Source organism: Brevundimonas sp. (assembly GCF_030704825.1).
In the GTDB taxonomy this organism is placed as follows: Bacteria; Pseudomonadota; Alphaproteobacteria; order Caulobacterales; family Caulobacteraceae; genus Brevundimonas.
The window spans coordinates 1-55,797 of record NZ_JAUYNX010000036.1; the positions used below are offsets into that span (position 1 = coordinate 1).

54 protein-coding genes, 1 tRNA gene and 1 pseudogene (1 of these 56 only partly in view) are annotated in these 55,797 nt (G+C 69.3%); 15 read left to right on the top strand and 41 right to left on the bottom strand.

Annotation, left to right across the window (positions count from 1 at the left end; genetic code table 11):
* The 7 genes and pseudogenes from Q8Q71_RS15600 to Q8Q71_RS15630 form a co-directional block, all read right to left on the bottom strand.
* Positions 1–142: pseudogene (locus Q8Q71_RS15600) on the bottom strand (5-aminolevulinate synthase); the annotation flags it as partial.
* A gap of 142 nt (positions 143–284) precedes the next feature.
* A complete protein-coding gene (mmsB, locus tag Q8Q71_RS15605; RefSeq protein WP_305760605.1) occupies positions 285–1,256 on the bottom strand; it encodes a 3-hydroxyisobutyrate dehydrogenase in 972 nt (323 codons plus the stop codon).
* A 12-nt stretch (positions 1,257–1,268) separates the two neighbouring features.
* A complete protein-coding gene (locus tag Q8Q71_RS15610) occupies positions 1,269–2,036 on the bottom strand; it encodes a class I SAM-dependent methyltransferase (protein WP_305760521.1) in 768 nt (255 codons plus the stop codon).
* A gap of 55 nt (positions 2,037–2,091) precedes the next feature.
* Positions 2,092–2,874 (bottom strand): class I SAM-dependent methyltransferase, encoded by a 783-nt coding sequence (locus Q8Q71_RS15615; protein WP_305760522.1) that lies wholly within the window; start codon positions 2,872–2,874, stop codon positions 2,092–2,094.
* A gap of 58 nt (positions 2,875–2,932) precedes the next feature.
* Complete coding sequence (locus Q8Q71_RS15620) at positions 2,933–3,982, bottom strand: enoyl-CoA hydratase/isomerase family protein (RefSeq protein WP_305760523.1); 1,050 nt, start codon at positions 3,980–3,982, stop codon at positions 2,933–2,935.
* Between the two features lie 39 nt (positions 3,983–4,021).
* On the bottom strand, positions 4,022–4,744 hold the full coding sequence (locus tag Q8Q71_RS15625) for a hypothetical protein (protein WP_305760524.1): 723 nt from the start codon (positions 4,742–4,744) through the stop codon (positions 4,022–4,024).
* Between the two features lie 53 nt (positions 4,745–4,797).
* The gene (locus Q8Q71_RS15630; RefSeq protein ID WP_305760525.1) at positions 4,798–5,937 is read right to left on the bottom strand and encodes an isobutyryl-CoA dehydrogenase; all 1,140 of its coding nucleotides are present in this window, start codon (positions 5,935–5,937) and stop codon (positions 4,798–4,800) included.
* Between the two features lie 352 nt (positions 5,938–6,289).
* On the opposite strand from Q8Q71_RS15630, the gene hemB reads away from it, so the two are divergent.
* Complete coding sequence (gene hemB / locus Q8Q71_RS15635; protein WP_305760526.1) at positions 6,290–7,294, top strand: porphobilinogen synthase; 1,005 nt, start codon at positions 6,290–6,292, stop codon at positions 7,292–7,294.
* On the opposite strand, the gene Q8Q71_RS15640 is transcribed toward hemB, so the two are convergent.
* The 6 genes from Q8Q71_RS15640 to Q8Q71_RS15665 are packed head-to-tail and all read right to left on the bottom strand — an operon-like array spanning position 7,291 to position 12,409.
* Positions 7,291–8,364, bottom strand: coding sequence for an alpha/beta fold hydrolase (locus tag Q8Q71_RS15640; RefSeq protein ID WP_305760527.1), 1,074 nt, complete (start codon positions 8,362–8,364; stop codon positions 7,291–7,293). The two genes, hemB and Q8Q71_RS15640, sit on opposite strands and share 4 nt — an antisense overlap.
* A gap of 18 nt (positions 8,365–8,382) precedes the next feature.
* Positions 8,383–9,192 carry an MBL fold metallo-hydrolase gene (locus tag Q8Q71_RS15645; RefSeq protein WP_305760528.1) on the bottom strand — a complete coding sequence of 270 codons (810 nt, stop codon included), beginning with the start codon at positions 9,190–9,192 and terminating at the stop codon, positions 8,383–8,385.
* The gene (locus Q8Q71_RS15650; RefSeq protein WP_305760529.1) at positions 9,189–9,977 is read right to left on the bottom strand and encodes a TatD family hydrolase; all 789 of its coding nucleotides are present in this window, start codon (positions 9,975–9,977) and stop codon (positions 9,189–9,191) included. Before Q8Q71_RS15650 ends, Q8Q71_RS15645 begins: the two co-directional genes overlap by 4 nt.
* Positions 9,974–10,954 (bottom strand): DNA polymerase III subunit delta', encoded by a 981-nt coding sequence (locus tag Q8Q71_RS15655; protein WP_305760530.1) that lies wholly within the window; start codon positions 10,952–10,954, stop codon positions 9,974–9,976. Before Q8Q71_RS15655 ends, Q8Q71_RS15650 begins: the two co-directional genes overlap by 4 nt.
* Positions 10,951–11,577, bottom strand: a complete 627-nt coding sequence (tmk, locus tag Q8Q71_RS15660) for a dTMP kinase (protein WP_305760531.1) — start codon at positions 11,575–11,577, stop codon at positions 10,951–10,953. Before tmk ends, Q8Q71_RS15655 begins: the two co-directional genes overlap by 4 nt.
* A 37-nt stretch (positions 11,578–11,614) precedes the next feature.
* The gene (locus Q8Q71_RS15665) at positions 11,615–12,409 is read right to left on the bottom strand and encodes a septal ring lytic transglycosylase RlpA family protein (protein WP_305760532.1); all 795 of its coding nucleotides are present in this window, start codon (positions 12,407–12,409) and stop codon (positions 11,615–11,617) included.
* A gap of 95 nt (positions 12,410–12,504) precedes the next feature.
* On the opposite strand from Q8Q71_RS15665, the gene Q8Q71_RS15670 reads away from it, so the two are divergent.
* Positions 12,505–12,594: transfer RNA gene (locus Q8Q71_RS15670), tRNA-Ser, on the top strand.
* An 8-nt stretch (positions 12,595–12,602) separates the two neighbouring features.
* Here Q8Q71_RS15670 and Q8Q71_RS15675 read toward each other — a convergent pair.
* Positions 12,603–13,844, bottom strand: a complete 1,242-nt coding sequence (locus tag Q8Q71_RS15675) for an FAD-binding oxidoreductase (RefSeq protein ID WP_305760533.1) — start codon at positions 13,842–13,844, stop codon at positions 12,603–12,605.
* 69 nt (positions 13,845–13,913) lie between these two features.
* On the opposite strand from Q8Q71_RS15675, the gene Q8Q71_RS15680 reads away from it, so the two are divergent.
* From Q8Q71_RS15680 to Q8Q71_RS15690, 3 genes are read left to right on the top strand one after another with little or no spacing between them, the layout of a single operon-like run.
* Entirely contained in the window at positions 13,914–14,810 is an 897-nt protein-coding gene (locus tag Q8Q71_RS15680) for a dihydrodipicolinate synthase family protein (RefSeq protein WP_305760534.1), read from the top strand.
* A gap of 2 nt (positions 14,811–14,812) precedes the next feature.
* The gene (locus tag Q8Q71_RS15685) at positions 14,813–15,814 is read left to right on the top strand and encodes a 4-hydroxyproline epimerase (protein ID WP_305760535.1); all 1,002 of its coding nucleotides are present in this window, start codon (positions 14,813–14,815) and stop codon (positions 15,812–15,814) included.
* 2 nt (positions 15,815–15,816) lie between these two features.
* On the top strand, positions 15,817–16,461 hold the full coding sequence (locus Q8Q71_RS15690; protein ID WP_305760536.1) for a GntR family transcriptional regulator: 645 nt from the start codon (positions 15,817–15,819) through the stop codon (positions 16,459–16,461).
* Here the strand turns inward: Q8Q71_RS15690 and Q8Q71_RS15695 are convergent.
* Positions 16,458–17,630, bottom strand: a complete 1,173-nt coding sequence (locus tag Q8Q71_RS15695) for a Xaa-Pro peptidase family protein (protein WP_305760537.1) — start codon at positions 17,628–17,630, stop codon at positions 16,458–16,460. The genes Q8Q71_RS15690 and Q8Q71_RS15695 overlap by 4 nt on opposite strands.
* Positions 17,631–17,710: 80 nt before the next feature.
* Between Q8Q71_RS15695 and Q8Q71_RS15700 the strand changes: the two genes are divergently transcribed.
* Positions 17,711–18,583, top strand: coding sequence for a TSUP family transporter (locus Q8Q71_RS15700; RefSeq protein ID WP_305760538.1), 873 nt, complete (start codon positions 17,711–17,713; stop codon positions 18,581–18,583).
* Positions 18,584–18,588: 5 nt separating this feature from the next.
* Here Q8Q71_RS15700 and Q8Q71_RS15705 read toward each other — a convergent pair whose 3' ends face one another.
* From Q8Q71_RS15705 to tpiA, 4 genes are all read right to left on the bottom strand, one after another.
* Positions 18,589–20,025: an aldehyde dehydrogenase family protein gene (locus Q8Q71_RS15705; protein WP_305760539.1), complete on the bottom strand. Its 1,437-nt coding sequence runs from the start codon at positions 20,023–20,025 to the stop codon at positions 18,589–18,591.
* Between the two features lie 400 nt (positions 20,026–20,425).
* Complete coding sequence (locus Q8Q71_RS15710) at positions 20,426–22,078, bottom strand: CTP synthase (protein ID WP_305760540.1); 1,653 nt, start codon at positions 22,076–22,078, stop codon at positions 20,426–20,428.
* An 89-nt stretch (positions 22,079–22,167) separates the two neighbouring features.
* Entirely contained in the window at positions 22,168–22,584 is a 417-nt protein-coding gene (secG, locus tag Q8Q71_RS15715; RefSeq protein ID WP_305760541.1) for a preprotein translocase subunit SecG, read from the bottom strand.
* 107 nt (positions 22,585–22,691) lie between these two features.
* Complete coding sequence (gene tpiA / locus Q8Q71_RS15720; protein WP_305760542.1) at positions 22,692–23,438, bottom strand: triose-phosphate isomerase; 747 nt, start codon at positions 23,436–23,438, stop codon at positions 22,692–22,694.
* Between the two features lie 163 nt (positions 23,439–23,601).
* Between tpiA and Q8Q71_RS15725 the strand changes: the two genes are divergently transcribed.
* Together Q8Q71_RS15725 and trpE are read left to right on the top strand one after the other, a co-directional pair.
* Positions 23,602–25,521: a peptidylprolyl isomerase gene (locus tag Q8Q71_RS15725; protein ID WP_305760543.1), complete on the top strand. Its 1,920-nt coding sequence runs from the start codon at positions 23,602–23,604 to the stop codon at positions 25,519–25,521.
* The gene (gene trpE / locus Q8Q71_RS15730) at positions 25,518–27,029 is read left to right on the top strand and encodes an anthranilate synthase component I (protein ID WP_305760544.1); all 1,512 of its coding nucleotides are present in this window, start codon (positions 25,518–25,520) and stop codon (positions 27,027–27,029) included. The genes Q8Q71_RS15725 and trpE overlap by 4 nt, the downstream gene beginning before the upstream one ends.
* Here the strand turns inward: trpE and Q8Q71_RS15735 are convergent.
* On the bottom strand, positions 27,026–27,208 hold the full coding sequence (locus tag Q8Q71_RS15735) for a peptidoglycan-binding protein (RefSeq protein WP_305760545.1): 183 nt from the start codon (positions 27,206–27,208) through the stop codon (positions 27,026–27,028). The two genes, trpE and Q8Q71_RS15735, sit on opposite strands and share 4 nt — an antisense overlap.
* A gap of 105 nt (positions 27,209–27,313) precedes the next feature.
* Between Q8Q71_RS15735 and Q8Q71_RS15740 the strand changes: the two genes are divergently transcribed.
* The 4 genes from Q8Q71_RS15740 (at position 27,314) to lexA (ending at position 30,514) form a co-directional block, all read left to right on the top strand.
* A complete protein-coding gene (locus Q8Q71_RS15740; RefSeq protein ID WP_305760546.1) occupies positions 27,314–27,904 on the top strand; it encodes an aminodeoxychorismate/anthranilate synthase component II in 591 nt (196 codons plus the stop codon).
* Positions 27,904–28,938, top strand: a complete 1,035-nt coding sequence (trpD, locus tag Q8Q71_RS15745; RefSeq protein WP_305760547.1) for an anthranilate phosphoribosyltransferase — start codon at positions 27,904–27,906, stop codon at positions 28,936–28,938. The genes Q8Q71_RS15740 and trpD overlap by 1 nt, the downstream gene beginning before the upstream one ends.
* A complete protein-coding gene (trpC, locus tag Q8Q71_RS15750) occupies positions 28,935–29,726 on the top strand; it encodes an indole-3-glycerol phosphate synthase TrpC (protein ID WP_305760548.1) in 792 nt (263 codons plus the stop codon). Before trpD ends, trpC begins: the two co-directional genes overlap by 4 nt.
* Positions 29,727–29,821: 95 nt before the next feature.
* Complete coding sequence (lexA, locus tag Q8Q71_RS15755; protein ID WP_305760549.1) at positions 29,822–30,514, top strand: transcriptional repressor LexA; 693 nt, start codon at positions 29,822–29,824, stop codon at positions 30,512–30,514.
* Here lexA and Q8Q71_RS15760 read toward each other — a convergent pair.
* The gene (locus Q8Q71_RS15760) at positions 30,495–32,663 is read right to left on the bottom strand and encodes a ComEC/Rec2 family competence protein (RefSeq protein WP_305760550.1); all 2,169 of its coding nucleotides are present in this window, start codon (positions 32,661–32,663) and stop codon (positions 30,495–30,497) included. The genes lexA and Q8Q71_RS15760 overlap by 20 nt on opposite strands.
* Here Q8Q71_RS15760 and gltX point away from each other — a divergent pair.
* The 3 genes from gltX (at position 32,662) to Q8Q71_RS15775 (ending at position 36,008) form a co-directional block, all read left to right on the top strand.
* On the top strand, positions 32,662–34,086 hold the full coding sequence (gltX, locus tag Q8Q71_RS15765) for a glutamate--tRNA ligase (protein WP_305760551.1): 1,425 nt from the start codon (positions 32,662–32,664) through the stop codon (positions 34,084–34,086). The genes Q8Q71_RS15760 and gltX overlap by 2 nt on opposite strands.
* 65 nt (positions 34,087–34,151) lie before the next feature.
* Positions 34,152–35,453, top strand: a complete 1,302-nt coding sequence (gltA, locus tag Q8Q71_RS15770; RefSeq protein WP_305760552.1) for a citrate synthase — start codon at positions 34,152–34,154, stop codon at positions 35,451–35,453.
* A 108-nt stretch (positions 35,454–35,561) separates the two neighbouring features.
* Positions 35,562–36,008 carry a hypothetical protein gene (locus tag Q8Q71_RS15775; RefSeq protein ID WP_305760553.1) on the top strand — a complete coding sequence of 149 codons (447 nt, stop codon included), beginning with the start codon at positions 35,562–35,564 and terminating at the stop codon, positions 36,006–36,008.
* Positions 36,009–36,039: 31 nt separating this feature from the next.
* Here the strand turns inward: Q8Q71_RS15775 and lpxB are convergent, their stop codons facing one another.
* The 20 genes from lpxB to nuoL all read right to left on the bottom strand — a co-directional run.
* Positions 36,040–37,215: a lipid-A-disaccharide synthase gene (gene lpxB, locus Q8Q71_RS15780; RefSeq protein ID WP_305760554.1), complete on the bottom strand. Its 1,176-nt coding sequence runs from the start codon at positions 37,213–37,215 to the stop codon at positions 36,040–36,042.
* A complete protein-coding gene (locus Q8Q71_RS15785; protein ID WP_305760555.1) occupies positions 37,212–38,042 on the bottom strand; it encodes an LpxI family protein in 831 nt (276 codons plus the stop codon). Before Q8Q71_RS15785 ends, lpxB begins: the two co-directional genes overlap by 4 nt.
* Complete coding sequence (gene lpxA / locus Q8Q71_RS15790) at positions 38,039–38,827, bottom strand: acyl-ACP--UDP-N-acetylglucosamine O-acyltransferase (RefSeq protein WP_305760556.1); 789 nt, start codon at positions 38,825–38,827, stop codon at positions 38,039–38,041. The genes Q8Q71_RS15785 and lpxA overlap by 4 nt, the downstream gene beginning before the upstream one ends.
* Positions 38,824–39,291, bottom strand: coding sequence for a 3-hydroxyacyl-ACP dehydratase FabZ (gene fabZ, locus Q8Q71_RS15795; protein WP_305760557.1), 468 nt, complete (start codon positions 39,289–39,291; stop codon positions 38,824–38,826). Before fabZ ends, lpxA begins: the two co-directional genes overlap by 4 nt.
* Positions 39,292–39,316: 25 nt before the next feature.
* On the bottom strand, positions 39,317–40,321 hold the full coding sequence (lpxD, locus tag Q8Q71_RS15800) for a UDP-3-O-(3-hydroxymyristoyl)glucosamine N-acyltransferase (protein WP_305760558.1): 1,005 nt from the start codon (positions 40,319–40,321) through the stop codon (positions 39,317–39,319).
* A 7-nt stretch (positions 40,322–40,328) separates the two neighbouring features.
* On the bottom strand, positions 40,329–40,907 hold the full coding sequence (locus Q8Q71_RS15805; protein WP_305760559.1) for an OmpH family outer membrane protein: 579 nt from the start codon (positions 40,905–40,907) through the stop codon (positions 40,329–40,331).
* 33 nt (positions 40,908–40,940) lie between these two features.
* Positions 40,941–43,379 (bottom strand): outer membrane protein assembly factor BamA, encoded by a 2,439-nt coding sequence (gene bamA, locus Q8Q71_RS15810; RefSeq protein ID WP_305760560.1) that lies wholly within the window; start codon positions 43,377–43,379, stop codon positions 40,941–40,943.
* A 32-nt stretch (positions 43,380–43,411) separates the two neighbouring features.
* Entirely contained in the window at positions 43,412–44,626 is a 1,215-nt protein-coding gene (locus tag Q8Q71_RS15815; RefSeq protein ID WP_305760561.1) for an RIP metalloprotease, read from the bottom strand.
* Between the two features lie 23 nt (positions 44,627–44,649).
* The gene (gene dxr / locus Q8Q71_RS15820; RefSeq protein WP_305760562.1) at positions 44,650–45,846 is read right to left on the bottom strand and encodes a 1-deoxy-D-xylulose-5-phosphate reductoisomerase; all 1,197 of its coding nucleotides are present in this window, start codon (positions 45,844–45,846) and stop codon (positions 44,650–44,652) included.
* Positions 45,843–46,658, bottom strand: coding sequence for a phosphatidate cytidylyltransferase (locus Q8Q71_RS15825; RefSeq protein WP_305760563.1), 816 nt, complete (start codon positions 46,656–46,658; stop codon positions 45,843–45,845). The genes dxr and Q8Q71_RS15825 overlap by 4 nt, the downstream gene beginning before the upstream one ends.
* Entirely contained in the window at positions 46,658–47,425 is a 768-nt protein-coding gene (gene uppS / locus Q8Q71_RS15830; RefSeq protein WP_305760564.1) for a polyprenyl diphosphate synthase, read from the bottom strand. The genes Q8Q71_RS15825 and uppS overlap by 1 nt, the downstream gene beginning before the upstream one ends.
* 30 nt (positions 47,426–47,455) lie before the next feature.
* Complete coding sequence (frr, locus tag Q8Q71_RS15835) at positions 47,456–48,013, bottom strand: ribosome recycling factor (protein ID WP_055829332.1); 558 nt, start codon at positions 48,011–48,013, stop codon at positions 47,456–47,458.
* 35 nt (positions 48,014–48,048) lie between these two features.
* Positions 48,049–48,789, bottom strand: coding sequence for a UMP kinase (gene pyrH / locus Q8Q71_RS15840; protein WP_305760565.1), 741 nt, complete (start codon positions 48,787–48,789; stop codon positions 48,049–48,051).
* A gap of 77 nt (positions 48,790–48,866) precedes the next feature.
* Positions 48,867–50,540, bottom strand: coding sequence for a ribonuclease J (locus Q8Q71_RS15845; RefSeq protein WP_305760566.1), 1,674 nt, complete (start codon positions 50,538–50,540; stop codon positions 48,867–48,869).
* Positions 50,537–51,319 carry a type III pantothenate kinase gene (locus Q8Q71_RS15850; protein ID WP_305760567.1) on the bottom strand — a complete coding sequence of 261 codons (783 nt, stop codon included), beginning with the start codon at positions 51,317–51,319 and terminating at the stop codon, positions 50,537–50,539. Before Q8Q71_RS15850 ends, Q8Q71_RS15845 begins: the two co-directional genes overlap by 4 nt.
* Positions 51,316–52,062, bottom strand: coding sequence for a biotin--[acetyl-CoA-carboxylase] ligase (locus Q8Q71_RS15855; protein WP_305760568.1), 747 nt, complete (start codon positions 52,060–52,062; stop codon positions 51,316–51,318). The genes Q8Q71_RS15850 and Q8Q71_RS15855 overlap by 4 nt, the downstream gene beginning before the upstream one ends.
* Positions 52,063–52,111: 49 nt before the next feature.
* Positions 52,112–52,534: a DUF4437 domain-containing protein gene (locus Q8Q71_RS15860; RefSeq protein WP_305760569.1), complete on the bottom strand. Its 423-nt coding sequence runs from the start codon at positions 52,532–52,534 to the stop codon at positions 52,112–52,114.
* A gap of 4 nt (positions 52,535–52,538) precedes the next feature.
* A complete protein-coding gene (gene nuoN / locus Q8Q71_RS15865; protein ID WP_305760570.1) occupies positions 52,539–53,984 on the bottom strand; it encodes an NADH-quinone oxidoreductase subunit NuoN in 1,446 nt (481 codons plus the stop codon).
* 7 nt (positions 53,985–53,991) lie between these two features.
* Entirely contained in the window at positions 53,992–55,470 is a 1,479-nt protein-coding gene (locus tag Q8Q71_RS15870) for an NADH-quinone oxidoreductase subunit M (protein WP_305760606.1), read from the bottom strand.
* An 11-nt stretch (positions 55,471–55,481) separates the two neighbouring features.
* Positions 55,482–55,797, bottom strand: partial view of an NADH-quinone oxidoreductase subunit L gene (gene nuoL, locus Q8Q71_RS15875; protein ID WP_305760571.1) — the 3' end only. The gene runs 1,766 nt beyond the window's last position; only the last 316 of its 2,082 coding nucleotides appear in the window; its start codon lies off the right edge, out of view — the gene reads right to left on this strand; its stop codon occupies positions 55,482–55,484.

The window sequence follows — 55,797 nt, forward strand, 5'->3', positions numbered from 1 at the left end:
CCTGCTCGGACCCGTCCTCGCGCCGGCGGATCGCCTTCGGAAACTGGCCGCGCACGCGCTTCAGATCGGCGAAGACGCGATAGCGCCCCTCGCCCTTGACCTGCTCCACGGCGGTCCGGAATGCGGCCTTGTAGTCGTACAAAACGAACAGCTCTGCTGGCGGCGAAAACTTGCCGCCTGATGCGCCGATCGGGCCGATTTGTCCATGAAACGGACCGGACAAATCGCCGCAAACCCTTAATTGATAATGGTTCTCAGTTTCCTTGCGCGTCGATCGCCGGCGCTCAACCCTTCGGCAATTCGTCCAGCTTGCCGCGCAGCATCTGCAGGATGGCCGAGAAGTCCCGGCCGCCGTAGCCGAGGCCGTTGAACATCTGGAACAGCGCCTCGGTCTGCGCCCCCAGCGGCGTGCTGGCCCCGACCTTGGCCGCCGCGTCCTGGGCCAGTTTCAGGTCCTTGAGCATCATCGCCGCCGCGAAGCCGCCATCGTAGTCGCGGTTCGACGGCGCGGTCGGCACCGGGCCCGGCCAGGGATAGTAGGTGGTCACGCTCCAGCTCTGGCCCGACGACTTGGCCACGATGTCGAACATCTTCACCGGATCGAGGCCCAGCTTCTCGGCCAGGCCGATGGCCTCGCAAGTGCCCAGCATGGTGATGCCGAGAATCATGTTGTTGCAGATCTTGGCCGCCTGCCCCGCCCCGTGATCGCCGGCCCGGAAGGTCGCGCGGCTCATCGGCTCCAGCGCCGCCTCGATGCGGGCGAAGTCCGGCTCGTCGCAGCCGACCATGAAGGCCAGGGTGCCCGCGTCCGCCGCCATGGTCCCGCCCGAGACCGGCGCGTCGGCGAAGGCGTAGCCCGCGTCCCTGGCCAGTCCGGCCACCTTGCGCGCCGTGTCGACGTCGATGGTCGAGCAGTCGAGCAGCAGGGCCGGGGTCGGCGCCGCGCCGAGTACCTGCTCCGAATAGACCTTCAGCACATGCGGCCCGGCCGGGAGCATGGTGATGACGACATCGGCGTCCTTCACCGCCTCGGCCACCGAGCCGACCGGGGCGCAGCCCGCCGCGGCGGCGCGGTCCAGCGCGGCCTGCGACAGGTCGAAGGCGAGGACGCGATGGCCGGCCTTCGCCTGGTTGGCGGCCATGCCCCCGCCCATGTTGCCGAGGCCGATGAAGGCGATGGTGTGGGTCATGGCGTCGTCTCCCGATGGCTTTGGCGGGAGGGTTAGCCGCTCGCCCGCGCCGTCGCCAGCGGCCAGGGCGGATTTTGATCAGCCCGGCTTGCGGAAGCGCAGCATGAACTGGCTGGTGCGCCCCCGGATCGAGGCGTCGAAGACGCTGGCGGTCAGCGGATCGGCGGGACTGGCCAGGACGTCGCTCTCGCCGTCCAGCACAAAGCCGGCGGCCAGCACCTCGCGCTTGACCGTCTCGATGTCGATGCGGTGCACCGTGTCGGCGGCCGTGAGCGGCGCGCCCGCCGCGGCGTGATGGTCGATGACGACATAGAGGCCGCCCGGCTTGAGGGCCTGAAACACGGCGGCGTTGACCCGGGCGGCGGTGTCGTCCGGCATGACGTTCAGATGCAGGTCGTGATAATTCTGGGCGGTGAAGACCAGATCCAGACCCGCGGGGAAGACCGGCGCGGCGATCGGCGAGCGGACGCCGTCCACATTGGGCAGGGCGTCGACCGCGGTCAGGCTCTCGCCATAGCTGGCCTGGAAGGCGATGAACTCGGCCGGCTGCCAGGCCGTGACGCGGCCCTCCGGACCGACGGCGGCGGAGAAGACGCGGGTGAAATAGCCGCCGCCGATGATCATGTCGGCGATCTTCTGCCCCGGCCGGACCCGGGCGAAGGCCAGGGTCTCGGCGGTATGCCGCGCCGCGTCGCGGGCGCGGTCGTCGGCGGGACGGGACGGGGTCGCGAGGGCTTCGGCGTAGTCCGCCGGCAGAAGCGCGGACGGCGCGCCCGCGCCGCCCATGCAGGCCGCCGAGGACAGGGCGAGGGCCGCCACGGCCGCGAGAATGACGGAACGGCGCATGAGATATCCTTTCCTGGGCGCCCGAGCAGCGCGGATGATGCAGGCCCGGCCGGTCTCAGCCGGGTTTGCGGAAGCGGTAGACGAACTGGTCGGTGCGGCCGCGGATGGCCTCGTCGAAGACATTGGTCGTGCGGTCGTCGGCCGGATTGGCCACGGCGGTCGATTCCCCGTCGAAGACAAAGCCCGCCGCCTCGACCTCGGCGCGCAGCGAGGCTCCCTCGATGCGGTGCAGGGTCAGGACCTCGCTGTGACCGGTTCCCGCCCGCCCGGCGTGGTCGATGACGATGAAGACGCCGCCGGGCTTCAGGGCGGCGAAGATCGCCCGGTTCATCCGCGCCACGTCGGTGTTGAAGGCCGGGATGTGAAAGTCGTGATATTCCTGGCTCATGAAGACCGCGTCGAGCGGCTCGGGGAAACTCATCGTATCGAGGTCGCCGTTCACGCGGGCGACGTTGGGATAGGCGGCGACCAGGGCGTCGGCCCGGCCGTTCTCGCGCTCGGCGGTGCGGTTGGGCACGAAGGCGTAGACCTTGCCCGTATCCCCGACGACACGGGCGAACAGGCGGGAGAAATAGCCGGCGCCGGGACGGATGTCGGCGATCCTCCAGCCCGGCGCGACGCCGGCGAAGGCCAGGATCCGGTCGGGATGGCGCAACGGATCGCGGGCGACCTCGTCGGCCGGGCGGAGCGGATCGGCGATGGCGGCGCGCTGCAGGTCGGCCAGGGCCAGGGCCTGGTAGGTCCGCGTCGCCTCGCGGTCGCCGCGGCCGGCCCAGGGTTCGGAGGCGCAGCCCGCCAACGACAGGGCGATGGCGGCGGCGAGCAGCGGCTTCAGCATGACGATCCCTCCAGCGGACGGCGAAGCTGAACGCCGGATCGCGGACGGATGCAAGACATCAGGCGATCGACGTCCATTCTTCGCCCGGCGGCAGGGGCGCGAACAGGGCGTCGAGGTCCTCGTCCGCGATCCCCGACAGCTCCGCCGGCGACCATCGCGGTGCATTGTCCTTGTCGACCACCACGGCGCGCACCCCTTCCTGGAAGTCGTGGGTGCGGACCACGCGGCCCCCGAGCCGGTATTCCATGGCCATGTTGGCGGCGAACGACGGCAGGGTCGCGCCGAGACGCAGCTGGCGCAGGGTGACCTTGAGCGACTGCGGCGACTTGGTCTTCAGCGTCGCCAGCTGGGCCAGGGCCCAGTCGGAGCCGTCGGCCTCGAGGGCGGCGAAAATGGCCTCGACCGTATCGAAGGCGAACAGCCGGTCGATGGCCTCACGATGGGGTCCGCTCGGGGCCGGCCCGGGATCGGCGGCGAAGCTGGCCGCGACGGCCTGGGGGTTGTCCGGATGAGCCGTCAGGGCGGCCTTCAGCGCCTCGACCCGTTCGGCCGGGACGAAATGCGAATGGATGCCCAGCGCCACGGTGTCCGCCGCCTTCAGTCGCGTCCCGGTCAGGGCCAGCCAGACGCCGGTCTGGCCCGGCAGGCGCGGCAGGAACCAGCCGCCGCCGACGTCGGGGAACAGGCCGATGCCGGTCTCGGGCATGGCGTAGGTGGTGCGTTCGGTGGCGATTCGGACGTCGGCCGGCTCGGAGATGCCGACGCCGCCGCCCATGACGATTCCGTCGACGATCGCCGTGACCGGCTTCGGATATTCGAACAGCAGATGGTTGAGCCGGTATTCGACCTTGAAGAAGGCCTTCGCCTCCGACGCGTCCCCCGCCCCGCTTTCGGCGATCATGCGGATGTCGCCGCCGGCGCAGAAGCCGCGCTCGCCGGCGTGGTCGATCAGGATGGACTGCACCCCGTCGTCCCCACGCCAGGCCGCCAACGCGTCGGTCATCGCCTCGCACATGGCGCGGTTCAGGGCGTGCAGCGCCTTCGGCCGGTTCAGGGTGATGTGGCCGACGCCGGATTCGACGCGGGTCAGGACTTCGGACTCAACCATGCCGCCGCTCTAGAAGGGCGAAGCGGGGCCGTCCAGCCTTCAACGCGTCGGCGTCACCGTCATGTCGTAGGGAATGAACAGGGCCAGTTCGAGCGGACCCGACTGACGCCAGGTGACGCGGTTCGACATCCCTTCGACCTGGACCGCATAGCCGTCGCCGAAGGTCGCGGCGGTCGTGCGCGCGTCGGCGGCGATGGCGGCGAGAATCGGCGCGCGGTACTGGGCCGGATTGACCACCGACAGCTGCCAGTCGCCCACCACGTCGGCCAGGGACCGGCCGACCGGGTCGACGCCCTCGACGAATTCCTCGATCCGTTCCGAGGCGGCGTCCAGGGTGTCGCCCTCGCGGATCGGGGTCTTGACCACCAGGCTGGCCACGCTGGTGTCGCTGCGGCCCGGGTCCATGCCCAGGGTCAGGGTCGAGACCATGTCCTCGGTCAGCGGAACCAGCGTCCCGTCATCCTCGATGCTCAGGTCGATGTCCTCGCGGCCGGCGGCGGCGCGGGCCATGGCGCGCAGGGTGCGGGTGATCTCGTCGCGCCGGCCCGGCGCGTCGCGGGTGTCGTTCACCACCCGCACGGCGACGATCAGATTGTCGGCCCGCCGTTCGAGCTGGATCACCGGAATGTCGTCCGGATCCCATTCGATGGCCCGCGAGCCCGTGACGATGATCTCGTCCATCCCGACGGCGTTCGACGCCTCCTGGGCGACGACTGGCGATGCGATCAGCGCCGCGGCCGCGGCGATCCGGAGCATTTTCATGGTGGTGGTCCTCCCGCCGCCACTATGAACCGGTCGCCGAACGCCGTCATCCGCTACTGGCGCAGCATCTCCCGCGCCGTGATCACCCGCATGATCTCGTTGGTGCCCTCGAGGATGCGGTGCACCCTCAGGTCGCGCACGATCCGCTCCAGCGGATAGTCCTTCAGATAGCCGTAACCGCCGTGCAGCTGCAGGGCCTCGTCGGCGATCTGGAAACAGGCGTCCGTGGTCATCCGCTTGGCCATGGCGCACCATTTGGTCTTCTCGGGGTGGTTGGTGTCGATGGCCCAGGCGCCGCGCAGCACCATCAGCCGACAGGCCTCCAGCTGGGTCGCCATGTCGGCCAGCTTGAACTGGGTATTCTGGAAGTCTGACAAGGGCTTGCCGAACTGCTTTCGCGTGGTGACGTAGGCCTGCGTCGTCTCCAGCGCCAGCCGGGCCCCGCCCAGCGAACAGGCCGCGATGTTCAGCCGCCCTCCGTCCAGACCCATCATGGCGTAGCGGAAGCCGTCACCCTCCTTGCCCAGCAGATTGGCCGCCGGAATGCGGCAGTCGTCGAAGGCGACGATGGCGGTGGGCTGGGAATTCCAGCCCATCTTCTTCTCCTGGGCGCCAAAGCTCAGGCCGGGGGCGTCCTTCTCGACCACGAAGGCGGAGATGCCTTTTGGACCGTCCGCCCCGGTGCGGGCCATGACGACATAGACGTCCGACGTCCCCGCCCCCGAGATGAAGGCCTTGGAGCCGTTCAGGACGTAGTGGTCGCCGTCCAGCCGCGCGGTGGTGCGCAGGCCCGCCGCGTCCGACCCCGAACCCGGCTCGGTCAGGCAGTAGCTGGCGATCTTCTCCATGGTCACCAGCGAGGGCACATAGCGGCCGCGCAGATCGTCGGAGCCGAACTTGTCGATCATCCACGTGGCCATGTTGTGGATGCTGATGAAGGCCGCCGTCGACACGTCGCCGCGCGACAGCTCCTCGAAAATCAGGGCCGCCTCGACGCGGCCCAGGGCCATGCCGCCGTGCTCCTCGCCCGTATAGATGCCACAGAAGCCCATCTCGGCGGCATGACGCATGACGTCGACCGGGAAATGCTTGGTCTCATCCCATTCGGCGCTGTGCGGGGCCAGTTCCGCCTCCGCGAACTGCCGGGCCGCGTCCTGGATGGCGCGCTGGTCGTCGTTGAGGGCGAAGTCCATGAAAGCTCCCGTCGCGTCGGCGGCCTCTGCCGGGCCGCTCGGCGTGCTTCTATCCAACCCCTCGCGCGGCGTCACCCTCACGCCCTTGCACGACCGATTTTGACGTACACAGGCGCCAGTATGCGCCCATGACCCATCAGCGCCTTGGATCCTCTCACCCGCGACGTTCGGTCCATCCGGACGCTTCGGACGCTTCGAACGCTTCGGACGGCGTTTTTGAAGTCCGATCCGCACGGTTCGGACGCATCGGACGCATCGGACAGTGTTTTTGAGGTCCGATCCGCACGCTTCGGACGCATCGGACGCTTCGGACCCTGTTTTCCCGAGCTCCCAACCCGCCTATGACCCCTGCATGACCCAGCCGTTCGCCCCCGCCGCCTTTCCCTACGCCCGCCCGCGCCGCCTGCGCTCGTCGCCCTGGGTGCGCCGGCTGGTCGCCGAGACCGTGCTGACGCCCGCCGACCTCGTCTGGCCGCTGATCGTCCACGACGGCGCCGAGGACCGGGTCCCGGTCGCCTCCATGCCCGGCGTCTTCCGCCTGTCGCCGACGGCCGCCGCCGAGGCCGCCGTCGAGGCCCGCGGCCTGGGCATTCCGGCCGTGGCCCTGTTCCCCAATGTCGACGGCGCCATCAAGGACGCCATCGGCTCCGGCGCGACGGACCCCGACGGCCTGATCCCGCTCTGCATCAAGGCCATCAAGGACGCCGCGCCGGAGATCGGGGTGATCACCGACGTGGCCCTGGACTGCTACACCGACCACGGCCACGACGGCGTGGTCGAGGACGGCCTCATCCTCAACGACGCCAGCCTCGAGCGGCTGGCAGAACAGGCCTTCATCCACGCCCACGCCGGCGCCGATGTGGTCGCCCCTTCGGATATGATGGACGGCCGCGTCCAGGCCATCCGCGAGGCGCTGGAGGCCAACGGCTTCCACGACACGCTGATCCTGTCCTACGCGGCCAAATACGCCTCAGCCTTCTACGGCCCCTATCGCGACGCCGTGGGCTCGGCGAAAGCGCTGACCGGCGACAAGAAGACCTACCAGATGGATTACGCCAATTCCGACGAGGCCCTGCGCGAGGTCGCCATGGACATCGCCGAGGGCGCCGACGCCGTCATGGTCAAGCCGGGGATGCTGTATCTCGATATCGTTCAGCGGGTTAGCGAGACTTTCAAAGTCCCCACCTTCGCCTACCAGGTGTCCGGCGAATACGCGATGATGCGGGCGGCCATGGCCAACGGCTGGCTCGAGGAAGACCGCGCCATTATCGAAAGCCTGCACGCCTTCAAGCGCGCGGGTTGCGCCGGGGTCCTGACCTATTTCGCGCCGCAGGCGGCGCGGTTGATGGGAGGCTAGTCTTCCGTCCGCGTCAGCAGGTCGACCAGATCGGCCTTCCAGAACGCCGCCCAGGTGTGGGTCCCGTGCCCCTTCCCGCCGGCGCTGTTGGGGATCAGGCGATAACGGACCCCGGCGATGCGCGGGACGAACTGCTCGGCCAGACCCAGCTCCGGCGGGTTGATGAAGTCGTCGGCCGAGTTGATCCAGGTCATCGGCGCGGTGATCCGCTCCAGCCCGGCCGAGGGATCGTAGTCGTGCGAGGCGTTGACCTGGTACCAGAGGTCGTTGGCGTCCAACGCCGGGATGCGTCGCGCCTGCTGCGCCGCCAGCCAGTCGTCGACCGCCGCCGGCGTCGCCAGATCCTGCTGCATGGCCATGGGCGCCGAGCCCGCCAGCAGCAGCAGATCCACGGCCGTACGCAGGCCCTCGACGGGCTGGGCCGCATAGTCGCCGCCGGCCCAGGCCGGATCGCTGCGGATCGCGTCCTTGAGCATGGTCCGCCACAGCCGGTTGCGGCCGACGATGGCGGTCGGTTGGCAGGCCATGGGCATCAGGGCGTCGGCGAAGTCCGGGTGCGCCTCGGCCCAGACGAAGATGTGCATGCAGCCCATCGACGTGCCCAGCATCAGCCGCACCCGGTCCACGCCCAGCCCGTCGACCAGCAGCCGCCGCTGCGCCTCGACCATGTCGGCGTAGCCGTACTCCGGGAACCCCGCCCGCAGACCGTCCGACGGCTTCGACGAGCCGCCATGGCCGAGGTTGTCCGGCATGACGATGTAGTAGCGCGCCGTATCCAGCGGCTGGCCCGGGCCGAACAGCTCGTTCGCGAACTGTGGCGACAGGAACTGGGCGCCGGTCCCGCCCGTGCCGTGCAGCACCAGGACGGCGTTCCCGACCCGGCCGTCGGCGCCGCGCCGCGGCTGGCCCAGAGTCCGGTAGTGCATGCGCAACTCCGGCAGGATCTGGCCCGACGCGAGGGTGAAGCCGGCGACGCTGAAGTCCCCTTCCGCCGGCGCGGGCTGGGCGGCGGCCACGGAGGACATCAGCAGGGCGGCGAGGCCGTACAGGGCCGGAACGAGGCGTTTCATTGCGTCAGGTCTCCATCGTCAGAGCGAGAGCCGTGCGGACCATCCGTCGAAGGCGACGTCGACATGGGCGGGCACGGCGGCCTTGAGGGCGTTGTAGTCGAGGTCGAGATGCAGATTGGTCAGCACAGCCCGCTTCACCCCGGCCCGGACGATCCAGTCCAGGGTCTTGTCGACATGGGCGTGGGTCGGATGGGGCGTCCAGCGCAGGGCGTCGACGATCCACAGATCGCAGCCGCTCACGGCCTCGATGGCGGCCTCGTCGAGGTCGGAGACATCGCTGGAATAGGCCACGGGCCCGATGCGGTAGCCGACCGAGCGGATCGGCCCGTGGGCCTGGTCGAAAGTGACGACAGGAACCTCTCCGCCCGCGCCGTCGACGGTCCAGGGCAGCCCGTGCGGCGGGAGCGGCATCTCGTCGAGAATGGCGGGATAGCCTTCCTGGCTTTTGAAAATATAGGGAAACCGGCCCGTCAGGGCCTCGCGCGTCGCGGGGTCCATCCAGGCCGGAATGCGCCGTCGCGCATGCATGGCGAAGACGCGCAGATCATCGATCCCATGGACCTGGTCGGCGTGGTCGTGGGTGTAGAGCACGGCGTCGACATGCCGGACCCCGGCGGTCAGCATCTGGGCCCTCAGGTCGGGCGAGGTGTCGATCAGCACGCTCGTCACGCCGTCCGGCCCGTACCGGCGCACCAGCAGCGAACAGCGGGTGCGGTAGTTCCTGGGCTCGGCCGGATCGCAGGCGCCCCAGTCGCCGTCCCCGCGCGGCACGCCTCCGGACGAGCCGCAGCCGAGAATGACGACTTCCAGCTCGCCGGTCGCGCTCACGCCCCCTCCGGTCGGGGGATGCGATCGAACAGGGCGAAGAAGGCGTCGGTGGTGCGCGCCTCGGCCTCCTCCCGGCTCCAGCCCCGGATCTCGGCCAGCTTGTCCAGCACGTGGACCACATACGCCGGCTCGTTGCGCCGCCCTCGATGCGGCATGGGCGCCAGGTACGGGCAATCGGTCTCGACGATGATCCGGTCCGCCGGCATGGCCGCCACGATCTCGCGCACCTCGTTCGCCGCCTTGAAGGTGGCGATGCCGGACACCGAGAACCACGCCCCCAGTTCCGCTGCCTTTTCCGCCAGTTCCGGTTCACTGGTGTAGCAATGCATGAGAAACCGGAACGGGCCGTCGGCTTGCTCCTCGGCCAGGATGGCGGCCATGACGTCGTCGGCCTGGCGGGTATGCACGACCAGCGGCAGGCCCGTGCGACGCGCGGCCTCGATATGCGTCCGGAACACCGCCGCCTGCACCTCGCGGGGGCTGAGGTCGTAGTGGAAATCCAGCCCGCACTCGCCGATCCCGACCACCCGCGGCCGTCCCGCCAACCCGACCAGCCGGTCGGCGGTCAGGTCAACGTGGTCCTTCGCCTCGTGCGGATGGGCCCCCACCGTGCACCAGATGTCGTCGTGCGCCATAGCCAGGCCGTGGGTGGCCTCGAAGGTCGACAGCCTGTCCGAAATCTCGACCATCAGCCCGACGCCGGCCTCGCGCGCCCGCGCGATGACGACGTCCCGGTCCTCGTCGAACTGGGGCGCGTGCAGGTTGACGTGGCTGTCGATGATCATCCGCCGCCCGCCTTGACCCGCTGCAGATCGGCCAAGGCCCCGGACAGGACGTCGGCCCGGTCCAGGTTGATGGCGGCGGCGCGGTCGGGCAGTTCGGACAGCCGGCTCCAAAGTTCGGCCCAGCGCGCGCCGGACGCCCCCTCCTCCAGCGCCCTGACCTTCACCGCCGCGATCAGCCGGTCCATCAGGGTCTCGAACCGCTCCTGCCCCTCGGCGCCGCGGAATTTGTCGGCGGCGGCCATGACCTCGGCGCGATCGACCGCCGGGGCCGCGACCCAGGCCTGGGCCAGTTGATCGGCCTCCAGCGTCATGCCCGACGCCAGCGCCAGCGCCCGGCCCGGCGACCCCCCGGCCATGCCGGCGATGCGCGCGGCCTCGGCCGACGACACGCCGGCGCCGTTCCGCACCAGATCCTCGAGCGCGTGCAAGGGCCACACCGGAAAGGCGAGGCGGCGGCAGCGCGAGCGGATCGTGGCCAGCAGCCGGCCCGGCGCATGAGCGACGAGGAACAGCACGCCCCGCTCCGGCGGCTCCTCAAGAACCTTGAGCAAGGCGTTGGCGGCGTTCAGATTCAGGTCGTCGGCTGCGTCGATGATGGCGACACGATAGCGGGCCTGCGAGAGGCTCTTGGAGAAGAACTCCGGGAGCTCACGGGCCTGATCGACGGAGATCGACTTCTTGGTCTTGCCGCCCTCTACGGCGCGCTCCAGCACCAGCAGATCGGGGTGGGACCGGGCCGTCACCAGTCGTGCGACGGGGTCGTCCGGGCTGGTCCCCAGAGGCCCGCGCGACGGATCGGGCGCGGCGCCCAGCAGGCGACGGGCGGCGCGAAAGGCGAAGGTCGCCTTGCCCGAGCCCTCGACCCCGCACAACAGCCAGGCATGGTGCAGCCGGCCTTTGTCGAAGGCGTCGAGGAAGACCGCCTCCGCGGCGGCGTCGGGGACCAGGTCGAAACGGTCGCGGGCGTGGTCGCTCACGGCAGCCGCGCCCCGACCGCCGCCCACACGCGGGCGGCCACCGCATCCTGGTCGCCGTCGGCGTCGATGATGACGCAACGTTCGGGATGGCGGGCCGCGATATCGAGGAAGCCGCGCCGGAGCCGCTCGTGGAATTCCAGTCCCTTGGACTCGAACCGGGTCTCGAACAGGCCGCGTCCGAAGGCCCGTTCCAGCCCAACCTCGACCGGCAGGTCGAACACCAGGGTCAGGTCCGGCTGGGTCGCGCCCACGATGGCGGCGTCCAGACTCTCGATAAAGTCCGCGGGCGTGCCGCCGCCGGCGCCCTGGTACGCCCGGCTCGAATCGGCGAACCGGTCGCAGACCACCCAGCGGCCGGCCTCCAGCGCGGGTCGGATGGTGCGCTCGAGATGGTCCGACCGGGCGGCGAACATCAGCAGGGTCTCGGTCATCGCCGACCAGCGCCCGGCGTCGCCGTTCAGGGCGATGGCGCGGATGTCCTCGGCCCCCGGCGAGCCGCCGGGCTCGCGGGTCTGCACCACTTCGAGGTCCAGCGCGCGCAGCCGTTCGACCAGGCGCGCCGCCTGGGTCGATTTGCCGGTTCCCTCGCCGCCCTCGAAGGTGATGAATCTGCCCTGGGTCACCGGCGCACAATGGCGACGGCGGGCGATCAAGCAAGCCTCAGCGCGCCGATATCAACAGGGCGTCGGCGTAACCGCGCGCGATCACCGCCTGCCGCGAGCGCTCGGCGGCGTTGGGGTCAGGCCACGGACCGACCAGGACGCGGAACAGGCCGTCGCCCATGGCGACATCGACGGTGGCGCGTTCACCCAGCTGGTCGGCGACCCGCCGCGCCGCGCGGCGGTCGGAAAAGGCCCCGGCCTGGATCCAGAAGGCTCCGGACGCGGCCTCCGGAGCGGGACCCCGGGCAGGCGGACTCGCCTCGGCGTATCGCAGCGTCGTTCCGCCGCCCAGACGCGGCGCGCGGCCCAGGTACCGCACCCGCACCTCGCCCACGCCGGCGGACAACATCCCCAGCGCTTCCGCGGCGCCGCGCGAAAGATCGATGATCCGCCCGTCCACGAACGGCCCGCGGTCATTGACCCGGGCGACGATGCGCCGCCCGTTGGCGAGATTGGTGACCTCGACCAGGCCCGGCAGCGGCAGGGTCTTGTGGGCCGCGGTCAGGGCGTTCATGTCGAACCGCTCGCCCGTCGCCGTGGGACGGCCGTGGTGGGCGTCGCCGTACCAGGACGCCATGCCGGTTTCGTCGTAGCCGGGCTGTTCCGCCGGCTGATACCAACGTCCCCGGATCTGATAGGCGCGCATCGTCCCCGGGACGACGGGCGCCGGATCCGTCACGACGGGCAAGCGCCCACCGTCCGGCCGGGCCACGCCCGCGCAGGCCGCCAGCAGCGTCAGCAGGATCGCGGCCTGCGCGCCTTTCAACACTCTCGCCGGAAGTCCCGCAGCCATGGCCCGCCCCTGAAGGCCCCCAGAATGGCGCCGGACATTTCCGCTTTGGTTAACGCCGCGTTTGGCGCTATGCGGCCAGTCCGCTCGATGAGCACGGACAGGTGGCCGAGTGGTTTAAGGCAGCGGTCTTGAAAACCGCCGTGGGTGAAAGCCCACCGTGGGTTCGAATCCCACCCTGTCCGCCAGCATCGGGCTAGCCGAACCGCTCGATCCGGAACGGCGTCAGATCGACCGACGGCTCGGCGCCCGTCGCCAGCGCCGCCGTCAGCTCCGCGGTGACCGCCGCCATGGTCAGGCCCAGGTGCTGGTGGCCGAAGGCGTAGAGGATGCGCGGATCCCGCTCCAGCCGACCGATGGCGGGCAGATAGTCCGGCAGTGTGGGTCGCGGCCCGACCCAGCGGTCCGGACCGGGTGAGAAGCAAATGCCGAGGTCGACCAGCCGCTGCTCCAGATAGCGCCATTTGCGCGGATCGCCCGGCGCGTCGGGCGATCCGAACTCGACGAAGCTGGACGCCCGCAGGCCGCTCGTGAACCGCGACACCACCATCGAATGCTCCTCGAACACCGTCGGCGGCAGGGCCGCGTCCCAGCCGTGCTCGGCGCTCTGCACCGAATAGCCGCGCTCGCCGATCACCGGTGCCTCTGCGCCGAGGTCTCGCATCAGCCGCCCCGCCCACGCCCCGGCCGCGACCAGCGCGCCCTCGGCCTCGTGCACGCCGCCGCCGTCGAGGTGGGCGGTCACACGGTCCCCGGTCGCCAGGCGGGCTACCCGGGCATGGATGACTTCTCCGCCGTGCGACCGGAAGGCGGCCATCAGGGCGTCGCGAGCGGCCTGGGGTTCGCTGACCTGGGCGGTGCCGGAAAAACGAATGCCGGCGACGGGCGCGCGGGTCATCACAGAGGCATAGGGCGCGAGGTCGTCAGGCCTCATCGACTGAAAGGCGGCGCTGCCCGTCGCCGCCCGTTCCCAACCCTTGAGGCCCTTCTCGGCCGCCCGCTCCGACATCCAGACCACCGCATGCCCGTCACGGCCGACGACGTCCGGGGCGCCTGAAAACTCCGCCAACCGCCGCCACGCCGGCAGGGCATGGGCGAGGATAGCAGTCAGGGCCGCCTGCCCCGCGGCATGCCGCGCCGGATCCGAGGCGGCGATGAACCGCAGCGCCCAGGGCCCCCAGAGGCCGACGTCCCGCCAGCGGAAGTCCAGCGGACCGCCGAGGCCGAACAGACGCCCCGGAAAAGTCCGCAGGCTCTCCCGCGACGCCAGGGGAGACACCTGTTCGGCCGCGATATGGCCGATGTTGCCGAACGAGGCGGCGCGGCGCGGATCGCCCGGGTCGATCAGGGTCACGCCGAAGCCCGCCGCCTGCAGCCGCAGCGCCGAGGCGGCCCCGACCAGGCCGCCGCCGATAACGAGATAGGACTTCGGCTGCATCGGACTCCCGTTGCCTCGACCTCAGGATCGTATACGGTAATGACTTAAGCTGTTGGAAGCGAGGACCCGATGTCGATTTCCTGGGAGGGCGTGATCCCCGCCGCCACCACGCAGTTCGCGGCGGATTTCTCGATCGATTTCGACTCCACCGCCGCTGTGCAGGACGGCTTGATCCGCGACGGCGTCCACGGTCTGATCGTCATGGGCACCGTGGGCGAGAACAACTCGCTCGACGCCGATGAGAAGCGCGCCATGCTCGCGGCGACAGTGAAGACTGTGGCCGGGCGCGTGCCGGTGATCGCCGGGGTGGCCGAGCTGGACACCCGCCGCGCCGCCGCCTTCGCCCGCGACGCCGAGGCCATCGGCGCCGACGGCCTGATGGTTCTGCCGGCCATGGTCTATGTGCCGACCCAGGCCGAGCTGGCCGCCCATTTCCGCACCGTGGCCGAGGCGACCGGCCTGCCGATCATGCTCTACAACAACCCGCCCGCCTATCGGGTCAGCATCGGCTTCGAGGCCCTACACGCCCTGTCGGACCTGCCCAATGTCGTGGCCCTCAAGGAGAGCGCGCCCGACACCCGCCGCTTCACCGACCTGCTGAACGAGTTCGGCGACCGCTACGTCCTGTTCGCCGGCCTCGACGACGTGGCGCTGGAAGGGCTGACGCTGGGCGCCCGCGGATGGGTCTCGGGCCTGACCAACGCCTTCCCGAAAGAATCCCTCGCGCTTTGGGAGGCCTTCAAGCGCGGCAACATGGAGACGGCCCTCGCCATCTACCGCTGGTTCATGCCCCTGCTGCATCTCGACGCCGATCATGACCTGGTCCAGTCGATCAAGCTGGCCGAGCAGATCATGGGCCGGGGCCACGAACGGGTCCGCCCGCCGCGCCACCCGCTGGTCGGCGCCCGGCGCGCCGAGGTCGTCGCCATGGTCGAGAAGGCCGCCGCCACGCGCCCGGTCCTGTAGCCATGGCGCGGCATGTCTTCCGCTGCATCGACGGCCACACCGCCGGCAATCCCGTCCGGCTGGTGATTGAGGGCGCGCCCGAACTGACCGGCGACAGCATGAGCGCCCGGCGGCAGGACTTCATGGCGCGCTACGACTGGATCCGCACCGGCCTCTGCTTCGAGCCGCGCGGCCACGACATGATGAGCGGCGGCTTCCTCTATCCGCCGACGACGGCCGAGGCCGACGTGGGCATCCTGTTCATCGAGACCAGCGGCTGCCTGCCGATGTGTGGACACGGCGCCATCGGCATCGTCACCTTCGCGCTGGAGCACGGGCTGATCAAGCCGCGCACGCCCGGGCGGGTAATCGCCGAGGTCCCGGCCGGCGTGATCGAACTGGACTATGTGCAGGACGGCGGGCGCGTTCGGTCCGTCCGCATCCGCAACGTCGCCTCCTGGCTGGACAAGCAGGGGATCGGGATCGATGTCCCCGACTTCGGCCCGCTGACCGTCGACGTGGCCTATGGCGGTAATTTCTACGCGATCATCGAGCCCCAGGGCGCCTATTCCGGGCTGGACGCCCTCGGCGCCGCCCGCATCTTGCAGCTGTCACCGATCATCCGGACCCTGGTGCGCGAGGCCTTCACGCCGATCCATCCGCTCGACCCGACCATCCGCGGCGTCTCCCATCTGCTGTGGGCCGACAGGCCGAAGGGCGAGGGCGCCGACGGGCGCAACGCCGTCTTCTATGGCGACAAGGCCATCGACCGCAGCCCCTGCGGCACTGGCACCTCGGCGCGGCTGGCGCATCTGCACGCCACGGGCCGTCTGCCCGTCGGCCAGGCCTTCGTGCACGAAAGCTATATCGGCAGCCGTTTCACCGGCCGGGTCGAGGCCGAGACCGAGATCGGCGGCCGCTCCGGCATCATTCCCTCCGTCGAGGGCTCGGCCATCGCCACCGGCCTGAACGAGATCTGGATCGACGACGAGGACGTCTTCGCCCACGGCTTTCAGGTGATCTGAGCATGGCGAGGCCCCGCCCCCTGCCCGACCAGGTCTTCGCCGAGGCGCGCGAGCGCATCCTGTCGGGCCGCCTGCCCGCCGATACGCCGATCCGTCAGGACGCCCTGGCGCTGGAGCTGGGCGTCAGCAAAATTCCCCTGCGCGAGGCCTTGGCGCGGCTGGAGAGCGACGGCCTGGTGATCTCCCATCCCAACCGCGGCTTCATCGTCCGCCCCCTGTCGCGCGCCGACGCCGAGGACGTCTTCGACCTGCGCCTGCGCATCGAGCCGACCGCCTGCGTGCTGGGAGCCCTTGAGGCGGATCAGGCCGCGCAGGAGGCCGCCCGCGCCGCCTTCGCCGCCCTCGACGCCGCCCTGCGCAACGGCCTCGCCGACGTCGGCCGGCGCAACCGCGAATTCCATCTTGCCCTGGTCCGGCCCTCGGGACGGGGCGTCACCATCGAGACCGTCGACCGGCTGCTGGCCCTGTCCGAACGCTATGTGCGGGTGCATCTCGGCGAGCACCGCCGGGTGGACCGCGCCAGCCACGAGCACGAGACCCTGCTGCAGGCCTGGCTGGAGCGCCGGGCTGAAGTCGTGCGCCGCGAGGCCCGGGCGCATATCCGGGCGACCCTGGTCGACCTGCGCGCCCAGCTGCCGGAAGCCTAGGCCGCCGGCCAGGCCGGTGCGTTGGCGAACGGCTCGTCCAGGCTGTGTTGCGGCTGGGTGAACCACTCGGGGCCGGCGTCCGTCATGTGGAAATGGTCCTCCAGCCGCACGCCGAACTGGCCCGGCACGACGATCATCGGCTCGTTGGAGAAACACATCCCCGTCGCCAGCGGGGTCGAATCGCCCTTCACCAGATAGGGCCCCTCGTGGATGTCCAGGCCGATGCCGTGGCCGGTGCGGTGGGGCAGGCCCGGCAGGCGGTAGCCGGGGCCGAAGCCGTCGGCCTCCAGCGAGCCTCGCGCCGCCGCGTCGACGGCCTCGCAGGCCACGCCGGGCCGGGCGGCTGCGAAGGCCGCGGCCTGGGCCCGCTTCTCGGCCTCCCAGACCCGCCGCATATCCGCCGTGGCCTCGCCGAACACATAGGTGCGGGTGATGTCGGAGCTGTAGCCGTCGATGCGCGTGCCCGTGTCGATCAGCACCACGTCGCCGGCCGCCAGGGCCCGGTCGGCCTCACCGCCGTGCGGCAGGGATGTATCCTCGCCGAAGGAGACGATGCAGAAGGAGTTGCCCGAGCCGCCCAGGGCCCGATGCTGGTCGTCGATGAAGCGGACCACTTCCGAGGCGTGTTGACCGGCGCGGAGCTGGTCATGGGCCCGGCGATGGACCTCGATCGTGATCGCCTTGGCGTGGCGCATCAGGGCGATCTCGGCCGGCGATTTCCGGCTCCGTAGCGGATGGATCAGCGGTGCGGCGTCGACCAGCCGGTCGTCGTCCATCTCGGCCCTCAGGCTGCGGTACATGGCCAGGGCCATCCGTTCGTCGACCGCCATCCGGTCGCGTGGGCCGATCCGTTCGGCGACCAGCCGCCACGGGCTCTCGTCCTCTTCCCAGGTCAGGATTTCGCCGGGCAGGCTGATCAGCCCCTCGACCTTCTCCAGCTCGAAGCGCGGCGTGACGTAATCCAGCCCGCCCGACGCATGGATCACCGCGCCCACCAGCCGCTCGGAGGCATACCAGTCGATGCCGGTGAAATAGCGCAGGCTGGATGTCGAGCCGAGCAGCACGGCCTCGACGTGCGCCGCCTCCATGGCGCCTCTCAGGCCCGCGAGGCGCGCCTGCCGCTCGGCCGCGCCGATGGGGTCCGGAACCGATCCTGAAACACTCGCCATCGTCCGTTCCCGTCCTCGCCGGATTGAGTATCGTATACGATCGTGCTCAGTTGGGGAACGAGCGGCAAGGGGGGAAGACCTTGATCCTGACAATTCTGCTGACGGCCCTGGCCGTACTGGCGACCGCCTTCGTGGCGGTGCTGGGGCGAACCGCCCTGAAGCGCGGAACCGGCGCGCCCGGACCCGAAGCGATCATCCTCGGCGCGGCGGCCAATTTCTTCGACACCCTGGGCATCGGATCCTTCGCCCCGACCACCGCCTGGCTCCGCTTCCGCAAGATGACGCCCGACAGCTTCATCCCCGCGACCCTGAACGTCGGCCACGCGCTGCCGACGATGGTTCAGTCGGCGGTGTTTCTCGTGCTTCTGGGCGTCCACGTCGACCCCATGCTTCTGGTCTCCTGCATCGTCGCGGCGGTGGCCGGGGCCGTGGTCGGAGCGCCCCTGATGGTGCGCGCGCCGGTTCGCGTGGTGCAGGGGGTCGTCGGCGTCGCCCTGCTGATCGCGGCAGCTCTCTACGCCATGAGCAATCTCGACCTGATGCCGATCGGCGGGACCGCCGCGGCGCTGGAACCCCGTCTGCTCTGGATCGCGGTCGCCGCCCATTTCGTCATGGGCATGTTGATGGCCTTCGGGATCGGCCTGTACGCCCCGTCCCTGATCCTGCTCAGCCTGCTGGGCCTGGACCCGCGCCTCGCCTTCCCGGTGATGGCCAGCGCCTGCGCCTTCCTGATGCCGACCACCGGCTTCCGCTACATCCGCGCCGAACGCATCGACCTGCGGATCGTGATCGGCATCGCCCTCGGCGGCATTCCGGCGGTGCTGGTCGCCGCCTTCGTGGTCAAGGAAATGCCGATCGAGCCGCTGCGCTGGGCGGTCGTGGTCGTGGTCCTCTACGCGGCCGCCCTGCTGCTGAGGTCGGCGATCCGGGGCGCGCCGCCAGCCGCCGACTGACGTCCTCAGGTGTGTTTGCGGATCACCAGGTTGCGGATTTCGGTCATGTCTTCCATGGCGAACTTCACCCCCTCGCGACCGAGGCCGGAGTCCTTGACGCCGCCGTAGGGCATGTTGTCGACGCGATAGCTGGGCACGTCGCCGATCAGGACGCCGCCAACCTCCAGCACGTCCCAAGCCCGCATGGCCTTGTGGATGTCACGGGTGAAAATGCCCGCCTGCAGGCCGAAACGGGAGTCGTTGACCTCAGCCAGGGCCGCCTCGAAATCCGAGAAGCGCGACAGGATGGCGACCGGACCAAAGGCCTCCTCCTCCCGGATATTCAGGCCCCGGCCGACGCCCTCGAGCAAGGTGGCGTCCAGCATAGCCCCGGTGCGGTTCCCGCCGCACAGGACGGTCGCTCCCGCCGCGCGCGCCTCGTCGATCCAGCGCTCCAGCCGCTTCGCCTCGCCCTCGTCGATCATCGGCCCGATGAAGGTCGCCTCCTCCCGCGGATCGGCGGCGATCAGGGCGCGCGCCTTCGCCACCAGCAGATCGCGCAAGGGGCCGTAGACATCGTCGTGGATCAGGATGCGCTGCACCCCGATGCAGGACTGGCCCGACTGGTAAAAGGCCCCGAAGATGATGCGTTCGGCGGCGTCCTCCAGGTCGGTGTCGCGATCGACGATGACGGCGGCGTTGCCGCCCAGTTCGAGCACCACCTTCTTCTTGCCGGCCCTGGCCTTCAGCGCCCAGCCGACCTCGGGCGAGCCGGTGAAGGACAGCAGCTTGAGGCGATCGTCGGTGGTGAACAGGTCCGAGCCGTCGCGCGTGGCCGGCAGGATGGAGAAGGCGCCCCTCGGCAGGTCGGTCTCGGCCAGCACCTCGCCGATGATCAGCGCGCCGAGCGGTGTGCGCGACGCCGGCTTCATCACGAACGGACACCCCGCCGCCAGAGCCGGCGCGATCTTGTGGGCCGCCAGGTTGAGCGGAAAATTGAAGGGCGAGATGAAGGAGCACGGCCCGATCGGAACCCTCTTCCACATGCCTTGGTAGCCCTTGGCCCGGGCCGAGATATCCAGCGGCTGGACCTCGCCGGTCATACGCACCGACTCCTCGGCGGCGATGCGGAAGGTGTCGATCAGCCGGCTCACCTCGCCCCGGGAATCCTTGATCGGCTTTCCGGCCTCGATGCACAGGGCGTGGGCCAGTTCGTCGGCCCGGTCCTGAAACCGCGTCACGCAGTGGGCCAGAACAGCCTGCCGTTCGTAGGCCGCCATCTCGGCCATCGGCCGGGTCGCTTCGACCGCCGCGCCGATGGCCCGGTCGATCAGCGCCGGGTCCGCCAGCGGAACCCGCGTCGCAACCGCCCCGGTGTATTTGTCCGTGACATCCAGGTCCAGATTCGGCGTCAGCGCCTCATTGGCCAGATAGAGCGGATAGGCGGCTTTGAGGGACGGCATGGGCGATGCTCCGGCGGATGGCGCGGACCCGGCGCGCCTGGAGTGACATCCATGCCCGGCCCCTGCCGCACTGCAAGAATACAACGCTCCGGCCGGGCCCGCGCAACCCCGTCCGGGCCCGGTTTTTCGGGTTTCACCCGTCAGAAACCGTCAGAGCGATTTCATCTTGCACTGCAGCAAATCCTGGAACATTGTTCTCTCACGCAGTCTGATGTCTGCGCGGGGCCGTCATGTTCAAATCGCTCAAATGCCTGACCAAGGGACATGTATTCGTCGACAGCCGTAGCCAGCCCGGCACTCTCGTGTGTGTCCGCTGCCGTCACCGCCAGCCCTTCGAGGGTCTCCCGAAGGGCCCGCCTGTATCCGGGAAACCCGGGAGCGAAAGAACGCTGGGCGCCCGCTAGACCAGCCGGCTCTGCACCACAGCGGCCTCAATGAAGCCCGCAAACAGCGGGTGGGGCCTGAACGGCCGGCTCTTCAACTCCGGGTGATATTGCACGCCGATGAACCACGGATGGTCCTCGCGTTCGACCGTCTCGGGCAGGACGCCGTCCGGAGACAGGCCGGCGAAGGTCAGGCCGCCCTTCTGCTCGATAGCGTCGCGATAGTTGATGTTGACTTCATAGCGGTGGCGGTGCCGCTCGCTGATGGTGGTCGAGCCGTACATCTGCGCGATCCGCGACCCCGGCTTGAGGGTCGAGTCATAGGCTCCCAGCCGCATGGTGCCGCCCATGTCGCCGCCTTGCTGGCGCAGGACCCGCTGATTGCCCTGGGTCCACTCGGTCATCAGGCCGACCACCGGCTCGGTCGTGGGGCCGAACTCGGTCGATGACGCCTTCGGATAGCCGGCCAGATTCCGGGCCGCCTCGATGACCGCCATCTGCATGCCGAAACAGATGCCGAAATAGGGAATCTTGCGCTCGCGGGCGAAGCGGGCCGCCTCGATCTTGCCCTCGGAGCCTCGCTCGCCGAAGCCGCCGGGCACCAGGATGGCGTGGGCCGCCTGCAGCCGCGCGTCGCAAGCCTCGCGGTCGCCTTCGAAGGTCTCGGCCTCGACCCAGTCGATGTTGACCTTGACGTTGTTGGCCACCCCGCCGTGGTGCAGCGCCTCGATCAGCGATTTGTAGGCGTCCTTCAGGACCGTGTACTTGCCGACCACCGCCACCGTGACCTCGCCGTCGGGGTGCAGGCGGCGACGCGCGATCTCCTCCCACATCGTCAGGTCCGGCGCCGGTGCGTCGGTGATGCCGAAATGGGCCAGGACCTCGGCATCCAGCCCTTCGCGGTGATAGTCCAGCGGCACCGCGTAGATGTCATTGGAATCCATGGCCTGAATGACGCCGGTCGGACGGACATTGCAGAACAGGCCGATCTTGCGCTTCTCCTCCGGTGGGATGGGAAACTCGCAGCGGCACAGCAGGATGTCGGGCTGGATGCCGATCGAGCGCAGCTCCTTGACCGAATGCTGGGTCGGCTTGGTCTTCATCTCCCCGGCGGTCTTGATGAACGGCAGCAGGGTCAGGTGGACGAAGCACGACTGGCCGCGCGGCAGATCCTGGCCCAGCTGGCGGATGGCCTCGAAGAACGGGAGGCCCTCGATGTCGCCGACCGTGCCGCCGATCTCGACCAGCACGAAGTCGACATCCTCTCCGTCGTCGGTCAGGGCCGGAGTCAGGCAGAAGGATTTGATCTGGTCGGTGACGTGCGGGATGACCTGCACGGTCGCGCCGAGATAGTCCCCCCGCCGCTCCTTCTCGAGAATGGTCGAATAGATCCGGCCGGTGGTGATGTTATCGGATTTCGCGGCCGACACGCCGGTGAAGCGTTCGTAGTGGCCCAGATCCAGATCGGTCTCGGCTCCGTCGTCGGTGACGAAGACCTCGCCGTGTTGGTAGGGGCTCATCGTCCCCGGATCGACGTTCAGATACGGGTCCAGCTTGCGCAGCCGGACCTTGTAGCCGCGCGCCTGCAGGAGCGCGCCTAGAGCGGCGGAAGCGAGGCCTTTTCCCAATGAGGAAACCACGCCGCCGGTGATGAACACGTAACGGGCCATGGGAGACTACCTTACCGCCGATTCGCGCGGCGGGCCTTGGAGACTTTGAGGGCGGGAGCGGAAGGCGGGGATAAGGTCCCCGCTCACCCCTATTGCGCCGGAGCGGGTTGCGGCGCCGGGGCCGGAGCCGCCGACACGCCTGACAGGCTGGTTTCCAGGTCCTGCAGGGACGGAGCCGCGGGCTGGGCCGGGGCGGCCGGATCGGCGCTCGGGGCGGCCGGCGTGGCCGGCGCGAGCAGTTCGCCCATGTCAGAGGCGTCGACGACGGAGGCGCTCGACCGCTCGACATTGCCCAGGATGGTCAGGCCGATGGCGCAGGCGAAGAAGGCGCCGGCCAGCCACCAGGTCGTCACGGTCAGCAGATTGCCGGCGCCGCGCGCGGTCATGAAGCCCGACGGACCGCCGCCCATCCCGAGGGCGCCGCCCTCCGAACGCTGAATCAGGATCACGCCGGCGAGCGCGACCGAGATGAGGATCATGGCGACGAGGAGAATGGTCTGGAGCATGGCGGCCGATATGTGTGGCGCGAGGCGGCGCCGATCAAGCGGCGGCGTCTAACATTGATGTGGAGCGGGAGCAAACGGCGGGAGGTGGCATGGGATCGGCCACGCCTTTACGCCGCCCGGACGATCCCCAGGAAATCCGCCGACTTGAGCGACGCGCCGCCGACCAGGGCGCCGCCCACCTCGGCCACGGCGAGAATCTCCCGGGCATTGTCCGGCTTGACCGAGCCGCCGTACAGGATCGGCGTCGCGGCTATCCCCAGGCCCAGCCGCTCGATCATCGCCGCGCGGGCCGCCCGGTGGACCTCCTCGATCTGTTCGAGGGTCGGCGTGAGGCCCGTCCCGATGGCCCAGACCGGCTCGTAGGCCACGGCGAAATCCCGGCCGGTCAGAACCAGTGGCAAGGACGCCATGATCTGCGACCGCACTACCTCGACCGCCCGGCCCGCCTGGCGCTGCTCCAGCGTCTCGCCGACGCAGATGATCGGCGCCAGACCGGCGGCGGCGGCGGCCCCGGCCTTGGACGAGACTAGCGAATCTGTCTCTCCATGCCCCTGACGTCGCTCGGAATGACCCAGGATGACCAGGGTTGCGCCCGCGTCCCTCAGCATCTCGGCCGAGATATCGCCGGTGAAGGCCCCATGGGTCTCCGCCCGGCAGTCCTGGCCGCCGATCTCCAGGCCGCTCCGCGCGACGCGCGCCATCCGCTCGATCAGGGTCGCGGGCGGGCACAGGGCCACGCGGCAGGCCGGAGGCGCCTCCGCCAGCGCCGCTCCCAGAGCCTCGACCTCGCCCAGGCTGACGCCCAGACCGTTCATCTTCCAATTGCCGGCGATCAGCTTCACGGATTGTTTCATGCGCGCCTTCTATGCGGCGTGTTTCAACAAGCCAAGCCGCAGTCAGCGCGAATCGAGAACCGCGTCGCGCCAGGTCGACAATCACGCCATCGTCTTGCCGTGCGTGGCGCTGACACCCTATAGGCCAAGCAGCACCCTTGCCGCTGATCCGCCAGGACCGACCATGCTCACCGCCTTCCGCACCTTCGCCAAGTCCAAATGGGCCATCGGCCTGCTGGTCGTTCTGGCCCTCGGGCTGCTGGTGACAGGCGGCTCCCAGATGGATGTGCTGGGCAATCTTGGTCCCAAGCACGTGGTTTCGGCCGGCGACCGCAGCATGAGCCCGGTCGAGTTCCGCGGCGAACTGGACCGAATCCGCGAACAGGCCCAGCAGCAGGCTGGCCGCGCCCTGAGCTTCGAGGAGCTGACCGCCGACGGCGGCCTGCGCCAGTACCTGGAGCAAAAGGCCGAGCAACTGGGTTTCGTCAACTGGGCCTGGAAGGCCGGCGTCCGCCCGGGCCGTGATCTGATCCTTCGCCAGATTCGCCAGGAGTCGGCCTTCTTCGACAGCGTCACTGGCCAGTTCAGCGAGGAACAGTATCAAAACGCCCTGGCCGAGAACAACGCCACCCCGGAGATATTCGAAGCCCGTCTACGCGACCAGTATTCCACCCAGCACTACGGCGCCGCCCTTGGCGCCGCCCTGCGACTGCCGCGCATTTACGGAGCGATCCTGGCCAGTCAGGCGCTGGAGACCCGCGACGGCCGCTGGTTCACGGTGACCCAGGCGATGGCGGGAACCGCCCCTGCCCCGACGGACGCCCAGTTGACCGCCTTCATGAACCAGAACGCCGCCCAGCTGCGCCTGCCTGAATCGCGCACGGCCTCGGTGGTGCTGTTCGACGATGGTGCCGCCCCGGCCGCGGAGTTGACCGAGGCCCGCATCGAGGAGCGGTTCAACTTCCGTCGCGACGCCCTTTCGCTGCCCGAAAAACGCACCTTCGTCACCCTGACCGCGCCCAACCGCGCCGCCGCCGACCGGATCGCCGCTGCCCTGCGCGCGGGGCAGTCGCCGGCCGAGGTGGCTCGCGCCAACGGCATCCAGCCCGCCGAGTACGCCGACACGCCACGCAGCGCCCTCGGCGATCCCGCCGTCGCCGCCGCCGTCTTTGGCCTGACCGAAAACCAGGTCTCGCCTCCGATCCAGGCCGGCGTCGGCTTCGTCGTCGCCCGGGTGACCGGCATCCAGCCCGGGCGCGCCGCGACCCTGGCCGACGTCCGCGAGCAGGTGATCCAGGAGCTGCGGGCGGAGGACGCCCGCGCCGCCGTCTATCGGCGCGTCGAGGCCTACGAGAAGGCGCGCCAGGAGGGCAAGACGCTGGATGTCGCCGTGGGCGAGGTCGGGGCCCGGATCATCCGTATTCCTGCGATCCGGCAGGACGGGAAGCTTCGCAACGGCCAGGATATCAATCCGCCGCTGCCGCCCCAGTTGCTCCAGACCATGTGGACCCTGGGCCGCGGCGCCGAGAGCGAGGTCGTCGACATGGGCCAGGGCCAGTATTTCGTGGTCCGGGTCGATGAGGTCGCGCCCGCCGCCCTGCCTCCGTTGGAGGCCATCCGCGCGCCGCTCGCGCAGCAGTGGACGCTGCGCGAGAACGCCCGCCTGCTGGGCGCCCGCGCCAACGCCTTGGCCGCCCGCGTTCGCGGCGGCGAGGACCTGGCCGCCGTCGCCGCTTCGGTCGGCGCCGCCATCCAGACCGGGACCGGCCTCAACCGTGAGTCGGCGGAACAGTATGGCCAGGGCGTGATCAGGGGCGTGTTCAGCGCCGGGCGCGGCGAGCCGTTCTCGCAGCAGAACACCGCCGACAGCTTCGTCATCGGCCGGACCGACGGCATCACCCTGGCGACGCCAGTGCTGGCCGCCCCGGTGGCCGAACAGTTCCGCCAGCGAATGGCCGGGGACAGCGTCAACGCTGTCGGCGAGGCCGCGATCAAGGCCGCCGCCGAGCGCAGCAAGGCGCGTTACGACGAGGCCCTGGCCCGCGCCGCCCTCGGCCTGGCGGCCGAGGCCCCGGCGACGCCGGCGACCCCGCCGGGTCAATGACGGCGAAGAACCCCGGCGTCTTCGCCGCTTTTGCGCGAGGCTGGGCGCGGGCCGAGCCGCAGGTCGTGGTTCGGCGGCTGGTGGACGATCTGGAAACCCCCGTGTCGGCCTTTCTCAAGGTCGGCCACGGCCGGACCCACGCCTTCCTGCTGGAGTCGGTCGAGGGCGGCGCGGTCAACGGCCGCTATTCGATCATCACTCGCGAGCCGGACGTGGTCTGGCGCTGCCGCGACGGCGAGGCCGAACTGTCCCGCGGCGACGCCATCGCGGCGGGGCGCTTCCAGCGCGAGTCCGACGACGCCCTGACTTCCCTGCGTACGCTGATCGCGGCCTCGCGTCTCGACCTGCCCGGGGACCTGCCGCCGATGGCCGCGGGCCTGTTCGGGGTCTTCGGCTACGACATGGTGCGCCTGCTGGAACCCTTGGGCGCGCCCAATCCGGACCCGCTCGATCTGCCCGACGCGGTCCTGACCCGGCCGACCCTGGTCGCCATTTTCGACTCCGTGAAACACGAGATCGTGCTGGTCTCGCCCGCCTATCCGGACTCCGGGCTGGACGCTGGCAGCGCCTGGGCCGCCGCCGCGGAACGGCTGGACCGGTTCGAAGCCGAGTTGCGAACTCCCCTGCCTGCCCTGCCCTCAGCGTTCGAGGCGGCGGCGCCGGTCTTCCGCTCCCCGGTCGACGAGGCCGGCTTCGGAGCCCTGGTCGCCCGGGCCAAGGACTACATCGCGGCGGGGGACATCTTCCAGGTCGTGCTCAGCCACCGCTTCGCCGCGCCCTGGACCGACGATCCGTTCGCCTTCTACCGCTCCCTGCGCCGCTCCAATCCGTCGCCCTATCTGTTCTTCCTCGACTTCGGCGATTTCCAGCTGGCCGGGTCCAGTCCCGAGATCCTGGTCCGACTCAAGGACGGCCGGGTCACCATCCGCCCGCTGGCCGGCACCCGACCCCGCGGCGACACGCCCGAGGCCGACCATGCCCTGGAGGTCGAACTGCTGGCCGATCCCAAGGAGCGGGCCGAGCACCTGATGCTGCTGGACCTGGGCCGCAACGACGTCGGCCGGGTGGCCGCGCCCGGCACGGTCGAGGTGATCGAGAGCTTTCGCATCGAGCGCTACAGTTCGGTCATGCACATCGTCTCGGAAGTCCAGGGCGACGCCCATCCCGATCTCGACGCCGTGGATGCGCTGCTGGCGGCCCTGCCCGCCGGCACGCTGTCAGGCGCGCCCAAGGTGCGGGCCATGGAGATCATCGACGAACTGGAGACCGAAAAGCGCGGCGTCGGCTATGGCGGCGGCGTCGGCTACATCTCCGCCGGCGGCGAGGCCGACATCTGCATCGTGCTTCGCACCGCCCTTTTCGCCGACGGCCGGATTTTCGTCCAGGCCGGAGCCGGGGTGGTCGCGGACAGCGATCCGGCGGCCGAATATGCGGAGACGAGGGCCAAGGCTCGCGCCCCGATGCGCGCCGCCGAGGACGCTTGGCGCTATCCGTTCGGCAACCGCTAGGGCCGGGTCGAGACGGTCGTTTCGTCGAACCGGACGCCCGGGCCCAGAACCATCACGCCCGCCATCAGCACCGCCGCCATCGCGGCGAGCGCGGCCGCGCCCAGGGCCGCATAGGGACTGGCGCGATGCAGGGGCGGGGCCAGCAGGCCGCGCGCCCTGGTGATGTCTGTGTGCGCCATGGAAGCCTCCCGCTGGACCACGGCAGTTCAGGCGGGTTCGGTTAACGAAGCCTTACGGACGTTGGGCGCTTGGCGAGGCCCTGCGCACCCCCTAGAAGCCGAACCATGATCCTGGTCGTCGACAACTACGACAGCTTCACCTGGAACCTCGTCCACTACCTCGCGGAGCTGGGCGCGGAGACGCGTGTCGTGCGCAACGACGACCTGACCGCCGCCGAGGCCTGGGCCCTGAAGCCGGAAGCGGTGCTGCTGTCGCCGGGCCCGTGCACGCCGAACGAGGCCGGAATCTGCCTGGCCATCCTCGACACCGCGCCGCTGGACATGCCCGTCTTCGGCGTCTGCCTCGGCCATCAGGCCATGGGCCAGGCCTTCGGCGGCGAGGTGATCCGGGCCAAGGCCCTGATGCACGGCAAGACCTCGCCGATCGAGCATGGGGGCCAGAGCGTGTTCAGGGGCCTGCCCTCGCCGTTCACGGCCACCCGCTATCACAGCCTCGCCGTCCGCCGGGAAACCCTGCCCGACGTGCTGGAGGTGACCGCCTGGACCGCTGACGGCGAGATCATGGGGCTGGCGCACCGGACCCGTCCGATCCACGGGGTCCAGTTCCACCCCGAGTCCATCGCCACCGAACACGGCCACGATCTGCTCGCCAACTTCCTCGACCTGGCCAACATCAAGCGCACGGCGATGGTCTGATGGCCGAGGGATTCAAACCGCTCCTGGCCAAGCTGGTCGACGGCCGCGTGCTGACGACGGAGGAGGCGCACGCCTTCTTCGCCGCCTGCCTGCGCGGAGAGCCCACCCCGGCCCAGGTCGCCGCCGCCGTCACCGCCCTGCGCATCCGCGGCGAGACCGTGGAAGAGATCGCCGCCTTCGCCACGGCCATGCGCGACGCGGCCCTGAAGCTGGATCACCCCTACGACGTCATCGACACCTGCGGCACCGGGGGCGATGGCCAGCACACCTTCAATATCTCGACCGCCGCGGCCCTTGTTCTGGCGGGCGCGGGCCTGAAGGTCGCCAAGCATGGGAACCGGGCCCTGAGTTCGAAGTCAGGCTCGTCGGACGTGCTGGCGGCGCTGGGCGTCAATCTCGCCGCCACCCCGGCCCAGCAGCGCCGCTCGCTGGACGAAGCCGGCATCGCCTTCCTGTTCGCCCCCGCCTACCACGGGGCCATGCGCCACGTCGGGCCCGTTCGCGCCGAGATCGGTTTCCGCACCGTTTTCAATCTTCTGGGGCCCCTTTCGAATCCGGCGTCCGCGAAGCGTCAGCTCATGGGCGTCTATGATCCCCGCCTGCTGGAGCCGCTGGCCAGGGTCCTGGGTCGGCTCGGAGCAGAGCGCGCCTGGGTCGTGCACGGACAGGGTCTGGACGAACTGACCACCACGGGCCCGACCGGCGTGGCTGAATGGCGGGACGGCGCCGTGCGGCGCTTCACCGTCACGCCGCAGGACGCCGGCCTGCCGGTCGCGGATATCGCCGACCTGCGCGGTGGCGACGCGGAAGAGAACGCCGCCGCCCTGCGCGCCCTGCTGGACGGCGCCCCCGGCGCCTACCGCGATATCGTTCTGCTCAACGCCGCCGCCGCCCTGGTCGTCGCCGACCGGGCCGCCGATCTGGCCGAGGGCGCGGCCCAGGCCGCCAGGGTCATCGACGATGGCCGCGCGGCCAAGGCCCTCGCCGATCTGGTCGAGTCGACCCAAGCCGTGATCGAGGAAGAGCCGGCGTGACCGACGTCCTGGCCGAAATCGCCGCCTACAAGCGCGAGGACGTGGCCAGCCGCAAGGCCGCGAGCTCGCAGGACGCCGTCGAGGCGCTCGCGCGTCAGGCCGCCGCGCCCCGAGGCTTCCGCGCCGCCCTGGAACGCCACGTCGAGGCGAGCGGCCGTCCCGCCCTGATCGCCGAGATCAAGAAGGCCAGCCCATCCAAGGGGCTGATCCGCGCCGATTTCGACCCGCCGTCCCTCGCCCGCGCCTATGAGCGCGGCGGGGCCCAGTGCCTGTCCGTCCTGACCGACGGCCCCAGCTTCCAGGGCGACGACGCCTTCCTGACCGCCGCGCGCGACGCTGTCGGCCTGCCCTGCCTGCGCAAGGACTTCCTCGTCGATCCCTGGCAGGTCGCCGAGAGTCGGGCCCTGGGCGCCGACTGCGTCCTGATCATCCTCGCCATGGTCGACGACGCCCTCGCCGCCGACCTGCTGGCCGAGGCGGAGCGGTTCGGCATGGACGCCCTGATCGAGACTCACGACGAAGGCGAGATGGTCCGCGCCTGCAAGCTGGGCGGCGATCTGGTCGGGATCAACAACCGCTCGCTGCGGACCTTCGAGGTCGATCTCGCCGTCACCGAACGGCTGGCCATGCTGAGCCCGGTCCGCGCCCTGCTCGTGGCCGAGAGCGGCATCTTCACGCCGGACGACGTGCAGCGGGTGTCGGACGCCCATGCGCAGGCTGTGCTGGTCGGCGAGAGCCTGATGCGGCAGGCGGATGTCGAGGCGGCGACGCGGGCGCTCCTCCGGTAACCGGACCTTAACCGGAACAGCACAGGAACACCTTGTGGACGTTTGCGGTTTGTTCCGCTAGCGTTCCCGCAACGGGATTCGCCTCGAGGACCTCCATGCTCACGCGCAAACAGCACGAACTCCTGATGTTCATTCATGAGCGCATCAAGGAGACGGGCGTCTCGCCTTCCTTCGACGAGATGAAGGAGGCGCTGGATCTGGCGTCCAAGTCGGGCATCCACCGACTGATCACGGCGCTGGAAGAGCGCGGCTTCATCCGCCGCCTGGCGCATCGGGCGCGGGCGCTGGAAGTCATCAAACTGCCGGAACAGGCCACGACGGCCCAGACGCGCGGCCGTCAGCCGTTCCGCCCCGACGTCATCCAGGGGGGCGGCCGGCCGATGACGACCGAGCCCGCCAACGACATCCGCGAACTGTCGCTGATGGGCAAGATCGCCGCCGGCACTCCGATCGCCGCGATCGAACATGAGACCGCCCGCTATCCGGTGCCAGAGGCCATGCTGGGCGCGGGCGAGCACTACATGCTCGAGATCGAGGGGGATTCGATGATCGAGGCCGGCATCCTGAACGGCGATCTGGTGGTCATCAAATCGACCGACACCGCCACCTCGGGCGACATCGTCGTGGCCCTGGTCGAGGGCGAGGAAGCCACTCTGAAGCGCCTGCGCAAGAAGGGCGGCTCCATCGCGCTCGAGCCCGCCAACCGCAACTACGAGACCCGCATCTTCGGTCCCGACCAGGTCGAGGTCCAGGGCAAGCTGGTCGGCCTCATCCGTCGCTATCACTGACGTCGGGATCGCCAAGCCGGCTCCACGGCCGGTCGCCGCGCACATCCGCCGACCATACGCCCCGCCAGCGGTTCGCAGTCGCCGGTCCGTCGCGCCACAACTCGATCGCCCCGCCGCGGGCATAGTCCGTCCCGTCCAGCACCAGCCGCCCGTCGCATGACGGCGGCAGGGCGACGACCGCAGCCCGCAGGCTGACTACCGGCGCCGACCGGCACAGGGCGTCGATCTGCGCCGCCGACGGCGCCCGCCGGCCCCACCACATCGCCAGCGGACCGCGATCCGCCTCGCCGGGCGCGCAGGAGAAGCGGGTGCAGGTCCAGCCCTCCGCCGCCCGGTCGACCGGAGCCAGGCCCCGGCGCCGCGACCAGACGTCGACCGCGAACTGGCGCACGCCGGGCCGCATGACCACGGCCTCTCCCGCCACGACGAAGGCCGCATTGGTCCCGCCGTCGCCGATCCACAGGTCCGGGGGCGGATCGCGCGGCCACAGCATGACCGCCGCCGCGAACGGCAGGCCCAGCCAGCGTAAAGGTCCGCGCCACAGGCAGCAGAACAGAACGCCGAGGAAGGCGACGGGCAGGACGAAATCGGGCGCGCTGGCCACGGTCCGCACCGCCCCTGGCAGCCCCGCCGTCCATTCGCCGACGGCCAGCATGAAGCCGATCCCCTGCCCGGCCAGCCACAGGAAGGGCGCGCCCAGCCCCAGCGGCTCCAGCAGGGCGCCCAACGCCAGCATCGGCATGATGACGAAATCGGACAGGGGCGCCGTGGCCAGATTGGCGCCCAGGCCGTACATGGCCGTCCGGTTGAAATGCTGCATGGCGAACGGGCCCGTCGCCGCCCCGGCCACTAGGCTGGCCATCACCGCCATGCCCAGCCAGGCGCCGATGCGTTGCACGACCAGGATCGGCCACGGCGCCGAAATCTCGCGCGGCCGCGCCGGCCACGCCTCGACCAGGGCCACCAGAGCCGCCGTCGCCGCGAACGACATCTGGAAGCCGGGCGTGACGATGGCCTCGGGCTGCAGCACCAGCACCACGAAGGCCGCGACCGCCAGGGCGTGCATGGTTATGGCCTGGCGGTCCAGCAGTATGGCCAGAAAGGCGATCGAGGCCGTGACCGCCGCCCGCTCGGCCGGCGCCGGCGAGCCGGACACGACCAGATAAGTCCCGACCGCCAGCAGCCCGACCGTCGCCGCAACCTTCTTGCCCGGGACACGAAGCGCCAACCATGGCCAGGCCGCGACCAGAAGGCGCACCAGGAAGAAGGCGAAGCCGCCGACCACCGCCATGTGCAGACCCGAGATCGACAGAATGTGCGCCAGGCCGGAATCCCGCATGACGTCGACATCGTCCGGATCCAGCCAGGCCTCGTGGCCCGTCGCCATGGCGGCGGCGATCCCGCCGGTCCGCGGACCCAGCCGCGCCACGATCCGCTTCGCCAGGTCGTAGCGCAGGCCGTTGACCGCCATGGCCGCCCTGATCCGCCAGGGCGGCGGCGCCAGCCAGGCCGGCCGCGTCTCGCCGAGCGAGAAGACGACTCCGCCGAGGCTCTGGAAGAAGGCGTTGCGGCCGAAGTCGTAGGCCCCGGGACTGGCCGGCGCCGGCGGCGGGTTGAGGATGGCGAACAGCCGCACCGCCTGTCCCGGTTCCGGCGCCGCGCCCCGGACCGTGGCCCGCAACCGGATCGGGGTCGCCTCCGGCGCCAGGCCGCGGACCCTGACCGGCGCGATCATCACGCGCGGGCCGGCGGATCCCGGGCTGTCGACGTCGACGACCCAGCCTTCGACCACGGTGGGCGCGGCCATGGCGGGCGCGATGGGAGCCGTCACCGCGTCGGTCCGCAATTTCGCCGCGGCGATGCCGAGCGCGAAACAGGCCGACAGCATCAGGGGCAGGGTCCAGATTCTCGCCGGCGCCATGCGGCGCACGCCGAGCCAGACCCCGACGACGACGAACGCTCCGACCGTCAGCGGCCAGGCCGGCGGCTCCGTCCCGAGCGCGAAATAGACGGCGCATCCGGCGCCGAAGGCCACGGGCGCCCACAGCCGCCAGCGCAGCGCCTGGGCGGCGACCTGTGCGGCAAGGAAGCCGCCGATGCGCGCACGGACGCTGGGATTCGGCGGCGCCGGCGCTATAACGCCCGCCATGGCCTCCCCATCCGACCCCACGCTCGCTATTGTCACGCGCTTCGCCCCCTCCCCGACGGGTTCCCTGCACATAGGAGGCGCCCGGACAGCGCTTTTCAACTATTTGTATGCCAAGGGACGCAACGGGAAGTTCCTGGTGCGGGTTGAGGACACCGACCGCGAACGCTCCACGGACGAAGCGGTCAAGGCCATTTTCGACGGCCTCAGCTGGCTGGAGCTGTTCGCGGACGAGGAGCCGGTGTTCCAGTACAGCCGGGCGGATCGCCACCGCGAGGTGGTCAACGAGCTGCTGGAGCGCGGCGGAGCCTATCGCGATTTCACCTCGGCGGAGGAGACGGGCCGTCTGCGCGACCTCGCCAAGGCCGAGCGGCGCACGTTCGAATCCCCGTGGCGCGACCGCGAGCCCTCCGTGGACGATCTGACCCAGCCCCACGTCGTCCGCTTCCGCCGCCCCCGGCCCGGTCAGGTGACGGTCGAGGACCAGGTCCAGGGCGCGGTCAGCTGGTCGAACGATGATCTCGACGACTTGGTGCTGCTGCGTTCGGACGGAGCTCCGACCTACAATCTGGCCGTCGTGGTCGACGACCACGACATGGGCGTGACCCACGTCATCCGCGGCGACGACCATCTGAACAACGCCGCCCGTCAGAGCCTGATCTACGATGCGCTCGGCTGGACGCGCCCGAGCTTCGCCCACATCCCCCTGATCCACGGCCCCGACGGCGCCAAGCTGTCCAAGCGGCACGGGGCCCAGGCGGTGCACGAATACGCCGCCATGGGCTATCTGCCCGAGGCGATGCGCAACTATCTGGCCCGGCTGGGCTGGGCCCACGGCGACGACGAACTGTTCGGCGACGCCCAGGCGCTGGAATGGTTCGATCTGGCCGGTGTCGGCAAGGCCCCCGCCCGGCTGGACTTCGACAAGCTGGCCCACGTCAACGCCCACTGGATCCGGCTGGCGGACGACGACCGGCTGGCCAAGATGACGCTCGACGTCCATCTGGGGCGCGGTCACCCGCTGGGCCCGGACGACGAGGCCCGGCTGCTGAAGGCCATGCCGTTCGTGAAGGACAGGGCGAAGACGACCCTGGAGCTGGCGGATCAGACCGCCTTCGTGCTGAAGACCCGGCCCTTGGCGATCTACGAGAAGGCGTTGCCGATGCTGACCGGCGAATCGGGCGAGCGGATCGGCCGCCTGCGCGACCGCCTGAAACTGTTCGCGAGCTGGGACGTCTTCGCGCTGGAGGCCGAGCTTAGGATCTTCGCCGAGGAAGAGGCCGTCGGCTTCGGCAAGATCGGCCCCGCGGTGCGTGCAGCCTTGACCGGGGACGGGGTCTCGCCCGACATCGCCAAAACCCTGGCCGCCCTGGGACGCGAAGAAAGCCTCGGGCGCTTGGATGACGCGCTGCAACAGACTATCTGACAATTCACCAGACCGTGGATTACGCCTCCCCGCGCCGATCCGCCGCCTAACCTCCAGGGGCTGCAATGACTGAACACGCCAAACCCGCCGGCACGGCCACCCTTACCTACGGCGACAGGTCCGTCGACCTGCCGGTTCTCGCGGGTTCGACCGGCCCCGATGTGATCGATATCCGCAAGCTCTACGCGGCGACAGACGCCTTCACCTACGACCCCGGCTTCACCTCGACCGCGGCCTGCGAAAGCGCCCTGACCTTCATCGACGGCGACATCGGCACCCTGCTGCATCGCGGCTATCCGATCGACCAGCTGGCGTCGAAGTCCAACTTCATCGAAGTCTGCCATCTGCTGCTGCACGGCGAACTGCCGACCGCCGCCCAGTACGAGGCGTTCGAGCGCAACATCACCATGCACACGATGCTGCATGCCCAGTTCGACCGCTTCTTCGAGGGCTTCCGCCGCGACGCCCATCCGATGGCGATCATGGTCGGAACGGTCGGGGCGCTGTCGGCCTTCTATCATGACAGCCTGGACATTCACGATCCGGTGCAGCGGAACATCTCGGCGATCCGGCTGATCGCCAAGATGCCGACGATCGCGGCGCGGGCGTACAAGTATCACATCGGCCAGCCGTTCATCTCGCCGCGCAACGACCTGAACTACGCCGAGAATTTCCTGCGCATGTGCTTCGCGGTCCCGGCCGAGGACTATGTGGTCAATCCGGTCCTGGCCAGGGCCATGGACCGCATTTTCATCCTGCACGCCGACCACGAGCAGAACGCCTCGACCTCGACCGTGCGTCTGGCCGGCTCGTCGGGCGCCAATCCGTTCGCCTGTATCGCCGCCGGCATCGCCTGCCTGTGGGGTCCGTCGCACGGCGGCGCCAACGAGGAGGCGCTGAACATGCTCAAGGAGATCGGCACCCCGGACAGGATCCCGGAGTTCATCGAGGGCGTTAAGGCCAAGAAATACAAGCTGATGGGCTTCGGCCACCGCGTGTACAAAAACTACGACCCCCGCGCCAGGGTGATGAAGGAGAGCGCCGACGAGGTGCTGGCCGCCGTCGGCGATCCCAACGATCCGCTGTTCCAGGTCGCCAAGGAGCTGGAGCGGATCGCCCTGAACGACGAGTATTTCATCGAGCGCAAACTGTTCCCGAACGTCGACTTCTATTCGGGCATCACCCTGTCGGCGATGGGCTTCCCGACCTCGATGTTCACCGTGCTGTTCTCGCTGGCCCGCACCGTCGGCTGGATCGCCCAGTGGCAGGAAATGATGGCCGACCCCGGCCAGAAGATCGGCCGCCCGCGCCAGCTCTATACGGGACCGACCGAGCGGGATTACGTACCAATCCAGAACCGGGACTGAGGCCTTCGGGAGGCGAGACCCGGGCGGCCCCGGCTCGTCAGGTTTCGAAGGTGGCCGCTTTCGCTGCCCGGAGCAAACTTCGAGGTCAACTCTGACCGAGAGACCTTGATGATCTTTTCCGCACTCATGATGAGCGGTGCGCTCATCGCCCAGGACACGCCTGTCGCGCCGTTGGAGCCGTTGCGGCAGGTCTTTGTCTCACCCCAGGCGGTCGGGTACATCGGGGAGCCGCGGCCCTTGGGCGACGGTCGCATTCAAGCCTGGGGATGGGTTTTCCTGAAGGACACCCAAAGCGACGGGACCACGAACGGCCTCACGATGCTCAACGAGGTGGACTGCGGCGCAAACGTCTCTCGCGTGGTCGTATACGGCAAATATTTTCACACCATGCACATGGGCGATGTGGCCGGAGAAACCACATCATCCGCGCGCCAAACCGGCACCCCGCCTGCCTCCATGCTCACCGGGGCCTGCAACTACGCCCGCCTCCAGAGTCCGCTTCTTCCGGGACCGGAAGCCGCACGGGACGCCGCGGACCAGCATTTCGGCCGCTAGCCTCAGGCCGGTCCTGCGCGCGATTGCGATATCACGACGCGCTGCCCGCCTTCGCCGCGATCACTCGCAGCACCGCCTCCGCCGCGACCTCCGACGGATCGCGGCCTTCCCGGCCCATCAGGTCCAGGGCCGCCGTCTGCCGATCCGCTTGCGTCCGTCGCGCGTCCGGGTCCGCCAGAAGTCGGCCGACCTCCGCCGCCACCCTCTCGGGCGTGGCGTCGTTCTGGATCAGTTCGCGCGCGATCTCCTCGTCGGCGGCGTGGTTGAACAGGGTGGCGTACTTGCCCGTGAAGAACGGCTTCATGATCGCATAGCTGAGCGGCTGGAAGCGGTAGGCGATGACCATCGGGGCGCCGGCCAGGGCCAGTTCGGTCGAGACCGTGCCGCTGGTGGCCAGGGCGACCGTGGCTGCGCGCATGGCGTCGTATTTCCGCGCCTCGGGTACGAGGTGGGCCCTGAACGGCCAGGCGGCGACGCGGGCCGCGACCTCATGCGCCACCGTGCCGGCGGCGACCACGGCCACCTCCAGCGACGGGTCCGACTTCTTCAGACGGGCGACGGCGGCCTCGTAGACCGGCGTCATCAGGCGGATTTCGGACGGCCGGCTGCCGGGCAGCACCAGCAGCAGGGGGGCGTCGGGCGCGATGCCGTGCGAGGCGCGGAACCGCGCCGGATCGGCCTCGCTCATGTCCACGTGCAGGGCCTGCGAGCCCACCACGGTGGTCGGCAGGCCCTCGCGCTCGAACCAGGGCGCATCGAAGACGTAGAGGGCCAGCAGGTGATCGACGGACGCGGCGAGGGTCTTCGCCCGGCCCGGACGCGAAGCCCAGACCTGCGGCCCGACGTATTTGATCAATCTGGCGTTCGGCAGCGCCTTCCTGATCAGTTTGGCGACACGGATGGTGAAGCCCCAGCTGTCGATCAGGACGACCGCATCGGGCTTTTCCGCGACGGCGAGCGCCACCGTGTCGGCGACCCGACGTTTGACGATCCCGTAGGCCTTCAGCCCCTCGAGCCAGCCCAGGATCGACAGCTCCGCGATATCGAACGGGCTCTGGACGCCCTCCGCCGCCATGGCCGCTCCGCCGACGCCGACGAAGGCGATGTCCGGCCCCAGGCGCGCCTTGAGCGCCCGCGCCAGCCCGGCCCCGAGGGCGTCCCCCGAGGCCTCGGCGGCGACCAGCATGATCTTGAGCGGCCGGCTCAACGCGTCTCGCCCCAGACGAACAGCCCCAGCCGGTCGGCGGCCGCGACGACGCCGTCGCGGTCGATGACGATCAGCTTGTCGGCGACCCCGCCGACCCCCGCCAGGCCCGCGGCGGCCGCCATCTCGACCGTCCGAGCGCCCATGACCGGCATGTCGACCCTCAGATCCTGGATCGGCTTGGGCGCCTTGCCCAAGGCCCCCTTCCGCGCGGGACCGGATCCGCGCAGGTCGGCCGGGAGTCCGGCGACCCGGGCCAGCATGGCGTCGGTGCCCTCCTGGGCCTCGACCGCCAGCACCAGCCCGTCGCAGACCACGGCGCCCTGACCAATATCGAGTTCTCCGGCCTTTTCCGCGACGTACAGCGCCTTTCTAAGATCAGCCAATTGGTCGGACGTCGGCTGGATCGCGCCGAGCGCGCCGGCCGGCAGGGTTTCTCCGCCAAGGATGTCGTCGGCGCCCTCGATGGCGTAGCCCTCGGCCTCAAAGATCGAGAGGATCTTGCGCAGCAGGGCGTCATCCCCCCTGGTCGCGGCGGAGATGATGCCCGGCAGCAAGGTCGCGCCCTTGAAATCGGGCTTCAGGGTCTTGAAATCCGGACGGTTGACGGTCCCTGCGAAACAGACCGCGTCGCAGCCGGCCTTCTTCAGGGCCGACAGCACCTTGCCGATCTCGGCCATGCCGGCCTCGATGCCCGGATAGCGGGCCAGATGGGGATCGGCGAACCCCGTCAGCCGCACCAGGAAGACCGGCCGGCCCTCGGTCTCGCACCGCGCCGCCACCGAAACCGGCAGCGCCCCGCCGCCGGCGATCAGGCCGAGCTTGCTCATTCGCCCGGCAGGCACAGGGGACGCTTGCCGTCCGCGCGGATGAAGGCGGTGATCTCCATGATCTCGGGCAGGTCGGCATAGCCGGCCTCGACCGCCTCGAGCCGGGCCGCGAAGGTCCCGCCGCCCTCGAACAGGTCGCGGTAGGCCGCCAGCAGCCGGCGAATGGCCGACTTGTCGTAGCCCTTGCGCTTGAGCCCGACCAGGTTGAGGCCGTGCAGGCGGGCGTGATTGCCCCAGGCCGAGCCATAGGGGATGACGTCGCGCGTCACCGCCGCCAGACCGCCGACGATGGCCCCCTGCCCCACGCGGCCGAACTGATGCACGGCGCACAGCCCGCCGAGGAAGACCCGGTCGCCGATCACCGCGTGTCCGCCCAGGGTGGCGTGATTGGCGAAGGTGACATTGTCGCCCACCACCGCATCGTGACCTACATGGGCCCCGGTCATGAACAGACAGCCCCTGCCGATCTTCGTCAGGCCGCCGCCGCCCGGGGTGCCGCGATTGAAGGTGCTGTGCTCCCGCACCAGACAGTCCTCGCCGATCTCAAGACGGACGGGCTCTCCCTTGTATCCGCCGTGCTGCGGGTCGCCGCCGATGACGCAGAAGGGGTGGATGACCGTCCGCGCCCCGACCGTCGTGTCCCGCTGGACCACCGCATGGCTGACCAGCCGCACTTCGTCCTTCAACACCACGCCGGGACCGACGGTGCACCATGGCCCGATCTCGACGCTGTCGGCGATCTGCGCGCCGGCGTCCACGCTGGCCGTGGCGTGGACGCGGCTCACGGCGCGACCGGCTGGTCGACCGTGACCATCATGGCGGCAAAATCCGCCTCGGAGGCCAGTTTGCCGTCGATGAAGGTCTCGCCGCGGAATTTGAAGATGTCGCCGCGCATCCGGGTCACCACCACCTGCATGCGCAGCTGGTCGCCGGGACGGGCCGGCCTGCGGAAGCGGACGCCGTCGATCGACATGAACATGATCACCTTGCCCTCGACCGAGACGTCCATCGACTTGGACATCAGCAGGGCGCCGGTCTGGGCCATGGCCTCGATGATCATCACGCCGGGCATGACCGGGTCGATCGGAAAATGGCCCGGGAAATAGGGCTCGTTGTGGGTGACGTTCTTGATGCCGGTGATCGAGGTGTTCGGCACGAAGTCCTCAGCCTTGTCGATCAGCAGGAAGGGATAGCGGTGCGGCAGCCTGCGCATCACCTCGGCGTAGTCGATCTTGCCGTCGTCGCTCATCCTTCGGCCTTCCTCGCCGTCGGCGCTAGGAACGCGCCTTTCCGGACGCCTGTTTGGCGAGCCAGATCGCTTCGCGCAAGGACTGTCGGATCGGTTTGGCGGGATAGCCGGACCAGGTCTCGCCGGCCGGAATATCGGCCAGCACTCCGGCGCCGCCCGCGACCCGGGCCCTGTCGCCAATACGGATGTGGTCGCCGACGCCGGCCTGACCGCCGAACATGACGTTGTCGCCCACGATGCAGGATCCGGAAATGCCGGTCAGCGCGGCCATCAGGCCGTTGCGGCCGATCACGCAGTTGTGGCCGATCATGACCAGATTATCGATCTTGGTGTTCTCGCCGACGACCGTGTCATCGTAGGCGCCGCGGTCGATACAGGAATTGGCCCCGACGGTGACCCCGTCCTGCAGGATGACCCGGCCGAGTTGCGGAATGTCGACGGGACCGGCCTTCGAGGGGGCCGCTCCGAAGCCCGGCTCGCCGATGCGCGCGCCGGACAGCAGCCGGACGCGGTCGCCGATCAGGGCGAAGCCGACGCTGACGTTGGAGCCGATGACGCAATCGCGCCCGATCTGGACGCCCGCGCCGATGACGCTGTTGGCGCCGATACGGCTGCCCCGTCCGATGCGGACGCCCTGGCCGAGGATCACGCCCGGCTCGAACACGACCGTATCGTCCTCGGCCGCCTCCCTGGGATCGGCGGCCTCGCCGATGCCGATGGCGCGGTGCAGGGCCAGCGAGGCCCGCGCCCAGGCGGCCTGGGGTTCGTTCGAAAGAATGACCGCCGCCGCGGCCGGGGCCGACTCCAGCGCCGTGGCAGGAACGATCACGCAGCCGGCCCGGGTCAGACCCAGGGCGGCGGCGAATTTACGGTCGCCCAGAAAGGCCACCTCCCCCGCGTCCGCGGACGCCAGCGGGGCGACGGCGGAGACCTGGCGATCTCCGCCCCGAATGACTTCGCCCCCGATCCGCCTGGCCAGCTCGGCGACGTCCAGCGCCGGCAGGCTGTCGAAGAAGCGCGGATCGGGCATGGCGGCCTTATTGCTGCTGTTGGACCGGCACTTCGAGGCGGTTGAACGAAACCGACGGCAGCGCCGTGTTCAGGCGCTGGATGACCACGTCGGTCACGTCCATGGCCGGGTTGAAAATGTAGACGGCCGAACGGTCCAGCAGCACGCCGCAGCCCCGCTCCTGATAGACGGCGACCAGGATCGGGTCCGCGGCCTGGGCGATGGTCCGGATCTGCATCTGCTGGGTGTACTGCAGCTCGGCCTGACGGCGTTGCTCCAGCTGTTGGGCCTCCTGGGCCCGTTGCTGCCAGGCGCGGCCGCGCGAGCCGTCGGGATCAGCCGTCTGGCCGCCCTGTTGAAGCGCCTGCATCTCGGTTTGCAGCGAAGCGGCGTAGGGAGCGAGCTCGCCCTGCACCTCGGTGACCAGCCGCTGCATGCCGGTCTGGACCGACTGTCCCGCCGTCGACTGGGCCAGCAGGCGGTCATTGTGGAACACGCAGACGCCGGGGATGACCGGGCCGGGGTTGGCGGGGGCCTGGGCCTGGGCGGCGGCGGAGCCGGCGGCCAGGGAGGCGAGGGCGAAAGCGCCGATGGCGAACAGTTTCATCTTGAACCTTTGGTGCGGGACACGGTCCCGCGGCTAGAACTGGGTTGAAGTCGAGAAGCGGAAGGTTTCGGTCTTGTCGTACTCTTCCTGACCAAGGATGGTGCTGAGGTCGAACCGGATCGGCCCCATGGGCGAGCGCCAGTGGATGCTCACGCCGGCGGAGGCCCGAAGCGCAAGCTCGTCGACGATGTTCAGATTCGGATTTCCGTTGGCGTCGACCGTATAGCGGTCATCGAGCAGGCCGAGGGTGCCGACGTCGGTGAACAGGGAGGTGCGGATGCCGTATTCTTCCGGAAGGCCGTTGGGAACGGTCAGCTCCAGCGTGCCGATGGCGTAGAAATTACCGCCCAGTGCGTCGTTGTTGGTGCCCGGCGTTATGTCGCGCGGACCGATGCCCGCCGTCTCGAAGCCGCGGAAGCTGTTGCCGCCCTTGAAGAAGCGATCGTTGATCCGGATCGGGTCCCCGCCCCAGCCGCCGATATAGCCGGCCGAGGCCGTGGCCGTGACCACCCAGGCGGGCGTGATGCCCCAGTAGGCCGAGACGTCCGCCTCGGTCTTGATATAGTTCACGTCGCCGCCGATGCCGGCGAAATCCTGACGCAACGAGCCCGTCCAGCCGCGGGTCGGCCTGACCGGATCGTTCCGGCGATCGACCAGCAGGGTGTAGCCGGCCGAGGAGTTCAGGAACGAGCCGACCTGGTCGCACAGGGCGTTTGAACCCGCGCCGGCGCCGGTGCAATAGCCCGTCGGGACAATGATCTCGTCGCTCTTGAGGAAGTAGCGGGTGCTCAGCAGGGTGTAGCCGTTCAGCGGATAGGAAAGGCGCACGCCGCCGCCGGTCGAACGGTAGTCGTAGGACGAATATTCGCTGAGATCGTAGCGCGAGTGGAAGGCGTCGAAACCGGCGCGGAGATCGCGGCCGAGGAATTTCGGCTCGGTGAAGCGGAAGTCGATCTGCTGGCGCAGCGAGCCCCATTCGACGCGCGCGACGACGTTCTGGCCCCGGCCGCGGAAATTGCGCTCGGTGATGCCCAGGTTGACCACGAAGGAGTCCACCGAACTGAAGCCGGCGCCGACCGACAGTTCGCCGGTGGGCTGTTCGGTGACCGTGACATTGACCACGGACCGGTCAGGCGCCGAGCCGCGCGCCTCCTCGACGGTCACGTCCTTGAAGAAGCCCAGGGCCCGCAGATTGTTGCGTGACCGTTCCAGCAGGGTGCGGTTGAAGGCGTCGCCCTCGGTCAGCATCATCTCGCGGCGGATGACGTTGTCCAGGGTGCGGGTGTTGCCGATGACGTTGATCCGGTCGACGTAGACCCGCTGGCCCTCCTTGACGTTGAAGGTCACGTCGACGGTGTCGGTCTCGGAGTTCGCCCGATAGTTCGGCTCGATCTCGACGAAGGCGTAACCCGCCGACCCCGCCGCGAACGTCAGGGCGTCGACCGCCGATTCGATCTTGTCGCTCTCGTACAGGTCGCCGGTCCGGATCGGCAGCAGCAGTTTGAGGAAATCCGGATTCAGGCGGTCGTTCTCGGTGACCACGTCGACGGTTCCGAAATTGTAGCGATCACCCTCCTCCACGGTCATGGTGATGGCGAAGGCGCTGTCGTCGGGGGCCAGCTCGGAGATCGCCGACAGGATCCGGAAATCGTAGTAGCCGCGGTTGGTGTAGAATTTCCGCAGTTGCTCGCGGTCGTAGTCCAGCCGGTTCGGATCGTAGTTGTCGTTGGTCGTGAACAGCCGCCACCAGGCCGACTGCGTGGTGACCATGACCTCGCGCAGGTCATTGTCGGAAAAGGCGCTGTTGCCCAGGAAGGTGATGGCCCGCACGCCGGTTTCCGGGCCCTCGTCGATCTCGAACACCACGTCGACGCGGTTCTGGTCCAGCTGGACGATCTTGGGCGTGACGGTCGCGGAGATGCGGCCGGACAGGCGGTACAGTTCGACGATCTTGCCGACGTCTTCCTGAATCCGGGCGCGGGTATAGATGCCGCGCGGCTTCAGGGTGACCTCTTCGGTCAGCTTGTCCTCGCTGATCGCGCCGTTCCCCTCGAACACCACCTGGTTGATGATGGGATTTTCGACGATCTCGACGACCAGGTCCCCGTTGGGCTGCACGCCCAGCTGGACGTCGGCGAACAGCTGGGTGCGGGTCAGTGTGCGCACCGCGACGTCCAGAACCGACGCGTCCACGGTGTCGCCGGGCTGGATCGGCAGATAGGACAGCACCGTGGTCTGGTCGATGCGCTGGTTGCCGCGCACGAGAATCCGGTTGACCACCAGCCGCTCTTCCTGCGGCGGGCCCGGCTGGGGCGTCGGCGCGGGTTCGGCCTCGATCGGGGCGCCCGGCTGGATGGCCGGCGCGGTCTGGGCCAGGGCTGGACCGGCCAGTCCCGCGGCGACCGCAAGGGCCAGCAGGCTCGGGCTCAGGCCTCGGGCGAAACGGAGGGCGGACGCATCTTGTCGGATCATTCGGGAAACCATCGGGGGCTGGCGTCGGCTCGTCATGCGAACCCGCCGAGGAATTTGAACAGGCTCAGCTTCTGCAGGTCGTTCCAGGTGGCGAACAACATCAATCCCGCCAGCAAAGCAAGACCGACGCGATAGCCGACCTCCTGAACGCGGGCGGGGACTGGCCTGCGGGCCACAGCTTCATAGCCGTAGAACAGCAGGTGGCCCCCGTCGAGGACCGGTATCGGCAGCAGATTAACAATGCCAATTCCGATCGAAACTATGGCGGCGAAGCTGATAAACGTCAGGGCGAGGTTGCGGGCCATCCAGCCGGGATCGGGATTCGCCGCCACCGCCTGCTGGGTGACGCCCCCGGCGGCCCTCGCGATTCCGATCGGGCCGCTCAGCAGATCGCCCGATTCCCTGCCCGCGAAGATGCGGCCGATATAGGTCCCGGTCGTGGCCACGGTCGTGCCGATGGTTTCGACGCCCTTGCCCGCGGCCTCGATGGGATTGAGCCGGCGGAAGCGAACGTCGGACTGCAGCGGGGCGAGGACAAGGCCGATACGGGCGACGCGCACCCTTCCGGCCAGTTCGTCCTGTTCCAGTCGCCGCGCCGGGGTAGCGACCAGGGTCACGTCCTGCCCTCCCCGATCGACAACGAACGTCAGGGGATCGCCCGCGCTGAGGATCACCGTATTGGTGACCTGCGCGCTCTCGAAGACGGGTCGCCCGTTCACGGACCTGATCATATCCATGGGGCGGAAGCCCGCCTCGGCCGCCGGCGATCCCGGAGCCACCTGATAGACACGGGGCGGCGAGATCTGTTCGCCGACGACGCTGAAAAGCAGGGTGAAGAGCACCATCGACAGCAGGAAATTGGCCGCCGGTCCCGCGGCCACGATCAACGCCCTCTGCCAGATCGGCTTGAAATGGAAATAGTCGCGCTCGGCGCCAGGGCCGTTTTCCGCGATGACGCGCTGGCGCAGTTCGGCCAGACCCGCCTGGTCCGGTACGCTGGACGCGTCCAGATCGCCCGAAAACTTGACGTACCCCCCCAGCGGAAGCCAGGCCAGCCGCCATTCCGTTCCGTGCTTGTCCGTGCGGGCGACGATGGTCCTGCCGAAACCGACGGAGAACCGGTCGATCTTCACGCCGAAGGCGCGCGCGACGAGGAAATGGCCCAGCTCATGGATGGTGACGATGAACGTCAGCACCAGCAGGAAGGGTACGGTGTAGAGCAGCGCCTGACCGAGAAAGCCCGTCATGCCGATAAGGGTCCCTCCGCCATTCAGGCTGCCGCCGCGATGCCGCGAATGATCGATTCCGCCATCCGTCGCGCCTGCGCATCCACGGCCAGGGCCGCGTCGCAAGCGCTGTCGGAACCGGAATCCACCCCCGAGGCCGTCACGCGCGACAAGGTGTCGGCGACGACTGCGGCAATATTGAGAAAGCCCAGCCGACGGTCAAGAAAGGCCAGGGCCGCGACCTCGTTGGCGGCATTGAACACGATGGGCGCCGCGCCGCCCGCCTGTAACGCCTCACGCGCGAGTTTCAACGCCGGAAAGCGATCCGCGTCGGGCGTCTCGAAGGTCAGCCGCCCCAGGGCGGCGAGATCGAGTTTGGGCGCGTTCCACGCCATGCGATCCGGCCAGGCCAGGGCATAGGCGATCGGCGTCTTCATGTCCGGCGGCCCCATCTGGGCCAGGGTCGAGCCGTCGACGTATTCGACGAGGCTGTGAATGATCGATTCCGGATGGACCACCACCTCGATCCGGTCGGCCGGCATGTCGAACAGATAGGCCGCCTCGATCGCCTCCAGCCCCTTGTTGGCCATGGTGGCGCTGTCGACCGAAATCTTGGCCCCCATGCTCCAGTTGGGGTGGGCCACGGCCTGCTCCGGGGTGATCGCCGCCAGCGCCGCGCGCGGCGTCGAGCGGAACGGTCCGCCCGAGGCGGTCAGGACCAGCTTCGCGACCCTTTCGGGCGCATCGTGCGGAAAGACCTGGTGGATGGCCGAATGCTCGGAATCCACGGGAATCAACCGCCCGCCGGACCGTTGGACCCGCTCGATCAGCGCCGGACCGCAGCAGACGAGGCTTTCCTTGTTGGCCAGGGCCAGCGTTGCGCCGATCGAGGCCGCGGCCCAGGCCGATCTCAGGCCGGCGGCGCCGACGATGGCGGCCATGATCCAGTCGGCCGGCCGGACGGCGGCCTCGATCACGGCCTGATCGCCGGCGGCGGCCTCCACGCCGGTTCCCGCCAGGGCGGCGCGCAATTCGCCCAGACGGGCGGGATCGGCGGTGACGGCCAGTTTCGGCTTCCAGCGCCGGGCCTGTTCGGCCAGACGTGCGATATTGGCGCCGCCGGTCAGGGCCTCCACCTCGAAGGCGCCCGTGCCCGCGGCCTCGGCCTGGTCCATCAGGTCCAGCGTCGAACAGCCGACCGATCCGGTCGACCCCAGGACGGTGACGCGGCGGCGGATCATGCTCCGCCTCCGAACACGCCGGCCAGCAGCCGCCCGCAGGCCACCACCACCACGGCGAACATCAGGCCGTCCACGCGGTCCAGCAGACCGCCGTGGCCTGGAATCAGCTTGCCCGCGTCCTTGACCCCGTAGCGCCGCTTCAGCGCCGATTCCCACAGGTCTCCGGCCATGGTCGCCAACGCCGCCGCCAGCCCCAGCCCCGCGCCCCAGAGCGGGCCGATGTCCATGCGCAGGAAGGTCGCCAGAACCGCGCCTGCGGCCGTCCCGGCGGCCAGTCCGCCGATGAAGCCCGACCAGGTCTTGTTGGGAGAGAAACGGGGCCACAGCTTGGGTCCCCCGACCAGGCTGCCGACCAGATAGGCCATGATGTCCGACGCCCAGGCGATGGCGAAGGCGGACACGGTCCAGGCCAGGCCCGTCGCCGTGTCGACGTCACGCAGCCAGATCAGCAGGACGGCCGGCCAGCCGAGGTAGAGCACGCCGTAGGCCGCATCCAGCGCCTCCTGGCCGCGATTGCGCGCGAACAGGCCGGCGGCCACGGCGCCGAAGACCAGCATGACCAGCGCCAGCGACAACTGCCCGGCATGCGCCGCCACCACGCCGGCGACGAGGCCGAAGGCCACCGCGCCGGCCATCACCCGCCAGGCCCGGGCGGCGCTCATCATCGCCCATTCGATGGCCAGCAGGGCGCAGGCCAGCAGCATGAGCGCGAGAAACCACATACCGCCGGCCCAGATGGCGAGCACGGCCGCCGGCGCCAGCACGACGGCGGAGGCGGCCCTCAGGCCAATGTCGCCGGCCTTGACCGCCATCAGCCGGCCGCGTGGGCGGGCGCGACAAGCCCGGTCGGCGCGGCCCGCCCCCCGAACCGGCGATCCCGGTTACGGTATTGTTCGACCACATCCGCCAGCGCTTCCGGCCCGTAGTCGGGCCACAGCACCTGCTGATAGACCAACTCGGCGTAGGCGGCCTCCCAGAGCAGGAAGTTCGACAGCCGCTGCTCGCCCGAGGTGCGCACGATCACGTCGACCGGGGGGCCGCCGGCCGTGGACAGGCCCGCCCCAAGGGTCTCCTCGTCCAGGGGGCCGGTCGTCTCGCCCGCCAGGGCCCGGTCGACGTAGCGCCGGGCCGCATCGACGATGTCGGCCCGTCCGCCGTAGTTGAAGGCGACCTGAAGCAGGAATTTTTCGTTGTGCGCCGTGCTCGCCTCGGCGCGGTCGATGATGGCGGCGATGTCGTCGGGCAGGCCGGCGCGGCGGCCCAGCACCCGCACCCGTACCCCGGCGCGCTCGAGCCGCTTCAGGTCGCTGGCGACATAGGAGCGGACCAGCCCCATCAGGTCGGAGACTTCCTCCGCCGGCCGACGCCAGTTTTCGGTCGAGAAGCCGAACACCGTCAGACAGCGGATGCCGAACCGGGGAGCCGCCTCGACCGTGCGCTTCAGCGCCTGCACACCCTCCCTGTGGCCCATGGCGCGCGGCAGGCCGCGCGCCTCGGCCCAGCGGCCGTTGCCGTCCATGATCAGGGCGACGTGGCGCGGTCCGTCAATCGGCGCGGGATGAAGGGGCTCGGCGGGCATGCGACGCGTATCCTACGGCAATTCGCGCCGTCAAACCTGCATGATCTCAACTTCCTTGGCCCTCAAGGCCTCGTCGATGCGCTTGATGGCCGCGTCGGTGTCCTTCTGGACCTCGGTCTCCATCTTCTTCTGCTCGTCCTGGCTGATCTCGCCGGCCTTTTCGGCCTTCTTCAGGTCCTCGTTGGCGTCGCGGCGAACGTTGCGGACGGCGATCTTCTGCTGTTCGGTGTATTTGCCGGCCAGCTTGGCCAGGTCCTTGCGGCGCTCCTCTGTCAGCGGCGGCACGGGGATGCGCAGGGTCTGGCCGTCGACGATCGGGTTCAGGCCCAGGCCGGCCGCGCGGATGGCCTTCTCGACCGGCCCGACCATCGACTTGTCCCAGACGTTGACCGAGATCATGCGCGGCTCGGGCACGCTGATGGCCGCGACCGAGTTCAGCGGCGCGTTCGAGCCGTAGGCCTGGACCTGCACGGGATCCAGCAGGCCGACGTTGGCCCGGCCGGTGCGCAGGCCGTTGAACTCTTCCTTCAGGGCGGCGACGGACTTGTCCATCCGCTCGCGATAGGTTTTCAGGTCAGGCTTGGCCATGGTCGTTTCTCTCGCGTTTTCTTGGCTTTGAAGGCTCAGGCGGCCTTTTTGGATGAGATGACCGTGAAGGTCCCCTCCCCCGTCAACGTCCGACGCAGCGAATTGTCTTCCCGGATCGAGAAGACCACGATCGGAATGCCCGAGTCACGCATCAGGGCGATGGCCGAGGCGTCCATGACCTTCAGGTCCTTCGCCAGCACGTCGTGATAGGTCAGGGTGTCGTACCGCGTCGCGGTCGGATCCTTCTTGGGGTCGGCGGTGTAGACGCCGTCCACGCTGGTGCCCTTCAGCAGGGCGTCGCAGCCCATTTCGGCGGCCCGCAGGGCGGCGCCCGAGTCGGTGGTGAAGAAGGGGGCGCCGACGCCGGCGGCGAAGATCACCACCCGGCCCTTTTCGAGATGGCGCAGCGCCCGGCGGCGCACATAGGGCTCGGCCACCGCGTTCATGGTCAGGGCGCTCTGCACCCGGGTCTGGACGCCGATCTTCTCCAGCGCCGCCTGCATGGCCAGGGCGTTCATGACGGTCGCCAGCATCCCCATATAGTCGGCGGTGGCGCGCTCCATGTCGCCGGCGGCCTTGCTCAGCCCGCGGAAGATGTTGCCGCCGCCGATGACGAGGCAGATCTCCACGCCCTCGCGCGCCACATTGGCCACGGCCTGGGCCACCGTGGCGACGGTCTTCATGTCGATGCCATAGGCCTGATCGCCCATCAGCACCTCGCCCGAGACCTTGAGCAGGACGCGCTTGTAGAGAAACTCGGGCGGGGCGTCGGGCATGGGGCGGTCCTGGGGGCGGCGGATTCGGCTCCTTATAGGAAGCGAACCCGCCGGTTCAAAGGCCTGACTGCCTAAAGTCAGAGCCTCAGAATGATCGTCTCGACGATCGGACGCCGATCCCAGATTTGCTGGCTGGCCTTCTTCAACGCCCGCGAGACGGCCTGTTCGATCACCATCTCGTCCTCCAGCGCCGGGCCCTTCAGTTTCATCACCGCCTGTTCGGCGCGCTCGGCCAGATCATCGAGGGCGTCGCCCAGCGGCGACTGCTCGTCGCCGGGCAGGCCGATGGCGCGCACGTCGATGTCGCTGACGATCTTGCCGCGCCTGTCCATGGCGAAGCTGACGATCAGCACTCCGTTGGTCGAGGCGTGACGCCGTTCGTGCAGGGCCTCGCCCTGTTCGGTGACAAGGCGCCCGCCGTCGACGTAGAGCCGGCCGCTCGGGACCTCGTCGATGATGGCGGCGGGCCCGGGAGCCAGCCGCACCATGTCGCCGTTGCGCGGGGTGACCGTCTCCGGCACGCCCATGTCCTTCGCCAGGTTGGCATGCTCGGCGAGGTGCCTGCGCATGCCGTGGGTCGGCACGGCGATCTTCGGCCGCGCCCAGCGATACATCTGGCGCAATTCCTCGCGGCACGGGTGGCCGGAGACGTGGATGCCGGGGTGATCCTTCTCGGTGTAGAGGCGGACGCCGCGGTCGGTCAGCTTGTCCTGCAGCCGGCCGATCGACAGCTCGTTGCCCGGGATGACCCGCGACGAGAAGATGCAGTGATCGCCCTTGCTCAGCTTGATGTAGGGGTGGGTGCCTTCGGCGACGCGCGACAGGGCCGCCCTCGCCTCGCCCTGGCTGCCGGTGCACAGATACAGGATCTCGTCGGCGGGCCAGACGCGGGCCTCCTGCTCGGACAGGAACGGCTTGATGTCCTGCAGCATGCCGACGTGTTTGGCCGCGGAGGTGATGCGCTGCATCGACCGTCCGGCCAGCGACACGCGCCGTCCCGCCGCCTCCGCCGCCCGGATCACGCTGTCCATGCGTGCAACGTTCGAGGCGAAACAGCCAACGGCGATCCGGCCCTTCAGCCCGCCGATCAGCTCGGCCAGGGCGTCGCGCACGCCGCCTTCCGACCCCGCCGAGCCTTCGACGAAGACGTTGGTGGAATCGCACACCATGGCCAGGACGCCCTCGTCGCCGAGGCGGCTGATGGCGCCGGAGTCGGTGACGCCGCCAACGATGGGGTCGTCGTCGATCTTCCAGTCGCCGGTATGCAGCACCGTGCCCAGGGGGGTCCTGATCGCCAGCCCGTTCGGCTCGGCGATCGAGTGGGTCATGGTGACGAAGGTGACGTCGAACGGCCCGAGATTGATGGTCCCGCCCAGCGGCACCTCGATCAGCTGGACCTGGTCCAGAATGCCCGCCTCGCGCAGCTTCTCGCGGATGAGAAAGGCGGTGAACGGCGTGGCGTACAGCGGCGCCTTCATGCGCGACCACAGCCAGCCGAGGGCGCCGATATGGTCCTCGTGCGCGTGGGTCAGGACGATGCCGCGGATGGTTTCGCCCTCGAGGAAAGCGGGATCCGGCACGATCACGTCGACGCCGGGCGTCGACAGGTCGCCGAAGGTCACGCCCACGTCGACCACGATCCATTCGCGGTTCGCCTCGGGGCCGTAGCCGTACAGATTCAGGTTCATACCGATTTCGCCCGACCCGCCCAGCGGCAGGAAGACGAACTCGTCGTTGGTTTGCTTTTTCATACGTCCTTGAGATGGGTGTTCCGCCGCCAGATTTCGAGCAGGCCGCGGATGGTCAGGTCCGGATCGAACCGGTCGATGGATGGGGTGGCCCCTTCGAACAGCGAAGCGACGCCGCCGGTGCCGATGACGGTCATGGGTTTCCCCCACTCCGCCTTGATGCGCGCGACCAGGCCCTCGATCAGGGCGACATAGCCCCAGAAGACGCCCGATTGCATGTTGGACACGGTGTCCTTGCCGATCACGCGGTCGGGCTTCTGGATGGCGATGCGGGGCAACATTGCGGCGGCCTCGTGCAGGGCCTGCAGCGACAGGTTGATGCCGGGCGCGATCACCCCGCCCTCGAAGGCCCCGTCGGCGGCGACCACGTCGAAGGTGGTGGCCGTGCCGCTGTCGATGACGATCAGGTCGCCGGGATAGACCATGTGCGCGCCGATGGCGTTGACCAGCCGGTCGGCCCCCGCCTCGCTCGGCTTCGCGATCCGCGCCGTCATGCCCAGTTCGACGTTCTCGCCGATCACCAAGGGCTCGACCGACAGATAGCGGCGCGCCAGATTGCGCAGGTTGAAGATCGATTGCGGCACGACGCTGGAGATGATGCAGCCGTCCAGCTGGCTGATCGACAGGCCGCGCATGGCCAGCAGCTGGCTCAGCCAGACCGCGTATTCGTCGGCCGTGCGGCTGGCCTCGGTGGCCGTGCGCCACTGGGCGATCCAGTCCGCGCCGTCATGCACCGCGAACAGCGTGTTGGTGTTGCCCTGCTCGATCGCCAGCAGCATCACGCGGCCTCCCCGAAAAAGACGTCGCCGGCCGAGATCAGCCGCAGCGACCCGTCCGCCAGTCTCAGTTTCAGCGCCCCGTCCGGGGCCACGCCCTCGGCCCGGCCCTCGACCGTCTCGCGCCCCAGCCGCGCCACGGCGGGACCGTCCAGCCCCGGCGTCCGCGCCTGCCAGGCGTCGAGGATCGGCTGGAAGCCCAGCGTCTCCCACCGGTCCATCCAGACCGCCAAGGCCTCGGCCAGAACCGCGGCGGCCGCCTCCACCGTCGGCGGCGCCAGCACGTCGCCGCGCAGATGGTGGACCAGGGCCGTCGCCGGCCGTTCGGTCCCCTCGGGCGCATGGGCCAGATTGACCCCTATCCCGACCGCCAGCCACAGACCGCCGCTCTCGTGCGCTCCGGACTCGACCAGCACGCCGGCGACCTTTTCGCCCGCCAGCATCACGTCGTTGGGCCATTTGATCGTCACCAGCGACGGCGGCGCCCAGACATCCAGCAGATCCGCGATGGCCAGGGCCGCGACGAAGGTCACCTGCGCCGCCTCGGCCGGCGGCTTGCGCGTCACATGCAGCAGGGTCGCGAACAGGTTGCCGCCTTCGCTCGCCCACTCGCGTCCGCGCCGTCCGCGGCCCGCGGTCTGGCGGCGCGCGACAATCCACAACGGCCCCGTCTCGCCGGCCTCGGCCCGGCGGCGAGCCTCGGCGTTGGTCGAGTCCGTCTGGTCGAGAATGAGGACAGGCGGCGTCATCGGGGGGCGTTCATTCCAGCTCGGGGCGAGATCGCCTCGCCCACCCGTTCTATTGCGCCGAAGCCAGGCGGCCGTCACGGGCCCCCGACCAGCTGATGAACATCACGCACGTTTCGCTCAGGCACCGATCGGCGTGCGGTTTCCCGCCTTGCTGCATCCAGTAGGACCCGGGCCCCAGCACCGCCGCGTCTTCCTCGCGGACCTCGGGCGTCCAGTGCTTCATCTCGCCGCTCAGCACCACCAGCCGATAGTCGGCGGTGTGGATGTGCATGACGGGCTCGGCGGGGCCGAAGCGCATCAGCATGTCCGACAGCCCCGTGCGGGGATCGCCGCGCAGCACCGCGATGGCGGGGCCGTTCGGGGCCGCGGGGTTCAGCGGCGTGAACCGCGCCTCGTCGTAGGGCGTCGGCGGCTCCCGCGTCGGCTCCGCCTGGACGGTAAACGCCAGTATCGCGGCGGTTACCGTCAGCATGGCGTCAACCCGCTCCAAACCCGACGGCGGCGGCGCGGCTCAGCGGCTCGATCCAGACCAGGCCGAGGATCACCAGCGGGAAGGAGAAGGCCGCGGCGGCCCAGGCGATGGCCTTCGCCTCGATCGGCGACGCATCGGTCGGCTCGATGCCCTCCGGCGCCGCGTCGAACCACATCAGCTTGATGATGCGCAGATAGTAGAAGCCGGCCACGACCGAGGCGACCAGACCGGCGGCCCCCGCCATCCAGTAGCCGGCGTCCGCGGCCGCGCCGAAGACATAGAACTTGCCCCAGAAGCCCGCGAACGGCGGCATCCCCAGCACCGACAGCGACAGCACGGTCAGCGCAATTGTTGTCAGAGGCTTGTCCTTGCGCAGCCCCGCCAGGTCGGCGATCCGCCGCACCGGCTTTCCGCCGCGCGACAGCGACAGCAGGATGGCGAAGAAGCCGAACTGGTCGATCACGTACAGGGTCATGAACACCAGCATGGCCTGAACCCCCGCCGTGGTCCCGGCGGCGATGCCCAGCAGGGCGTAGCCGATGTTGGCGATCGAGGAATAGGCCAGCAGCCTTTGCAGGTCCTTCTGCGCCAGACCGCCGAAGGCCCCGACAGCGAAGCTGATCAGCGAGATCAGGATCAGCACCTGGGCCCACTGGTCGTGCGAGCCGGCGAAGGCGCCTTCCAGCGTGCGCGCGATCAGCACCATGGCCGCGACCTTGGGCGCGGTGGCGAACAGGGCCACGACCGGGGTCGGCGCGCCCTCGTAGACGTCGGGCGTCCACATATGGAACGGGGCGGCCGAGACCTTGAAGGCTAGGCCGCAGATCAGGAACACCAGGCCGAAGATCAGGCCTGTCGATTGGTTGGCCGCGGCGTAGGCGGCGATCTCGTCGAACCGCATCGAGCCGGTGAAGCCGTAGATCAGGCTGGCGCCGTACAGCAGCAGGCCCGACGATAGGGCGCCCAGGACGAAATACTTCAGCCCCGCCTCGGACGCCTTCAGGTCGTCGCGGTGGAAGGCGGCCAGCACATAGAGGGCCAGGGAATGCAGTTCGATGCCGACATAGAGGGAGATCAGGTCGCCCGACGAGGCCATCATCCCCATACCGGCCGAGGCCAGCACGATCAGGATCGGGTATTCGAACTTCGCGATCCGTGCGCGGCGCATCCATCCGTCGCCCAGCACGATGGCCACGGCGCTGGACAGGAAGATCAGGGCCTTGCCGTAGACGGCCAGCGGATCGGCCACATAGGCCCCGTTGAAGGCCTGGCCCAGCGGACCGGTCACGGTCACGGCGGTGGCGGCGACCAGCAGGCCGACCGACAGGATGGAGATGAGGCGCGCGCTCTTCTCGCCCATGAAGGCGCCGAGCATGAGCAGCACCAGGCCGCCGACCGCCAGGGTCGCTTCCGGGGCCGAGAGGTGAAGGGCGGAGATCAGGTCAGGCATATCGGTCTCACCCGCCGATCGCGGCGCGATAGGTGGTCGTCAGGGCCTCGACCGAGGCGGCGGTGTAGTCCAGCACCAGGCCGGGCTGAACGCCCAGCCAGAGGGTGCCGATGATCAACGGGGCGAAGATCAGCAGCTCGCGCTTGTCGACATCGGTGATCGCCTTCATCGCCGGATTGGTGATCTCGCCGAACATCACGTTGCGGTACAGCGTCAGGGCGTAGACCGCCGAGAAGATCACGCCCGAGGCGGCGAACAGGGCGGTCCAGGTCGAGACCTCGTAGATGCCGACCATGGTCAGGATCTCGCCGATGAAGCCCGAGGTGCCCGGCAGGCCGACATTGGCCATGGTGAACAGCATGAAGATGGCCGCGAACCACGGCATGCGCGCCGTCAGGCCGCCGTACAGGGCGATCTCGCGGGTGTGCATCCGGTCATAGACCACGCCCACGCAGAGGAAGAGCGCGCCCGAGATCAGGCCGTGGCTCAGCATCTGGAACACCGCCCCCTGCACGCCCTGGTCGTTGCCGGCGAAGATGCCCATGGTCACGAAGCCCATGTGCGCCACCGACGAATAGGCGATCAGCTTCTTCATGTCCGTCTGCCGGAAGGCGACCAGCGAGGTGTAGACGATCGCGATCACGGACAGGGTGAAGACCAGCGGCGCGAAGGTCTGCGACGCCTGCGGGAACATGGGCAGGTTGAACAGCAGGAAGCCGTAGCCGCCCAGCTTCAGCAGGATGCCGGCCAGGATCACCGACCCCGCCGTCGGCGCCTGGACGTGGGCGTCGGGCAACCAGGTGTGCACCGGCCACATCGGCATCTTGACCGCGAAGCTCGAGAAGAAGGCGAGCCAGAGCAGGGGCTGCGCCGCGGGGCTGAAGGCGTAGTCCTTAAGCGCCGGGATGCTGGTGGTGCCGGTCTCGGCCGCCATCCACAGCATGGCCAGCAGCATCAGGACGGAGCCCAGCAGGGTGTAGAGGAAGAATTTGTACGAGGCGTAGATCCGGTTCGCCCCGCCCCACACGCCGATGATGATGAACATCGGCACCAGGGTGCCTTCGAAGAAGATGTAGAACAGGAACAGGTCCAGCGAGGTGAACACCCCGATGACCAGCGTCTCCAGCACCAGGAAGGCGATCATGTAATCGACCACCCGGTCCTTGATCGTGGTCCAGCTGGCCAGGATGCAGATCGGCATCAGGAAGGCGGTCAGCAGGACGAACAGGATGGAAATCCCGTCCACCCCCATGTGGTACTGGGCGCCCGCGAACCAGACGTAGCGCTCGACGAACTGGTAGGTCGCCAGTTCCGGCTTGAACTGCATCACCAGAACGGCGGACACCGCCAGGACGGCCGTGGTCGCAATCAACGCGATCCAGCGCGCGGCGCCGTCCGCCCCGCCCTTGTTCAACAGGCGCGCCAGCAGGATCAGACCCGCGCCGACCAGCGGCAGGAAGGTGACGACGCTGAGGATGTTGGGGATCTGGGGCAAGATCAGGCTCCCCACGCATAGATGGCGAAGGCGAGGAAGCCGGCCACGCCGAGCAGCATCACGAACGCATAGTGGTAGACATAGCCGGACTGGATTTTCGCCAGCCGCGCCGCCGATTTCAGCGAGGCCCAGGCCGCGCCGTTCGGGCCCAGCCCGTCGATGATCTTCACGTCGCCGATCTTCCAGAACAGGTCGCCGACCGCCTTGGCGCCCTTCACGAAGACGAAGTCATACAGCTCGTCGAAATACCATTTGTTGTAGAGGAAGGCGTGGATCACGCCGCCGCGGTCGGCCATGCGGCGCGCCATGCCTTCCTTC

What these genes read in the sequence shown, in the direction of transcription:
- gltA (WP_305760552.1), top strand. Translation starts at nt 34,152, where the DNA reads ATGACTGAACACGCCAAACCCGCCGGCACGGCCACCCTTACCTACGGC.
- Q8Q71_RS15620 (WP_305760523.1), bottom strand. Translation starts at nt 3,982, where the DNA reads ATGGTTGAGTCCGAAGTCCTGACCCGCGTCGAATCCGGCGTCGGCCAC.
- Q8Q71_RS15845 (WP_305760566.1), bottom strand. Translation starts at nt 50,540, where the DNA reads ATGAAAAAGCAAACCAACGACGAGTTCGTCTTCCTGCCGCTGGGCGGG.
- Q8Q71_RS15690 (WP_305760536.1), top strand. Translation starts at nt 15,817, where the DNA reads ATGGCGAGGCCCCGCCCCCTGCCCGACCAGGTCTTCGCCGAGGCGCGC.
- Q8Q71_RS15705 (WP_305760539.1), bottom strand. Translation starts at nt 20,025, where the DNA reads ATGCCGTCCCTCAAAGCCGCCTATCCGCTCTATCTGGCCAATGAGGCG.
- Q8Q71_RS15860 (WP_305760569.1), bottom strand. Translation starts at nt 52,534, where the DNA reads ATGCTGACGGTAACCGCCGCGATACTGGCGTTTACCGTCCAGGCGGAG.
- Q8Q71_RS15775 (WP_305760553.1), top strand. Translation starts at nt 35,562, where the DNA reads ATGATCTTTTCCGCACTCATGATGAGCGGTGCGCTCATCGCCCAGGAC.
- pyrH (WP_305760565.1), bottom strand. Translation starts at nt 48,789, where the DNA reads ATGCCCGACGCCCCGCCCGAGTTTCTCTACAAGCGCGTCCTGCTCAAG.
- bamA (WP_305760560.1), bottom strand. Translation starts at nt 43,379, where the DNA reads ATGATCCGACAAGATGCGTCCGCCCTCCGTTTCGCCCGAGGCCTGAGC.
- Q8Q71_RS15665 (WP_305760532.1), bottom strand. Translation starts at nt 12,409, where the DNA reads ATGGCTGCGGGACTTCCGGCGAGAGTGTTGAAAGGCGCGCAGGCCGCG.
- Q8Q71_RS15630 (WP_305760525.1), bottom strand. Translation starts at nt 5,937, where the DNA reads ATGGACTTCGCCCTCAACGACGACCAGCGCGCCATCCAGGACGCGGCC.
- Q8Q71_RS15710 (WP_305760540.1), bottom strand. Translation starts at nt 22,078, where the DNA reads ATGGCCCGTTACGTGTTCATCACCGGCGGCGTGGTTTCCTCATTGGGA.
- Q8Q71_RS15735 (WP_305760545.1), bottom strand. Translation starts at nt 27,208, where the DNA reads ATGGCGCACACAGACATCACCAGGGCGCGCGGCCTGCTGGCCCCGCCC.
- Q8Q71_RS15825 (WP_305760563.1), bottom strand. Translation starts at nt 46,658, where the DNA reads ATGGCGGTCAAGGCCGGCGACATTGGCCTGAGGGCCGCCTCCGCCGTC.
- lpxD (WP_305760558.1), bottom strand. Translation starts at nt 40,321, where the DNA reads ATGCCCGATCCGCGCTTCTTCGACAGCCTGCCGGCGCTGGACGTCGCC.
- Q8Q71_RS15640 (WP_305760527.1), bottom strand. Translation starts at nt 8,364, where the DNA reads ATGAAACGCCTCGTTCCGGCCCTGTACGGCCTCGCCGCCCTGCTGATG.
- uppS (WP_305760564.1), bottom strand. Translation starts at nt 47,425, where the DNA reads ATGCCCGCCGAGCCCCTTCATCCCGCGCCGATTGACGGACCGCGCCAC.
- Q8Q71_RS15615 (WP_305760522.1), bottom strand. Translation starts at nt 2,874, where the DNA reads ATGCTGAAGCCGCTGCTCGCCGCCGCCATCGCCCTGTCGTTGGCGGGC.
- trpD (WP_305760547.1), top strand. Translation starts at nt 27,904, where the DNA reads ATGGCCGAGGGATTCAAACCGCTCCTGGCCAAGCTGGTCGACGGCCGC.
- Q8Q71_RS15760 (WP_305760550.1), bottom strand. Translation starts at nt 32,663, where the DNA reads ATGGCGGGCGTTATAGCGCCGGCGCCGCCGAATCCCAGCGTCCGTGCG.
- Q8Q71_RS15650 (WP_305760529.1), bottom strand. Translation starts at nt 9,977, where the DNA reads ATGATCATCGACAGCCACGTCAACCTGCACGCGCCCCAGTTCGACGAG.
- Q8Q71_RS15695 (WP_305760537.1), bottom strand. Translation starts at nt 17,630, where the DNA reads ATGGCGAGTGTTTCAGGATCGGTTCCGGACCCCATCGGCGCGGCCGAG.
- dxr (WP_305760562.1), bottom strand. Translation starts at nt 45,846, where the DNA reads ATGATCCGCCGCCGCGTCACCGTCCTGGGGTCGACCGGATCGGTCGGC.
- trpE (WP_305760544.1), top strand. Translation starts at nt 25,518, where the DNA reads ATGACGGCGAAGAACCCCGGCGTCTTCGCCGCTTTTGCGCGAGGCTGG.
- Q8Q71_RS15680 (WP_305760534.1), top strand. Translation starts at nt 13,914, where the DNA reads ATGTCGATTTCCTGGGAGGGCGTGATCCCCGCCGCCACCACGCAGTTC.
- Q8Q71_RS15815 (WP_305760561.1), bottom strand. Translation starts at nt 44,626, where the DNA reads ATGACGGGCTTTCTCGGTCAGGCGCTGCTCTACACCGTACCCTTCCTG.
- secG (WP_305760541.1), bottom strand. Translation starts at nt 22,584, where the DNA reads ATGCTCCAGACCATTCTCCTCGTCGCCATGATCCTCATCTCGGTCGCG.
- Q8Q71_RS15740 (WP_305760546.1), top strand. Translation starts at nt 27,314, where the DNA reads ATGATCCTGGTCGTCGACAACTACGACAGCTTCACCTGGAACCTCGTC.
- frr (WP_055829332.1), bottom strand. Translation starts at nt 48,013, where the DNA reads ATGGCCAAGCCTGACCTGAAAACCTATCGCGAGCGGATGGACAAGTCC.
- Q8Q71_RS15675 (WP_305760533.1), bottom strand. Translation starts at nt 13,844, where the DNA reads ATGCAGCCGAAGTCCTATCTCGTTATCGGCGGCGGCCTGGTCGGGGCC.
- hemB (WP_305760526.1), top strand. Translation starts at nt 6,290, where the DNA reads ATGACCCAGCCGTTCGCCCCCGCCGCCTTTCCCTACGCCCGCCCGCGC.
- nuoN (WP_305760570.1), bottom strand. Translation starts at nt 53,984, where the DNA reads ATGCCTGACCTGATCTCCGCCCTTCACCTCTCGGCCCCGGAAGCGACC.
- gltX (WP_305760551.1), top strand. Translation starts at nt 32,662, where the DNA reads ATGGCCTCCCCATCCGACCCCACGCTCGCTATTGTCACGCGCTTCGCC.
- Q8Q71_RS15805 (WP_305760559.1), bottom strand. Translation starts at nt 40,907, where the DNA reads ATGAAACTGTTCGCCATCGGCGCTTTCGCCCTCGCCTCCCTGGCCGCC.
- Q8Q71_RS15855 (WP_305760568.1), bottom strand. Translation starts at nt 52,062, where the DNA reads ATGACGCCGCCTGTCCTCATTCTCGACCAGACGGACTCGACCAACGCC.
- Q8Q71_RS15785 (WP_305760555.1), bottom strand. Translation starts at nt 38,042, where the DNA reads ATGAGCAAGCTCGGCCTGATCGCCGGCGGCGGGGCGCTGCCGGTTTCG.
- fabZ (WP_305760557.1), bottom strand. Translation starts at nt 39,291, where the DNA reads ATGAGCGACGACGGCAAGATCGACTACGCCGAGGTGATGCGCAGGCTG.
- Q8Q71_RS15685 (WP_305760535.1), top strand. Translation starts at nt 14,813, where the DNA reads ATGGCGCGGCATGTCTTCCGCTGCATCGACGGCCACACCGCCGGCAAT.
- lexA (WP_305760549.1), top strand. Translation starts at nt 29,822, where the DNA reads ATGCTCACGCGCAAACAGCACGAACTCCTGATGTTCATTCATGAGCGC.
- Q8Q71_RS15610 (WP_305760521.1), bottom strand. Translation starts at nt 2,036, where the DNA reads ATGCGCCGTTCCGTCATTCTCGCGGCCGTGGCGGCCCTCGCCCTGTCC.
- tpiA (WP_305760542.1), bottom strand. Translation starts at nt 23,438, where the DNA reads ATGAAACAATCCGTGAAGCTGATCGCCGGCAATTGGAAGATGAACGGT.
- Q8Q71_RS15725 (WP_305760543.1), top strand. Translation starts at nt 23,602, where the DNA reads ATGCTCACCGCCTTCCGCACCTTCGCCAAGTCCAAATGGGCCATCGGC.
- Q8Q71_RS15625 (WP_305760524.1), bottom strand. Translation starts at nt 4,744, where the DNA reads ATGAAAATGCTCCGGATCGCCGCGGCCGCGGCGCTGATCGCATCGCCA.